The organism is Paenisporosarcina sp. P4_E4_2, from assembly GCF_056401595.1.
On record NZ_JBFUJC010000001.1, the window covers coordinates 57,672 to 108,015 of the forward strand.

104 protein-coding genes are annotated in these 50,344 nt (G+C 32.0%); 93 read left to right on the top strand and 11 right to left on the bottom strand.

What is annotated here, in order from left to right:
* Window positions 1–473 precede the first annotated feature (473 nt).
* The 10 genes from AC1DSB_RS00290 to AC1DSB_RS00335 form a co-directional block, all read right to left on the bottom strand.
* On the bottom strand, window positions 474–800 hold the full coding sequence (locus AC1DSB_RS00290) for a hypothetical protein (RefSeq protein ID WP_477533333.1): 327 nt from the start codon (window positions 798–800) through the stop codon (window positions 474–476).
* A gap of 299 nt (window positions 801–1,099) precedes the next feature.
* On the bottom strand, window positions 1,100–1,405 hold the full coding sequence (locus tag AC1DSB_RS00295) for a hypothetical protein (RefSeq protein WP_477585369.1): 306 nt from the start codon (window positions 1,403–1,405) through the stop codon (window positions 1,100–1,102).
* Window positions 1,406–1,713: 308 nt separating this feature from the next.
* Window positions 1,714–2,268, bottom strand: a complete 555-nt coding sequence (locus AC1DSB_RS00300) for an antirestriction protein ArdA (protein ID WP_477533374.1) — start codon at window positions 2,266–2,268, stop codon at window positions 1,714–1,716.
* 141 nt (window positions 2,269–2,409) lie between these two features.
* Window positions 2,410–2,571 carry a hypothetical protein gene (locus AC1DSB_RS00305; RefSeq protein WP_477533470.1) on the bottom strand — a complete coding sequence of 54 codons (162 nt, stop codon included), beginning with the start codon at window positions 2,569–2,571 and terminating at the stop codon, window positions 2,410–2,412.
* Window positions 2,572–2,583: 12 nt separating this feature from the next.
* Window positions 2,584–2,769 carry a DUF7336 domain-containing protein gene (locus AC1DSB_RS00310; RefSeq protein WP_477533469.1) on the bottom strand — a complete coding sequence of 62 codons (186 nt, stop codon included), beginning with the start codon at window positions 2,767–2,769 and terminating at the stop codon, window positions 2,584–2,586.
* Between the two features lie 70 nt (window positions 2,770–2,839).
* Entirely contained in the window at window positions 2,840–3,016 is a 177-nt protein-coding gene (locus AC1DSB_RS00315; RefSeq protein ID WP_477585371.1) for a hypothetical protein, read from the bottom strand.
* Between the two features lie 110 nt (window positions 3,017–3,126).
* Entirely contained in the window at window positions 3,127–3,285 is a 159-nt protein-coding gene (locus AC1DSB_RS00320) for a hypothetical protein (protein ID WP_477533407.1), read from the bottom strand.
* A gap of 37 nt (window positions 3,286–3,322) precedes the next feature.
* Window positions 3,323–3,565 (bottom strand): hypothetical protein, encoded by a 243-nt coding sequence (locus tag AC1DSB_RS00325; protein ID WP_477533406.1) that lies wholly within the window; start codon window positions 3,563–3,565, stop codon window positions 3,323–3,325.
* Between the two features lie 77 nt (window positions 3,566–3,642).
* Window positions 3,643–3,849, bottom strand: coding sequence for a hypothetical protein (locus AC1DSB_RS00330; protein WP_477533405.1), 207 nt, complete (start codon window positions 3,847–3,849; stop codon window positions 3,643–3,645).
* Window positions 3,850–4,092: 243 nt separating this feature from the next.
* Complete coding sequence (locus tag AC1DSB_RS00335) at window positions 4,093–4,263, bottom strand: hypothetical protein (RefSeq protein WP_477585372.1); 171 nt, start codon at window positions 4,261–4,263, stop codon at window positions 4,093–4,095.
* Window positions 4,264–4,966: 703 nt separating this feature from the next.
* Between AC1DSB_RS00335 and AC1DSB_RS00340 the strand changes: the two genes are divergently transcribed.
* The 89 genes from AC1DSB_RS00340 (at window position 4,967) to AC1DSB_RS00780 (ending at window position 48,509) form a co-directional block, all read left to right on the top strand.
* Window positions 4,967–5,284: a hypothetical protein gene (locus tag AC1DSB_RS00340; RefSeq protein WP_477533395.1), complete on the top strand. Its 318-nt coding sequence runs from the start codon at window positions 4,967–4,969 to the stop codon at window positions 5,282–5,284.
* Between the two features lie 568 nt (window positions 5,285–5,852).
* The gene (locus tag AC1DSB_RS00345) at window positions 5,853–6,950 is read left to right on the top strand and encodes a hypothetical protein (protein ID WP_477585374.1); all 1,098 of its coding nucleotides are present in this window, start codon (window positions 5,853–5,855) and stop codon (window positions 6,948–6,950) included.
* Between the two features lie 356 nt (window positions 6,951–7,306).
* Window positions 7,307–7,618: a hypothetical protein gene (locus AC1DSB_RS00350; protein ID WP_477532956.1), complete on the top strand. Its 312-nt coding sequence runs from the start codon at window positions 7,307–7,309 to the stop codon at window positions 7,616–7,618.
* 1 nt (window position 7,619) lies between these two features.
* Window positions 7,620–7,760 carry a hypothetical protein gene (locus AC1DSB_RS00355; protein ID WP_477532957.1) on the top strand — a complete coding sequence of 47 codons (141 nt, stop codon included), beginning with the start codon at window positions 7,620–7,622 and terminating at the stop codon, window positions 7,758–7,760.
* A gap of 109 nt (window positions 7,761–7,869) precedes the next feature.
* A complete protein-coding gene (locus tag AC1DSB_RS00360; RefSeq protein WP_477532958.1) occupies window positions 7,870–8,460 on the top strand; it encodes a M23 family metallopeptidase in 591 nt (196 codons plus the stop codon).
* 99 nt (window positions 8,461–8,559) lie between these two features.
* Complete coding sequence (locus tag AC1DSB_RS00365) at window positions 8,560–8,769, top strand: hypothetical protein (protein WP_477532959.1); 210 nt, start codon at window positions 8,560–8,562, stop codon at window positions 8,767–8,769.
* A 59-nt stretch (window positions 8,770–8,828) separates the two neighbouring features.
* On the top strand, window positions 8,829–9,017 hold the full coding sequence (locus AC1DSB_RS00370) for a hypothetical protein (RefSeq protein WP_477532960.1): 189 nt from the start codon (window positions 8,829–8,831) through the stop codon (window positions 9,015–9,017).
* Window positions 9,018–9,389: 372 nt separating this feature from the next.
* Window positions 9,390–10,064 (top strand): hypothetical protein, encoded by a 675-nt coding sequence (locus tag AC1DSB_RS00375; RefSeq protein ID WP_477532961.1) that lies wholly within the window; start codon window positions 9,390–9,392, stop codon window positions 10,062–10,064.
* 13 nt (window positions 10,065–10,077) lie between these two features.
* Complete coding sequence (locus tag AC1DSB_RS00380) at window positions 10,078–10,350, top strand: TIR domain-containing protein (protein ID WP_477532962.1); 273 nt, start codon at window positions 10,078–10,080, stop codon at window positions 10,348–10,350.
* A gap of 332 nt (window positions 10,351–10,682) precedes the next feature.
* Window positions 10,683–10,883, top strand: a complete 201-nt coding sequence (locus AC1DSB_RS00385) for a hypothetical protein (protein ID WP_477585376.1) — start codon at window positions 10,683–10,685, stop codon at window positions 10,881–10,883.
* Window positions 10,884–10,989: 106 nt separating this feature from the next.
* On the top strand, window positions 10,990–11,241 hold the full coding sequence (locus AC1DSB_RS00390) for a hypothetical protein (protein ID WP_477532969.1): 252 nt from the start codon (window positions 10,990–10,992) through the stop codon (window positions 11,239–11,241).
* A gap of 59 nt (window positions 11,242–11,300) precedes the next feature.
* Complete coding sequence (locus tag AC1DSB_RS00395) at window positions 11,301–11,576, top strand: hypothetical protein (RefSeq protein ID WP_477532970.1); 276 nt, start codon at window positions 11,301–11,303, stop codon at window positions 11,574–11,576.
* Between the two features lie 30 nt (window positions 11,577–11,606).
* Window positions 11,607–11,966: a hypothetical protein gene (locus AC1DSB_RS00400; RefSeq protein ID WP_477532971.1), complete on the top strand. Its 360-nt coding sequence runs from the start codon at window positions 11,607–11,609 to the stop codon at window positions 11,964–11,966.
* Between the two features lie 218 nt (window positions 11,967–12,184).
* Window positions 12,185–12,688: a hypothetical protein gene (locus tag AC1DSB_RS00405; protein ID WP_477532972.1), complete on the top strand. Its 504-nt coding sequence runs from the start codon at window positions 12,185–12,187 to the stop codon at window positions 12,686–12,688.
* Between the two features lie 33 nt (window positions 12,689–12,721).
* The gene (locus tag AC1DSB_RS00410; RefSeq protein ID WP_477532973.1) at window positions 12,722–12,982 is read left to right on the top strand and encodes a hypothetical protein; all 261 of its coding nucleotides are present in this window, start codon (window positions 12,722–12,724) and stop codon (window positions 12,980–12,982) included.
* Window positions 12,983–13,442: 460 nt separating this feature from the next.
* A complete protein-coding gene (locus AC1DSB_RS00415) occupies window positions 13,443–13,721 on the top strand; it encodes a hypothetical protein (RefSeq protein WP_477532974.1) in 279 nt (92 codons plus the stop codon).
* A 74-nt stretch (window positions 13,722–13,795) separates the two neighbouring features.
* Window positions 13,796–13,963 carry a hypothetical protein gene (locus AC1DSB_RS00420; protein ID WP_477532975.1) on the top strand — a complete coding sequence of 56 codons (168 nt, stop codon included), beginning with the start codon at window positions 13,796–13,798 and terminating at the stop codon, window positions 13,961–13,963.
* Between the two features lie 40 nt (window positions 13,964–14,003).
* Entirely contained in the window at window positions 14,004–14,231 is a 228-nt protein-coding gene (locus AC1DSB_RS00425; RefSeq protein WP_477532976.1) for a hypothetical protein, read from the top strand.
* Window positions 14,232–14,307: 76 nt separating this feature from the next.
* Entirely contained in the window at window positions 14,308–14,517 is a 210-nt protein-coding gene (locus AC1DSB_RS00430; protein ID WP_477532977.1) for a hypothetical protein, read from the top strand.
* 16 nt (window positions 14,518–14,533) lie between these two features.
* A complete protein-coding gene (locus AC1DSB_RS00435; protein ID WP_477585378.1) occupies window positions 14,534–14,908 on the top strand; it encodes a hypothetical protein in 375 nt (124 codons plus the stop codon).
* Window positions 14,909–14,942: 34 nt separating this feature from the next.
* Entirely contained in the window at window positions 14,943–15,158 is a 216-nt protein-coding gene (locus AC1DSB_RS00440) for a hypothetical protein (RefSeq protein WP_477585380.1), read from the top strand.
* A gap of 192 nt (window positions 15,159–15,350) precedes the next feature.
* Complete coding sequence (locus tag AC1DSB_RS00445; protein WP_477533101.1) at window positions 15,351–15,560, top strand: multiubiquitin domain-containing protein; 210 nt, start codon at window positions 15,351–15,353, stop codon at window positions 15,558–15,560.
* Between the two features lie 80 nt (window positions 15,561–15,640).
* Window positions 15,641–15,883, top strand: a complete 243-nt coding sequence (locus tag AC1DSB_RS00450; protein WP_477585382.1) for a hypothetical protein — start codon at window positions 15,641–15,643, stop codon at window positions 15,881–15,883.
* A 63-nt stretch (window positions 15,884–15,946) separates the two neighbouring features.
* Window positions 15,947–16,204 (top strand): hypothetical protein, encoded by a 258-nt coding sequence (locus AC1DSB_RS00455; protein WP_477533099.1) that lies wholly within the window; start codon window positions 15,947–15,949, stop codon window positions 16,202–16,204.
* Between the two features lie 116 nt (window positions 16,205–16,320).
* Window positions 16,321–16,554, top strand: a complete 234-nt coding sequence (locus tag AC1DSB_RS00460; protein WP_477585384.1) for a hypothetical protein — start codon at window positions 16,321–16,323, stop codon at window positions 16,552–16,554.
* 379 nt (window positions 16,555–16,933) lie between these two features.
* Window positions 16,934–17,938 carry a tyrosine-type recombinase/integrase gene (locus AC1DSB_RS00465; RefSeq protein ID WP_477585386.1) on the top strand — a complete coding sequence of 335 codons (1,005 nt, stop codon included), beginning with the start codon at window positions 16,934–16,936 and terminating at the stop codon, window positions 17,936–17,938.
* Between the two features lie 146 nt (window positions 17,939–18,084).
* Window positions 18,085–19,413, top strand: a complete 1,329-nt coding sequence (locus tag AC1DSB_RS00470; RefSeq protein WP_477585388.1) for a DNA sulfur modification protein DndB — start codon at window positions 18,085–18,087, stop codon at window positions 19,411–19,413.
* A 58-nt stretch (window positions 19,414–19,471) separates the two neighbouring features.
* Window positions 19,472–20,476: a phage lytic cycle repressor MrpR family protein gene (locus tag AC1DSB_RS00475; RefSeq protein ID WP_477533131.1), complete on the top strand. Its 1,005-nt coding sequence runs from the start codon at window positions 19,472–19,474 to the stop codon at window positions 20,474–20,476.
* 282 nt (window positions 20,477–20,758) lie between these two features.
* On the top strand, window positions 20,759–20,902 hold the full coding sequence (locus tag AC1DSB_RS00480) for a plasmid partition protein ParG (protein ID WP_477533132.1): 144 nt from the start codon (window positions 20,759–20,761) through the stop codon (window positions 20,900–20,902).
* A 328-nt stretch (window positions 20,903–21,230) separates the two neighbouring features.
* Entirely contained in the window at window positions 21,231–21,416 is a 186-nt protein-coding gene (locus tag AC1DSB_RS00485) for a hypothetical protein (protein WP_477533133.1), read from the top strand.
* A gap of 338 nt (window positions 21,417–21,754) precedes the next feature.
* Window positions 21,755–21,892, top strand: coding sequence for a hypothetical protein (locus AC1DSB_RS00490; RefSeq protein ID WP_477533134.1), 138 nt, complete (start codon window positions 21,755–21,757; stop codon window positions 21,890–21,892).
* A 124-nt stretch (window positions 21,893–22,016) separates the two neighbouring features.
* On the top strand, window positions 22,017–22,277 hold the full coding sequence (locus AC1DSB_RS00495) for a hypothetical protein (protein ID WP_477585390.1): 261 nt from the start codon (window positions 22,017–22,019) through the stop codon (window positions 22,275–22,277).
* A gap of 33 nt (window positions 22,278–22,310) precedes the next feature.
* Window positions 22,311–22,526: a hypothetical protein gene (locus AC1DSB_RS00500; protein ID WP_477585392.1), complete on the top strand. Its 216-nt coding sequence runs from the start codon at window positions 22,311–22,313 to the stop codon at window positions 22,524–22,526.
* A 34-nt stretch (window positions 22,527–22,560) separates the two neighbouring features.
* Window positions 22,561–22,740, top strand: a complete 180-nt coding sequence (locus AC1DSB_RS00505; protein ID WP_477585394.1) for a hypothetical protein — start codon at window positions 22,561–22,563, stop codon at window positions 22,738–22,740.
* 65 nt (window positions 22,741–22,805) lie between these two features.
* Entirely contained in the window at window positions 22,806–23,450 is a 645-nt protein-coding gene (locus tag AC1DSB_RS00510) for an HNH endonuclease (RefSeq protein ID WP_477585396.1), read from the top strand.
* A gap of 110 nt (window positions 23,451–23,560) precedes the next feature.
* On the top strand, window positions 23,561–23,842 hold the full coding sequence (locus AC1DSB_RS00515) for a hypothetical protein (protein ID WP_477585398.1): 282 nt from the start codon (window positions 23,561–23,563) through the stop codon (window positions 23,840–23,842).
* A gap of 2 nt (window positions 23,843–23,844) precedes the next feature.
* Complete coding sequence (locus AC1DSB_RS00520; protein ID WP_477533418.1) at window positions 23,845–24,120, top strand: hypothetical protein; 276 nt, start codon at window positions 23,845–23,847, stop codon at window positions 24,118–24,120.
* A gap of 61 nt (window positions 24,121–24,181) precedes the next feature.
* A complete protein-coding gene (locus AC1DSB_RS00525) occupies window positions 24,182–24,349 on the top strand; it encodes a hypothetical protein (protein ID WP_477533419.1) in 168 nt (55 codons plus the stop codon).
* A 31-nt stretch (window positions 24,350–24,380) separates the two neighbouring features.
* Complete coding sequence (locus tag AC1DSB_RS00530; protein ID WP_477585400.1) at window positions 24,381–24,800, top strand: GTP pyrophosphokinase; 420 nt, start codon at window positions 24,381–24,383, stop codon at window positions 24,798–24,800.
* Between the two features lie 34 nt (window positions 24,801–24,834).
* Window positions 24,835–25,038, top strand: coding sequence for a hypothetical protein (locus tag AC1DSB_RS00535; RefSeq protein WP_477533447.1), 204 nt, complete (start codon window positions 24,835–24,837; stop codon window positions 25,036–25,038).
* 121 nt (window positions 25,039–25,159) lie between these two features.
* Window positions 25,160–25,354 carry a hypothetical protein gene (locus AC1DSB_RS00540; RefSeq protein WP_477585402.1) on the top strand — a complete coding sequence of 65 codons (195 nt, stop codon included), beginning with the start codon at window positions 25,160–25,162 and terminating at the stop codon, window positions 25,352–25,354.
* Between the two features lie 50 nt (window positions 25,355–25,404).
* Complete coding sequence (locus AC1DSB_RS00545; RefSeq protein WP_477533286.1) at window positions 25,405–25,557, top strand: hypothetical protein; 153 nt, start codon at window positions 25,405–25,407, stop codon at window positions 25,555–25,557.
* A gap of 23 nt (window positions 25,558–25,580) precedes the next feature.
* A complete protein-coding gene (locus AC1DSB_RS00550; RefSeq protein ID WP_477533287.1) occupies window positions 25,581–25,850 on the top strand; it encodes a hypothetical protein in 270 nt (89 codons plus the stop codon).
* 456 nt (window positions 25,851–26,306) lie between these two features.
* A complete protein-coding gene (locus tag AC1DSB_RS00555; RefSeq protein WP_477533288.1) occupies window positions 26,307–26,618 on the top strand; it encodes a hypothetical protein in 312 nt (103 codons plus the stop codon).
* 135 nt (window positions 26,619–26,753) lie between these two features.
* Window positions 26,754–26,912 (top strand): hypothetical protein, encoded by a 159-nt coding sequence (locus AC1DSB_RS00560; protein WP_477585404.1) that lies wholly within the window; start codon window positions 26,754–26,756, stop codon window positions 26,910–26,912.
* Window positions 26,913–27,074: 162 nt separating this feature from the next.
* Complete coding sequence (locus AC1DSB_RS00565; RefSeq protein WP_477585405.1) at window positions 27,075–27,269, top strand: hypothetical protein; 195 nt, start codon at window positions 27,075–27,077, stop codon at window positions 27,267–27,269.
* Window positions 27,270–27,291: 22 nt separating this feature from the next.
* The gene (locus AC1DSB_RS00570; protein ID WP_477533370.1) at window positions 27,292–27,735 is read left to right on the top strand and encodes a hypothetical protein; all 444 of its coding nucleotides are present in this window, start codon (window positions 27,292–27,294) and stop codon (window positions 27,733–27,735) included.
* 692 nt (window positions 27,736–28,427) lie between these two features.
* Window positions 28,428–28,781 carry a YopX family protein gene (locus AC1DSB_RS00575; RefSeq protein ID WP_477585406.1) on the top strand — a complete coding sequence of 118 codons (354 nt, stop codon included), beginning with the start codon at window positions 28,428–28,430 and terminating at the stop codon, window positions 28,779–28,781.
* Window positions 28,782–28,802: 21 nt separating this feature from the next.
* Window positions 28,803–29,060, top strand: coding sequence for an AbrB/MazE/SpoVT family DNA-binding domain-containing protein (locus AC1DSB_RS00580; RefSeq protein ID WP_477533298.1), 258 nt, complete (start codon window positions 28,803–28,805; stop codon window positions 29,058–29,060).
* A gap of 103 nt (window positions 29,061–29,163) precedes the next feature.
* Window positions 29,164–29,349, top strand: a complete 186-nt coding sequence (locus AC1DSB_RS00585) for a hypothetical protein (protein WP_477533297.1) — start codon at window positions 29,164–29,166, stop codon at window positions 29,347–29,349.
* A 513-nt stretch (window positions 29,350–29,862) separates the two neighbouring features.
* Window positions 29,863–30,084 carry a hypothetical protein gene (locus tag AC1DSB_RS00590; protein ID WP_477533295.1) on the top strand — a complete coding sequence of 74 codons (222 nt, stop codon included), beginning with the start codon at window positions 29,863–29,865 and terminating at the stop codon, window positions 30,082–30,084.
* A 239-nt stretch (window positions 30,085–30,323) separates the two neighbouring features.
* Window positions 30,324–31,100 carry an HNH endonuclease gene (locus AC1DSB_RS00595; protein WP_477533391.1) on the top strand — a complete coding sequence of 259 codons (777 nt, stop codon included), beginning with the start codon at window positions 30,324–30,326 and terminating at the stop codon, window positions 31,098–31,100.
* Between the two features lie 41 nt (window positions 31,101–31,141).
* A complete protein-coding gene (locus AC1DSB_RS00600) occupies window positions 31,142–31,312 on the top strand; it encodes a hypothetical protein (RefSeq protein ID WP_477585408.1) in 171 nt (56 codons plus the stop codon).
* Between the two features lie 31 nt (window positions 31,313–31,343).
* Complete coding sequence (locus AC1DSB_RS00605) at window positions 31,344–31,760, top strand: hypothetical protein (protein ID WP_477533483.1); 417 nt, start codon at window positions 31,344–31,346, stop codon at window positions 31,758–31,760.
* 17 nt (window positions 31,761–31,777) lie between these two features.
* Window positions 31,778–31,921, top strand: coding sequence for a hypothetical protein (locus AC1DSB_RS00610; protein WP_477585410.1), 144 nt, complete (start codon window positions 31,778–31,780; stop codon window positions 31,919–31,921).
* A gap of 34 nt (window positions 31,922–31,955) precedes the next feature.
* On the top strand, window positions 31,956–32,276 hold the full coding sequence (locus AC1DSB_RS00615; RefSeq protein WP_477533191.1) for a hypothetical protein: 321 nt from the start codon (window positions 31,956–31,958) through the stop codon (window positions 32,274–32,276).
* A 91-nt stretch (window positions 32,277–32,367) separates the two neighbouring features.
* A complete protein-coding gene (locus AC1DSB_RS00620) occupies window positions 32,368–32,499 on the top strand; it encodes a hypothetical protein (RefSeq protein WP_477533192.1) in 132 nt (43 codons plus the stop codon).
* A complete protein-coding gene (locus AC1DSB_RS00625) occupies window positions 32,496–32,663 on the top strand; it encodes a hypothetical protein (RefSeq protein ID WP_477533193.1) in 168 nt (55 codons plus the stop codon). Before AC1DSB_RS00620 ends, AC1DSB_RS00625 begins: the two co-directional genes overlap by 4 nt.
* 103 nt (window positions 32,664–32,766) lie before the next feature.
* Window positions 32,767–32,943 carry a hypothetical protein gene (locus tag AC1DSB_RS00630; protein WP_477533194.1) on the top strand — a complete coding sequence of 59 codons (177 nt, stop codon included), beginning with the start codon at window positions 32,767–32,769 and terminating at the stop codon, window positions 32,941–32,943.
* A 117-nt stretch (window positions 32,944–33,060) separates the two neighbouring features.
* Window positions 33,061–33,213 carry a hypothetical protein gene (locus AC1DSB_RS00635; protein WP_477533195.1) on the top strand — a complete coding sequence of 51 codons (153 nt, stop codon included), beginning with the start codon at window positions 33,061–33,063 and terminating at the stop codon, window positions 33,211–33,213.
* A gap of 139 nt (window positions 33,214–33,352) precedes the next feature.
* On the top strand, window positions 33,353–33,511 hold the full coding sequence (locus AC1DSB_RS00640; RefSeq protein WP_477533196.1) for a hypothetical protein: 159 nt from the start codon (window positions 33,353–33,355) through the stop codon (window positions 33,509–33,511).
* A 26-nt stretch (window positions 33,512–33,537) separates the two neighbouring features.
* Entirely contained in the window at window positions 33,538–33,660 is a 123-nt protein-coding gene (locus AC1DSB_RS00645) for a hypothetical protein (protein WP_477585412.1), read from the top strand.
* 32 nt (window positions 33,661–33,692) lie between these two features.
* Entirely contained in the window at window positions 33,693–34,268 is a 576-nt protein-coding gene (locus AC1DSB_RS00650; RefSeq protein ID WP_477585414.1) for a hypothetical protein, read from the top strand.
* Window positions 34,269–34,312: 44 nt separating this feature from the next.
* A complete protein-coding gene (locus tag AC1DSB_RS00655) occupies window positions 34,313–35,026 on the top strand; it encodes a reverse transcriptase-like protein (protein ID WP_477585416.1) in 714 nt (237 codons plus the stop codon).
* A 27-nt stretch (window positions 35,027–35,053) separates the two neighbouring features.
* Window positions 35,054–35,290, top strand: coding sequence for a hypothetical protein (locus AC1DSB_RS00660; protein ID WP_477533143.1), 237 nt, complete (start codon window positions 35,054–35,056; stop codon window positions 35,288–35,290).
* A 179-nt stretch (window positions 35,291–35,469) separates the two neighbouring features.
* Window positions 35,470–35,673 carry a hypothetical protein gene (locus AC1DSB_RS00665; protein WP_477533144.1) on the top strand — a complete coding sequence of 68 codons (204 nt, stop codon included), beginning with the start codon at window positions 35,470–35,472 and terminating at the stop codon, window positions 35,671–35,673.
* 62 nt (window positions 35,674–35,735) lie between these two features.
* Entirely contained in the window at window positions 35,736–35,981 is a 246-nt protein-coding gene (locus AC1DSB_RS00670) for a hypothetical protein (protein ID WP_477533145.1), read from the top strand.
* Window positions 35,982–36,075: 94 nt separating this feature from the next.
* Complete coding sequence (locus tag AC1DSB_RS00675; RefSeq protein ID WP_477533146.1) at window positions 36,076–36,468, top strand: hypothetical protein; 393 nt, start codon at window positions 36,076–36,078, stop codon at window positions 36,466–36,468.
* 82 nt (window positions 36,469–36,550) lie between these two features.
* Complete coding sequence (locus AC1DSB_RS00680; RefSeq protein ID WP_477533147.1) at window positions 36,551–36,754, top strand: hypothetical protein; 204 nt, start codon at window positions 36,551–36,553, stop codon at window positions 36,752–36,754.
* A 34-nt stretch (window positions 36,755–36,788) separates the two neighbouring features.
* Window positions 36,789–37,109, top strand: coding sequence for a hypothetical protein (locus tag AC1DSB_RS00685; RefSeq protein ID WP_477585418.1), 321 nt, complete (start codon window positions 36,789–36,791; stop codon window positions 37,107–37,109).
* A 103-nt stretch (window positions 37,110–37,212) separates the two neighbouring features.
* Entirely contained in the window at window positions 37,213–37,632 is a 420-nt protein-coding gene (locus tag AC1DSB_RS00690; RefSeq protein ID WP_477533438.1) for a hypothetical protein, read from the top strand.
* Between the two features lie 22 nt (window positions 37,633–37,654).
* Window positions 37,655–38,071, top strand: a complete 417-nt coding sequence (locus AC1DSB_RS00695; RefSeq protein WP_477585420.1) for a YopX family protein — start codon at window positions 37,655–37,657, stop codon at window positions 38,069–38,071.
* Between the two features lie 31 nt (window positions 38,072–38,102).
* Window positions 38,103–38,351, top strand: a complete 249-nt coding sequence (locus AC1DSB_RS00700) for a hypothetical protein (RefSeq protein ID WP_477585422.1) — start codon at window positions 38,103–38,105, stop codon at window positions 38,349–38,351.
* A 44-nt stretch (window positions 38,352–38,395) separates the two neighbouring features.
* The gene (locus tag AC1DSB_RS00705; RefSeq protein ID WP_477585424.1) at window positions 38,396–38,665 is read left to right on the top strand and encodes a hypothetical protein; all 270 of its coding nucleotides are present in this window, start codon (window positions 38,396–38,398) and stop codon (window positions 38,663–38,665) included.
* Between the two features lie 24 nt (window positions 38,666–38,689).
* Entirely contained in the window at window positions 38,690–38,983 is a 294-nt protein-coding gene (locus AC1DSB_RS00710) for a hypothetical protein (protein WP_477533182.1), read from the top strand.
* Window positions 38,984–39,242: 259 nt separating this feature from the next.
* Window positions 39,243–39,437: a hypothetical protein gene (locus tag AC1DSB_RS00715; protein WP_477533181.1), complete on the top strand. Its 195-nt coding sequence runs from the start codon at window positions 39,243–39,245 to the stop codon at window positions 39,435–39,437.
* Window positions 39,434–39,691: a hypothetical protein gene (locus AC1DSB_RS00720; RefSeq protein WP_477533180.1), complete on the top strand. Its 258-nt coding sequence runs from the start codon at window positions 39,434–39,436 to the stop codon at window positions 39,689–39,691. The genes AC1DSB_RS00715 and AC1DSB_RS00720 overlap by 4 nt, the downstream gene beginning before the upstream one ends.
* 14 nt (window positions 39,692–39,705) lie before the next feature.
* Window positions 39,706–39,957 (top strand): hypothetical protein, encoded by a 252-nt coding sequence (locus AC1DSB_RS00725; protein WP_477533179.1) that lies wholly within the window; start codon window positions 39,706–39,708, stop codon window positions 39,955–39,957.
* A gap of 31 nt (window positions 39,958–39,988) precedes the next feature.
* On the top strand, window positions 39,989–40,348 hold the full coding sequence (locus tag AC1DSB_RS00730; protein ID WP_477533178.1) for a hypothetical protein: 360 nt from the start codon (window positions 39,989–39,991) through the stop codon (window positions 40,346–40,348).
* Window positions 40,349–40,350: 2 nt separating this feature from the next.
* Window positions 40,351–40,611: a hypothetical protein gene (locus tag AC1DSB_RS00735; protein WP_477533177.1), complete on the top strand. Its 261-nt coding sequence runs from the start codon at window positions 40,351–40,353 to the stop codon at window positions 40,609–40,611.
* Window positions 40,612–40,619: 8 nt separating this feature from the next.
* The gene (locus AC1DSB_RS00740) at window positions 40,620–41,198 is read left to right on the top strand and encodes a RusA family crossover junction endodeoxyribonuclease (protein WP_477585426.1); all 579 of its coding nucleotides are present in this window, start codon (window positions 40,620–40,622) and stop codon (window positions 41,196–41,198) included.
* Window positions 41,199–41,343: 145 nt separating this feature from the next.
* Window positions 41,344–42,294: a hypothetical protein gene (locus AC1DSB_RS00745; RefSeq protein WP_477533292.1), complete on the top strand. Its 951-nt coding sequence runs from the start codon at window positions 41,344–41,346 to the stop codon at window positions 42,292–42,294.
* Window positions 42,295–42,389: 95 nt separating this feature from the next.
* A complete protein-coding gene (locus AC1DSB_RS00750; RefSeq protein ID WP_477585428.1) occupies window positions 42,390–43,397 on the top strand; it encodes an ATP-binding protein in 1,008 nt (335 codons plus the stop codon).
* 112 nt (window positions 43,398–43,509) lie between these two features.
* Window positions 43,510–43,854: a hypothetical protein gene (locus AC1DSB_RS00755; protein WP_477533091.1), complete on the top strand. Its 345-nt coding sequence runs from the start codon at window positions 43,510–43,512 to the stop codon at window positions 43,852–43,854.
* A 19-nt stretch (window positions 43,855–43,873) separates the two neighbouring features.
* Window positions 43,874–44,365, top strand: a complete 492-nt coding sequence (locus AC1DSB_RS00760; RefSeq protein WP_477533092.1) for a hypothetical protein — start codon at window positions 43,874–43,876, stop codon at window positions 44,363–44,365.
* An 11-nt stretch (window positions 44,366–44,376) separates the two neighbouring features.
* Window positions 44,377–45,459: an LAGLIDADG family homing endonuclease gene (locus tag AC1DSB_RS00765; protein WP_477585430.1), complete on the top strand. Its 1,083-nt coding sequence runs from the start codon at window positions 44,377–44,379 to the stop codon at window positions 45,457–45,459.
* Between the two features lie 25 nt (window positions 45,460–45,484).
* Window positions 45,485–47,086: a DnaB-like helicase C-terminal domain-containing protein gene (locus AC1DSB_RS00770; RefSeq protein ID WP_477585432.1), complete on the top strand. Its 1,602-nt coding sequence runs from the start codon at window positions 45,485–45,487 to the stop codon at window positions 47,084–47,086.
* Window positions 47,087–47,260: 174 nt separating this feature from the next.
* The gene (locus AC1DSB_RS00775) at window positions 47,261–48,223 is read left to right on the top strand and encodes a hypothetical protein (protein WP_477532748.1); all 963 of its coding nucleotides are present in this window, start codon (window positions 47,261–47,263) and stop codon (window positions 48,221–48,223) included.
* Between the two features lie 46 nt (window positions 48,224–48,269).
* Complete coding sequence (locus tag AC1DSB_RS00780; protein ID WP_477532749.1) at window positions 48,270–48,509, top strand: hypothetical protein; 240 nt, start codon at window positions 48,270–48,272, stop codon at window positions 48,507–48,509.
* 7 nt (window positions 48,510–48,516) lie between these two features.
* On the opposite strand, the gene AC1DSB_RS00785 is transcribed toward AC1DSB_RS00780, so the two are convergent.
* Complete coding sequence (locus AC1DSB_RS00785) at window positions 48,517–48,717, bottom strand: hypothetical protein (RefSeq protein WP_477532750.1); 201 nt, start codon at window positions 48,715–48,717, stop codon at window positions 48,517–48,519.
* Window positions 48,718–48,769: 52 nt separating this feature from the next.
* On the opposite strand from AC1DSB_RS00785, the gene AC1DSB_RS00790 reads away from it, so the two are divergent.
* From AC1DSB_RS00790 to AC1DSB_RS00805, 4 genes are read left to right on the top strand one after another with little or no spacing between them, the layout of a single operon-like run.
* A complete protein-coding gene (locus tag AC1DSB_RS00790) occupies window positions 48,770–49,351 on the top strand; it encodes a hypothetical protein (protein WP_477532751.1) in 582 nt (193 codons plus the stop codon).
* Window positions 49,352–49,384: 33 nt separating this feature from the next.
* Entirely contained in the window at window positions 49,385–49,639 is a 255-nt protein-coding gene (locus tag AC1DSB_RS00795) for a hypothetical protein (RefSeq protein WP_477532752.1), read from the top strand.
* A gap of 32 nt (window positions 49,640–49,671) precedes the next feature.
* Window positions 49,672–49,956 carry a hypothetical protein gene (locus AC1DSB_RS00800; protein WP_477532753.1) on the top strand — a complete coding sequence of 95 codons (285 nt, stop codon included), beginning with the start codon at window positions 49,672–49,674 and terminating at the stop codon, window positions 49,954–49,956.
* The gene (locus AC1DSB_RS00805; RefSeq protein WP_477532754.1) at window positions 49,953–50,183 is read left to right on the top strand and encodes a hypothetical protein; all 231 of its coding nucleotides are present in this window, start codon (window positions 49,953–49,955) and stop codon (window positions 50,181–50,183) included. Before AC1DSB_RS00800 ends, AC1DSB_RS00805 begins: the two co-directional genes overlap by 4 nt.
* Window positions 50,184–50,344: the final 161 nt, after the last annotated feature.

Consider the following 50,344-nt stretch of genomic DNA (forward strand, 5'->3'; position numbering starts at 1 on the left):
CATCATCATCTATTCACTATCTATCCATCTGGTTACATCTGATCCATTACTTATACACAATTCACACAACTCATACAACTCATACAACTTACGTATAATAGCACACTTATCATATTCATTATATATAATGCTTGCATATTGCAATTGTTATTTCATATCATCTAATCATATATAATCATTTCAACGTAACTACAATTACTCTACAATGTTATCACTCATCTGGTTATATCTAATCATCTCATATCTAATCAATTATAATAATATCATCATATCATATAGTATCAATAACTACATGTGCAGCCGTTCACCTTATACATGATAATTCTATCTGATCCATTACTATCCATTCATATCTAATCATACACATCATACGACTCATACAATTTACATGTCATACAATGTCATACACACATCATATCAGCACACAAACAAAAAGCATATCAGACAATCATATCTGATACGCTCATTCATTACTAATATTTAGTTGTTAGTCCAACCAATTCCCAACCATCATCATCAAATGTCCCAATCAATTTATTACCATGATGCAACTCATTCACATAGTCTGATCCAATCCATTCAACCATGTCATCATGACTAACATATATTACATTCTCAGTATCAGCATTTCCATCTAATAAGAATGTACCATCTTCATTCGTATACATGTAATACAATTCAATCTGGTTATGTTCTAATCCTTTGCTATGGTCATTATCATTCTTATCATTCACATTGTCATATCCGAATACAAACAAACAGCACACCACTAACATTAATCCTATAATATACTTTTTCATTATTAACCATTCCTTTTCATTTATAGTTTAGTCATTCATATACATTAATTAAATACTTCATCCATCAACCAATACAATATATATAGAATAGCTTTCATTCTCATTAATCAATCCATCATCCCAATAGATATCATAATCAATCTTTACACAATCCGTTTTCTTTTCTATCTTATCCTTTTCAACGTGTCCATAAGTCTTCATAATTTCTTCAATTGTATCTGATAACGCATACTTTCCACGTCTGGTATGATCAAGGTATTCTATACTGTTCACATCTTGTTTAGTTTTGCTGACTATAATCATACGGTTACAAGATCACGCAAGATTATTTTATTTTTCAACTGTTCTTTTCTCAATAAATAATTATTATAGTCTTGTCTGATTTCATTATTTAAGATTAAATCGTAGTTATCAATAATATTCCTTTTCACTGTATCAAAGTAAAAACGAAAGTCTTTTGATTGCTTATTGTTCCATTGGCTAACATATTCTGGCATGATATAACCTTCATTATGGAATATTAATTCATCTGTTTTATTTTCAGCTTTTTCATTAATACGCTTAATAATTCCGAAAGTGTTTAACTCTTCATTTGTCCATTTCATAATTTATCAATCCTTTTCATATAATTTATTTTTATGTAATTCTATATAATACCAATCAACCGACGTAAGCCAACTTAATACAATATCCAATAAAGCAAAATGTTATTCCTACAATCCATTTCATTTCATTCCATTCTTTCATCATTCTATCCTTCATTGTCATTCCAATTCACTCCTCAAATTGTTGTAATTGTATCAAAATTTCACACAATTGTTCTGCTGCAAAATGGCTATCTAAAATTTTAACTCAATGGAAAGGGGAAAGATGGCTCACAATTTCCCCAATGCTATCAATTAAAATTTATTAATTAGAATCCTAATTCACGCTTTAATTCGTCAATATCCTCACTCAATACATTCTCAATATATTTAGCCGTCAATCTTTCTATATTTCCGTATCCATCAAGCATATGGTACTCATTTGTATTACTTGCGTTTGATAAGAAATATTTCACTCTTGTATGTCCGTCTCCATTTTCGATCATATGCTTTACCATTTCATCAATATCATCATCATGAACAATATCATGTTGAATATCTAATTCACTGAATACATTCATAGCTACAGATGCAATTTTGTCTGTATCGTATTCATTACTTTGTAGTAGCTGAAACAATTCAACCACATCACTATTCTTTTCAATAATTTCAACTAATTCATTTAACTTTTCAATATCAGCACTTTCACTAATTGTCATCGGAAAATCAAATTCATAATCATGGATAGCGAATTCCTCATATTGAGCATTTAAGCCGATCACTTCAGCAACTTCATTCATATCTACAGGGAATGTGAACCATTCACCCTGAAGAATTCCTTCATTGTATTTACCTAGGTTTGCAATGTAAAGTTGGTTTGTCATTTTGTTTTCCTCCAATTAGTTTATAGTTTATTCATTTGAAGAGTTTTAAAATATTCATTTTATTCTGGTATGTATGACGTTCCCAGAAGTGAAGAAGGGGAACGTCGCGACTTGTTTAATACTCTAATTTCAATACTGTTTTTATTTGTAGTTTCCTTGTAATACAATCTTTTGATATATAACTAATTCCATAAAATTATTTTCTTCTTTCTTTTCATTATAAAACTTAAGACCATCTTCAATAGTATCAAATTCAACTTTAATTAATTCGTTATTGTTTTTATATTCTACAAATATTTTCATTTTTACACTCCTTTAGATTGAGATAGATTGATCTTCATTTGGTTCAATTTCTAATATATGCAATTCGTCTAATTCATAATCAAACTCTTGAGCAACTTCATTAACTCGCTTTTCAGCTAAATCTACACTAGTATAAATTCCTAAAATTTCACCGTTTTCATTTTCACTTGAGTACACAACTAGGAATAAATTTTTCATTTTGTTTATTCTCCTTTTCGCTTTTCAGCGTTCTTATTTTTTATTTTTTTATTAATGTAAAAGATGTATTTTATAAGATAATTTTAATTTCAAACGAATCAAAGCTTTTTAGTTCATTGATTACACTTGACATAGACTTATTAGTATTTTCGTTAATCCATTTCACAATATGTTTCCATTGTTTATCGTTTGCGTTACTTTCTATTTTTAACATTCCTTCATTCACTTGAATAAATCTAATTTCCATTTTCTTTTCCTCCATTAAAATAGTATTTTTATTATGTAATGCAACCGATACACTTTTGGAGTGTATCACGCTCAAAGCTTAATGCCTTTTTATAGTCGCTTTGACGACTTTTAAAATTTATAACCTATTGCACTGTCCATAGCGTTTAACGTGTCAAAACGTTCTGCCAACTCTTTGTCGATCGCTTCAATTAATGAAGTATCATTAGTTAAAAATTTTAGCTCTTTCAATTCTTTACCAAACATTTCTTTAATATTTACTTTTCTCATTTTCATTTCTCCTTTTTGTTTAAAATTTATTTACTTATTAATACTCTTCATTTTCAATCGCTTGTTTTGCTTCATGTTCCGTTTCATAACTATAAACGCTTGCCATAACTCCTTTATGTTCTTTAATGAAGAATTGCAATTCCTCTTCATCCAGAATTATATAGCGTGTTCTCACTTGATCTTTAGGAAACCATTCTTTTTCAATTTCCTTTGCTTCATTTTCGTTAATGTACATATGGTCAAAGATTTCGTAAACTTTAATTGCTTTTAAGTTTTCCATCTGATCCACTCCGTTTCTTTTAGTCTCATCAGCTAACACACAATGTTAGGACGGCTTTGCAGCCGTTTCGACTTTGTTTAATTTTCACCATAAGTTGTTACAGTTTCCACTCTATAAAAATCCCAATGACCTAAAACACTGTTTAAATAATTTCTAGCTTCTGACTTGGATTGTGCATTAACTGCATGTACTCCAGTATCAGTGTGAATATGGTATTTTTTAAAGTTGCCTTCAATAAGCTCATTTAATTTAATTGTGTTATTTGCCTGTTCGATAGTTGTCATTTTAATTCCTCCAAGGTTTGATTTAGTTTAATATAACCTAACTGAATAATTTTTCAACTTGGTACGCTCTTATCATTTTCATGATCGTTATGGCGAATACTTAACCGTTAAAGAATTATTCAGTTAGGTTATTTCCTTTTTTGCTTATACTTTATTATATGCTATCCGTTTATAAAATACAACAACTTTGTATTATAATTTATTAAATAATTTTAATTTAATTTTATAATACTTTTAATTCCATTAAACCATTACAACTTTTCTATCGTACTTTTCAAGCTGATCCAATTCATACGATACATTCTTATTATGTTCTTTTACTTTTGCTTTTTCATCCTTGCTTAAATTTCTCATGTCCATAAATGAATTCATCAACATTCTTTTCTGGTGCTTTACATTGGTTATAGTTAACATTTCATATTCCTTCTTTCTCTGTTTGATTGTCTATAGTTCATTATATGCGATATGTTCAACCTTGTGATTATAATTTACTAATTCATTTGTAGCCTTTATTATGATTCGTTGTACCATTAACCAGATCAGCACGAAAAGAGTCATACAATAAACGCTATATAATAGGAAGAAACTCAAATTATACACTCAGATAAGCACACGCAAAGCCTATTGTATCAATGGTTTAAACCATAATTACATGGTGCATATACTGATCCATTAAAAAGCTTCTTTTATTGTCATATAGAACAGAAAAGAAATAAAAAGTCTTTCCCTTCTTGATAATTTATATTTTACTTCTAAATAAAGAGAAAAACTAGAAGTCGATATAACAGCGATCCAAAATTAGAGCTGAAAGTTTTGGAGCCACGCACGCACCGAGCCACGCACACGCAACTCTAATAGGGCATTTCTCAAACGAGCCATAACAGTAATGACTTTTTCAAGCGGGATGTTTTAGAAAGAAATCGAGCTGAAGGGGTCACAGTGTATTGCCTCCAGCTCAATTAGAACAGCAGCATTATAAGTATATCCACTCAATTAATTATTTAATCACATCCAATCATAAAACTAATCATTGACTCATATTATACTTATAGTTTATTATTATATTAATCAATACATACCTACATACCTACATACACACACAAAGGGGACTACCATAGTGTCAGCAGCAGTATTACAATTCAACTCATACGTTACAAATTCACACATCAAGCAATCACATTTACACATCAGCAAAGCACCATCAGATTACATAAACACACCATTCACAAAGGAGTCATATGATATCCTCATCGACTTATTATCAAAGGAACATCCATTCAAGGCTGTCAGGTTAGCTACACAAATCAACAAAACAAACGGTTTTGATTTAATCCCATACAGTATCATTAAGAAGTGGAAGAGTATGATAGGTAAAGGGAGCACGATGAATCAATTGGAAAGAGGATATATGCAGTTACTTAAGGATAATAATTAATTATAAATTTATTTTAAAAAGTTCCGATTTTTGGTTGATAAAACTTGAAAATATGTATATATAAAGTAGTAGGGGGTTCTTTTTGTCTCCTAGAAAGCTGGTGTATATACATGTCGATTTAATAATATAAGAGTAAATTAATACTAAGCGAAGGAAGGTAAAAGAATAATGATAATTGAATCAACTGAAAGTAAATACTTTTTCTGTTACAGCAAGAAGCTATCCACGTTTCTAATTTTGAGAAATCATAAGTATATTACTAAAGCTATCCACCGAGACACAATGAAGTTGTTCCATTTATTCGAGATGAACGATGAATTAAAGAAAGACTTACAGGAGTTTAATGAAAATAGAGGGGTAAAACACACCTCAAATAAATCTAAATGAGGGGTAAACTACACCTCAAATTTCCTAATAGTAAGAAAAACGAGGGGTAATTTGCACCTCTTTTGTTATAGTTTACATTATATAAATTAAAAATATAAATTATAAACATAAAGCTTGAATTAAAAAAGCAAATATTAATCAGAACAATAAATTCATTTACTTAAAAAAGGAGAATATTATTTTGACAACTAAAGAAACAGTAATACCATTTATTCTATTTCCTAATTATCTAATTGAGGAAGATATGGAAACGCAGCTAACAGCAGATGAACTTTACCTTTATGCTTTATTGTATATGGAGAAAAGTATTACAAATGAAGTTAAAACAACAGTATCATTATTATCTGATATGGCTATGATTAAGTTTTACAGTAAGAAGGATAAGAATATTAAGGCAATATCTGATAGCTTGTTCTCATTGAAGACTAAAGGGATAATTCAAATTGTAAATTTTGATGGTGAAGAGCTAATTCTCTTTAAGTCCAATGAAAGTATCAGGATTTCATTTGTTAATTATGACTACAAGGGGTATACAACAGTTAAGCATTCAACTGTAAATAAATTTGACAATACTTTAGATTTTCTCATTTTTATTAATGTAGCTAAGTGGCATCACAAAGGATCATTCGATTGTAGCTATGCAAGATGGGCGAGAATATTAAATTGCACACCTAAAACAGCCATAAGCAGAATTAATAAAGCTGTAGAGAATCAAATTATATATAGAAACATCGGAAATTACATCAATGATGAAGAAGTTAGACAAAAAGTACAAGACATCAATTCCTATCGTGTAATTCCATTTGAGCAAGATGAAAAAACCATTCAAACATTGAAGTATGAGGAATCAGTAGCGAATATCAAATTCAGAAAACACATTCCTAAAGATGAGTCATTCGATGTTAGAAACATGTTCAATAAGAAAGACTATAGTGAAGCAATAGCTGAAGCAATTACAATTTTCTCAACTTATGAAGATGAACAGGGGTACAATATCTATCCTAATGAAGATGACTATTTCATTTACATTCAAACTAAAGCATCATTAGAATTCAGAAAGCCAACTAAACAAGAAGAAAAATTCATGCAGATAGCAACAAACAGAATTAAGCAACTGGAAAACAACAGTGGATTTGCTGATCCTTGGAGTATTGCAGAAATACGTTTTATTGAATTAGTTAACCATGCAGAATACGATAAGTTGGTTGAGACAGTAAAAATGAACAAAACACAGATTGTCTTGGATAACCAAAATGAAGATGTTAGCTTAATGTTTTAAGAAGAACAACTAGTCTTATAAATAAACTATAATTTAATAAAAATTATTCTTTACATCCTGTAAGCTTCCTGTATAATCATAGGTAGGCAACAGGATTTCTTATTATAAATAAATTATAATATTTAGTTATTTTATGTTTGACGAATGGATATAATAGATGGTAAGATGTTAATAAGAAAAGCAGAAACAAACGGCATCAGGTGTTTTAGCTGCATTAGATAAAAAGATGTTCACTCTCTTTGTAGGATATCTAATGTAGAGTAAAATATCTGATCAGAACGTACATAGATTAAGTCAGAATAAAAATACTAAATAAGTAAATTATAATACTTAAATCAGAAATGGAGTTGTTCGCATTGGCAGAATACAAAGAGTTATCATTAGTCAAACAGTCATTATTACGCCAGGTTGATTATCTTAAGGATCAAACTCATCTCAATGCAATGGTACGCTTAGAGCATTATTCAGACGATGACAATTATGATTTAGTCGTTTTACTATTCGCCAATGATGGAGCTTTAATTTCTGATGAGGTTACACATACATTCGATACTTGTCAGAAGGAAGAAGCAATCACAATGGGCAAGTCATTGTTACGCACCGTGAAAACGTGGCTACGAAATATGGATATTACAGTCACTAATAATCTGATTGAGGAGGAATTTTGATATGAAATTATTCGCCAAACTTGATTATTACTTTTTATCAGATGATCCAGAAGAAATTACAATGTCAGACAGATTCACATTTTACGGTACATACGGATTAGTATTCATCATGTGTCTGTATGTTGCAGCTAACATTTACTAATCACATGAATAAATTATAAGTATTAATCATAAAGTGTAACCATTCATTTCAATCCTCATATAATGTCATAAAGAATTTCATTATAGCAATCAAATGAGGAGATGAATAAATGAATTGGAAACACAGAATTAAAGTCATTTATAAAATGTATGGGAAACAGTTAATCAGAATTGTACTGTTAGGGGTAGCCCTCTTATCAGTCACAATCACATATTTATCTGATCCAGCGAGTGCATATTCAATGTGGGATATATCAGCAGCATTCGGAAATGTCTCTCACATACATCCACACGGTCATACAGGAGTAGATTTTGTGATTCCTGAAGGCACACCATTGAAGTCTGTAGTCGATGGAACAGTAGAAAGGGTACGTGATACAGGAGAAGTTGGATATGGCAAATCAGTACAAATTAGAACAGCAGATGGTCGATTAGTCATTTATGGTCATTTAAGCGATTGGAATGTGTCAGCAGGTGATAAAGTTAGAGTGGGAGATATCATAGCTGAAAGTGGTAATACTGGACGATCGACAGGCGCACATTTACATTTTGAAGTGCGACAAGGTGGGAAGAGTATTAATCCAATGCCGACTGTTATGGATGGAAGGGTTAATAAGCTGATTGAAGGTAGCGTGAATGTGGTTAGGGATAATAGTGGGAATAATATTGTTAGGGATAATTTGATTAAAACTAAAAGATAATAAATTATAATTAAAATGTTTGACAACGTAGTTAACGGTGGTATAATAAAGTTAAGAAAGCATACAATAAATTATAAGAAGAAAAGGGAGCGATACAAAATGAAAAGAATCATTAAAGACTCAAGAGAAGTGTTTGTTCATCGAAATGAAAAAGGAGATTATATTTATGGAACTTGGACAAAAAGCTCTGATCCGCTGGCAAGCATTAAGGATATTAAAAATCACGATGAAATTTGGGATAGCCCTCTATTTGTGAAAGAAGGAAAATTCATCTACAGTAATGGCGAGTATGTGAAAATTACCCAATAAAGATCTTACTTTATTTGTTAATATGATACGATCAGAATAAAAATTAAGGAGTGAATCACATGATTAAATCAGAATTTAATAAAGATGGAATAATTTACTGTAGAGGTGAAGAAGCGTATAAATACAGAGCTGGTGACAAGGTGATGATTGTGAAAGAATTAAATGAAAAGTTGGTTGAGGTAGTGGTTTTGGAAGGTGAAGGCGAAGGAATTACGATGCAAACTGATAAGTCATTGTTAAAACTTTAGGCAAAGATCACACATACTAAAGAAGGAGCTGAAATGGATATGACAAATACTGATCTAGTAGCAGACTTCATATCTAATGGTAATAAATACTGTGATGATTGCATGTCAGAAACTCTCAATATTAAACCAGACAGCAGGTAAATATTATTGTTAGAAAACTTGATAAGGAAAGTGGCTTTAAAAGAGAAACGCATCAATGTGAAAGTTGTTCTAAAGATAAAATTGTTACATTTAAAATCGGTTAAAATAGAACATGGAAAATTCAGATGCATCTTGTAATATTTTGTAATACAATAAGAGTGTCAAAAAAGCATAGGGGGAATGATAAATTCCATTCAAAGAGAGATTTTCCGATTACAAAAGAGGTGAGTTATGTATAGTAGCCCAAGAAGAAGAGAAACCAGTATAGACAATGGATTAATCTATCCATTTATTTACAAAGTTATAAAAGTGCTTTACTACCTAAATGTTGTGGAGCTAATAAAAAAGATAACTGAATTCATAACAGTCAAATACTATAAGAACAGATCTGAAGTAACACAAAAAGTAAAAATAAGAAGAAATCGCAATATTGCAATTGACTTGTTTATATTATTAAAATTTCTATTCATAGTCATTATTATTTACATAGACACTTCATCAATTGTAGTGCAAATAGCAGTTTGGTATTTGCTGATTTCAAATGTATTTACTTATTTCTACTATCATCTTTGGTGCGATGACGTAATACTAGAAAGATTTCAAACTATCCATAGGGCAAGAAGGAGATTTGTTAGCTTTATTATATCATTTATATTTATGATGCTTTGTTATAGCTATTTTTACTTAATAATGACACCTGAGCATTTCTCTTTGATTAACAAAGAAAGTAGTAGAATAGCAGCTTCAATTATAAGCGCAATTGGAAATGCTTTCAATATGGATATGGGCTACTTAAAAAAAGAATCGGATATTTCCAAGATTGTTGCATTATCACAAACAATAAATGTGTTTTTATTTTTAACATTACTACTTACCAGCTCACTACCAAAAGCAAAACAAGAATAGGAGTTGAAAAAATATGGCTTATAGAAATAAAGTATATGTATGTGTTGAGTATGATAGCGACAAAAATTATTATAACACATTAAAAATGTGGGATAAAAACGATAAATTTGATTTCAATTTCTTTAATGCACATGAACTTAATATAATAATGCACTTTAGTGGAGAAGATGCTATAAAAAGAAAACTTAGAGAAAGATTAAATAATACAAAATTAATGGTTGTTTTAATAGGCGAAAGGACTAAAAATCATCATAGTTCGTTGGCTGGGAAATCGAACAGGCTCTAAAATTAGATATACCAATTATTGCTGTAAATATAAACAAGAAAAACAGAATTGATGATAATTTATGTCCGACACCTTTGAAAGGAAAAAAGGTAGTGCATATACCTTTTAATGAAAAAGCGATTACTCATGCAATGAACTATTGGGCAAACTACTACCATTCACAGGCTAAAAAAGAAGATAAGTTTGACTATTTCTATCATCAATTTGATTAAGATTAGATTGATTCGATATAGCAGAAAGGAGGAGATGATGAAACATATTGACAGTAAGCAGCAAGAAGTGAAATAAAATAAAATAAAATGTTGAATTTATTTGATAAAGGAGAATGTTAAATGAAGATTTCAATTACATTAGAATGTGATTGTGGCAACGTTAAATCATATAATGTTGGAAATAAATATCATAGTGAAGTACATGACACATATGTTGATCTAACGGGTACAATTTATGACGATGAATTTCGTGCAAAACCTACAGCAAATGGAATGTGGGTACAATGTCGAAAATGCCAAAAAGGATATGAAGTCATTTAAAATGAGACCTTTGTAAAGAAGGAAAATAAAAATTAATAAATTATAGTTTATTGATAGTATTGGTGAATTAATTGAGATATTGAAGAAGTAGTAAGGGGTGATTAGAATGAATTGCCATTATTGCGAAGAAGCAATCCATGAGACGCAGGAAAGTAGCGAGATGTATAACAATAAAAACAAGGAAGTAATTTCTCTTCACTATCCAAATTGCAAGGTAGAATTTACTACATTTTATAAAACGAAAAAAGAGTTTGAACAATTTAAGGTAAATGGATATAAGCAAATCGAACAGATGGAAAAGGGGGAAATCCCCAAAAAGACTGGAAGAGAGTTGTTGAATGATTTACAGGAAAATTAACCACACAGTTCAACAAAATTGTCGGATAAAATGCGACTTTTAATCAATGGAGGTGTGAAATGAACCAATTTAATTCACTTGATTTTAAAGGAAATAAACAAATCATCGAAATTGCAAAAGATTTTGATTATGTGTTAAATAATCTTTGGTCTACTCACAGTCAAAACAAGGGTATAAGTAGATGGAGATTAATAGGAAAAAGTATCCCATCTGTATTTTATCAAAGAATTGCAACCGAAATTGCACATGTCGAACTTGGTCATGGAAGAGAACAGGCATTAATGGCAGTTAAAAGTGAAATGGTTAAGTATTTACAACACATGATAAAAAGCTGATTTTACTCAATAACAAAAGGAGGTACTATAGTGGACAATGTTACAGCAGCAAACAATTTACTTGATAAAGTATGTAGTATTGACAATGCTTTGAAAGGGGTAATGAATGAAGCCACAAGAAGTCATGTCACAAATGATTTAAGTCAGAGATTTGACAGTATTACTAAAGATTTTCCTCATTTAGTAGAGGATATTCAAAATAGAATAGTAAAGTATCATTCAGTCAAAGGTGTGCATGGGAAGATCACTGATTTTATACAATTAGTTGACTGGTACAGTATGTCTTTGGCAGATAAACCAATTGAGTATTGGGATACAAGAGGAAAATACTATAGTCTTAGAATGGACGAAGTTATTAATATGTTTCTTATGGCAAGATTCAATTGTTAGAAGGGAAGGGGTAAGCTGCTGTGAAATGTGATCTATGCGAAGACTGTTGGGATAAGTATTGTGAAGAAAACTGTAAGTAAAATAGTTTTTTATATAAAAACATGCTGTACTTCAGATGTTTAAGTGAATTATAATATTTATATATTTAATACACTTGTTTTGACTTTTGTGATTTTTAATGGTAAGGTTTACACAAAGAAAAGAAATGAGTGGGTTATATGGAAACTTGTTCAGTTGATGGATGTGAAAATATTATCAAAACAAAAGGATTATGCAATAAGCACTATATTAAGCTATTAAGAAGAGGAACAACAGAAGCATACTCTAAGCCTATATGCACTATTGACGGTTGCGATATTCCTACCACAGCAAAAGGGTTATGTGTTAAACATTATGGAAGAAAAAGAAAGACAGGAACGACAGACGTTCATTTTAAAAATAAAGGAAAACAGTGTTCTGTTGAGGACTGCGAAGAAACTGCTCGCACTAAAGGTCTTTGCAATCTACATTACACCAGATCAAAAATACATGGTACTCCTATTGCTCAACTCGAAAGAGAAAGCGTTAAAGGAAAAGTTTGTATAGTTGATGAGTGTCAAAAATCCGTGAGAGCAAAAGGATTATGTAAAAATCACTATGCTAATTTTAATTATTATAAAAAAACTGAGGGTATTAGTACAGTAGAAGAGTACCTTATTAAAATAGATGTGCTTTCAAAATGATTAAGACAAATTGTAATGGAGGGAGATGACAATATGTTTAAAAAAGTTAAAGTTTACGAAGGTAGCAGCAATATTGTATTGGAAGATGAAGAGTATGGATATGATGAGGTTACTCTCAAATGGGACGGATGCATTGACTATTCAATGGGATTAAATGGAGTTAAGCCTAGTGAAGATAAGACAGGTGAAAATTCTCAATACATTCACATTTGCGATATTGATGAGATGATTGAGAAACTTCAGGCTTTAAAGGAATATGGGAGAAAGCATTTTAATAATGAATTTTGGGATTGATGTAAAGAAAAGTATCAATAAAATGATACTTTAAATAGATAATGCTACAGCAAGTAAAATGACGATTTTAATATCAGAGAGCAGACACAAATTGTACTGTAAAGGAGGAATAAAAAATGTACCGTTGTGAGAATTGTCATAAAGAAAGTCCTTTTGTTTTTATGGATAAAGTGAGTAACAAATTGGTTTGTTTTGAGTGCATGACTTTTGCTATTGAAAATGGCGTTAGGCTTTCATCTGATTTTAAGAAAGCAAATTAGCTTCACAATTCGACCAAAGAAGTGAATTAAATGTATATATATAGTGTCAGTAATAAAGTACAACTAAAGAGTTGGCGAACAGCTCATACATAAAAAAATGAATAAATAAATTATAAGTTTATAGTTGTATTATGAATTTCATTATGATACACTGAATATAATAAATAAAACAAAAAACCATTCCATAGGAGGAAAAGAAAATGAAAAATACTGTTGTGATAAATTTTAAAAATGTAGTTGAGGAACTTGAAAGTAAAAAATTGAAGTTATGCTATTTTAAAAATGGTCATTTTGTTGAAGATGCTCAAGGAAATTTTTATGCAATTGATATTTTATATCATGGTTCATATCTTGATCGCTTAATTAAAAATGGAAATGTAATTGAGTTTAATCGTATAGATAATCAACTTATTAAAGAATGGGAACAAATCTGGGAAGTTTCAGAAGTAAAATCTTTTATTAACAGGCATTCATTGTAAGTGATAATTAGCAAAACTAATGTTCAAATAAAATAAATGTTTTAAGCGATAATAAATTATAAGGGGGACTAGTAATGCGTAAACCAATTCCACAAATACAAAGTGAGTTAGTTGAAATTATAGCTAATGTAGCCATGATAAGCGTGAATGGTGGCGACAATTTAGATAAGCAATGTAAATCAAATGCAATTCAATTGTTAAAGATGGCTATTGCTGACTTAGATGAACATAAAAACAAGTAACCAACTAAAACAAGGTTTTTAAATGGGGAGGAGTAATTATATGACATCGATACAACAAGGATTTGAAGCGTTAACCACAATTCACGATTATGAACTAAGTCAAATGAAGAAGAAAGCCAAAGAAAAAGCAACTGAAGTTTCATTGTTAATGAATGAAGGAAAGAGTATTACAGCAGCATTCAATATTTCACATGTGTATCACAATGAGGACTTAATGTTTACAGCTTATTTTATGGAAGAACTAAAAATACAATTACAGATAAGCTAAGAGAATATAAATAAACTGTATCATTAATAAATTATAAACATATAATGAATTATAAAACAAAGTGGAGGATGATGGAATGAGTTACGACAAATTAGAAGAAAGTTCATTCGACAATCTTGAACTATGTAGCGAAGCAATTACAGCATTAGAAGAGGAAATGAATGATCTGCTTGAATATGAAACATCAAACGAATATGTAACCATGCTTATTATTTATCGACTTGAGGAATTAGATGAGGAAATTGAGAAAATGAAATCAGCAATGGAGCAACTTGTAGCAGCATAGGGAGAGGGGGAAACAGATGAACAATAAACGTAAAGAACTAACTGAAGAGCAAAAAGCAGAAATTCAATTAAAGATGAGAACTTGCCCATGTTGTAAAAAAGAATTAAAGTCAGTCTTCCTTATGAGATATTTAAGAGGAATAGCAGACACAAAAACAAGTCGAGCATGTATTGATTGTGCAGAATCACACTTTGAAGAAGTGAAGAGTCAATTCTTTGTTGAGGAATATGAGGGAAATAAATTCTATAAATACAATGATAAATACTTTCCTTATTGGGAAGCTAATTATTGTTTCGATACTCTTGAAGGACTTAGAGCGAGAACAGATGATTTAGCACTTGCAGTAGTTGATATGAGAGCATTTCATATGATTAATAACATGATGAGATAAAATCAGGAATTTATTTGGAGAAGGGGAGCAGACAATGAAAAAGTATGTACCTGCAACAAAATTAGATAAATCATATCTTCTGAATCAAATAGCTGTATTTGAAGGAAAAGTGTACATGAGAGAAATTGAATGTGGAAGCTATTACTCACAATATGGGGACTTAGAAATAAATAACAACTCATATTTTACTGAAGAACTTCTTGATTTTGAAGGATTAAATGTGAAAATTACAATTGAAGTCATCAAATAAAAAGCGAATTTAGAAAGGATGATGTATTGGAGTGTATGAATTGCGGAAGAGAGACTTCTGAGTGGGTTAGATATTGCCCACCTTGTATTGAAGAAGAAACATTGGAAATCAATGAGATGAGGATTAAACAGGGGAAAGATCCATACATGGATTTGGAAAATAGTCAGTAGAACCAAAAGGAGTGATAAGAAAATGGTAGTTGTAAATGGTAGTCATTTTGTTTTTGAGAAAGAAGAGATATCTTACGAAGATGTTTTGAAGTTGCTAGGATTGCCTAACAGAGATTATTCCGTTGTATTTACAAAAGGTAGAAACGGAGAAAAAGGAATGCTGATGCGTGGTCAAAGCACAAAAGTAATTAATGGAATGAGGATAAACTGCGACATGACTAATAACGCATAGTCCAACCAAACTAAGAAATAAAACTAACATTTTACGGTACTAGATAGCTTATTGTATAATGGCACTAAGGAGTGATTCAAGTGAAGAAGATATATCTTAACCCATCTGAAGCAATGAAAGAGCTAAGAAATGGTGCAACAATCAGATTTGATCAAAATGACGGATATTCAACAATCAAAAAATCTTCAAAAGACTCTTATCGGTTTAGTGTATATATAGACAATCAAAAAGAACCTGAAGTACATGAAGGTAAAATTGCGAGTGTAATAAAGACATTTAACAGTCCAGCATTTAAAGAAGGATTGTATGTGGAAGAGGAATGACTTCTTTCACTAATACTTAAATAAATATATTATAAAATAACATTCAAAGGAGATGAAGAAATAATGGCACTAGATTTAAACGGATGGGATATGCACGATATTGGTGTAGCGATGAAAGGTAAATCATTCTTTGAAATACTTAGCCTATATAAAGATAAAGAAAAGCAATTATCAACAAAAGGAGTAGAATATCTTCAGGCATTCAAGGACAAGAATGATACCGCTAAGGATCGAATTGAAAAGGAATTTGACCATTTAGAAAAAGAAAAGTGTGTCATTGCTTTGCATATTGCCGAAGTGGTCACTAAAGAAGGCAAATAAATGAACTGTTTTAAATGGAAATTAATTAACTATTAGTTTCCATTTTTATTGACATTGTTTGTGTTATAATTTATTATTATAAGTAACAACAAATTATAGAAAGAAGGAATGTCCAGATGAACGTTTATGACATGAGTAACAAACAACTTGTAGAGCTTTATGAATTAGCACTAAAAGGTAAGAAGTATCACCTGTCATTGGATCAGGATATGCAGCTATTAGAAGTATATAACGAGTGTTTTGGGCGACAAGATGAATCCATGAACAATCATATGTACAATCATTTAGTGGAACACATGAGAGAAGAAATGACAAATCGCTTCATTGATAATGTATCATATAATAATTAAACTTAATTAAACAATTATAAGAAAGTGGGTATCACATTTGGAAAATCAGCATACACTACAATATAAGACTCCAGAAGAGATTGAAGCATCACGAATGAAGCCATGTAAAATAGTTATAAATAAATTATAAATTAATTAAGAAAAGGGGTTTAAAATAACAGAGAGTGTGGTAAACTAAATGTACAGAAGAACGAATTATAAGACAATACAGTCTTGGAACATTCGTTCTCTTGGATAAGGACATGAGGCAGCATGAGCTGACACAAATTACAAATCATGTCTTTATCTAAGGGAGCGAATACAAGATGATTAGCGTTAATAAGAAAGAAATCATAAATCAACATAACAGACAGATAAGAAAGGAATGGGGTATATTAAAATGACTAACTTAGCAACAGTAACACAATTTCAAACCAAGGCAGGTAAAGCAATTGAAGATTTTCTATTTGAAAGAAGCAAGCGATCAGAAGATACATCTAAGAGCTATAGAGGAGACATTAAGCGTTTCTTATCAGATGTATATGATAAATCAATTAGCACTATAACAGCAGAAGAATTAGAGGTTTTGGATTATGATTCATTTAACTCTTTCTTAAATGGACTAAGTAAGAAATCCAACAGTACAGTTAATCGACATTCAATTAGTATTAAGTCTTTGTATAAGAATCTAAATGCAAAGAAGGTAATTCAATCAGACTTAACATTCTTTGAACTAATTGAAAACCTACAGAATAATCCTAACTCTTATGATTCAATCCCAATGGAAATCGCTGAACAATATTTAGAAGCAACACAACATGAAAAGAACAAGCAACTTGAGAAGAAACTCATCATTAAAACAGCAATTGACACTGGGCTACGTGAATCAGAATTACGTGAATTAGAGTGGTCACAATTTAAACCTGATGGTGAAAGAGTGTATCTTTCTGGTGTAGGTAAGGGAAATGTGAAGTATTTAGAGCCAATTAGCAAAGCATTCTACGAAGAGCTATTACAACTTAAAGTGGAAGGACAGAAGAAAGTATTTACCTTAACTAAAAAGAACATTACAGATATGATGGCACGATTTAAATACAAGTTTAAACATGAGGATAGAAATTACACTTTCCACTCATTCAAAAAAACAGCAGTAACTAACACTTATCGAATCACAGGATCAATAACAGATGCTCAGAAGAAAGGTAAACATAAGCATTTAACAACTACTCAACTTTATCTACAAGAAGAAGAAACAAAAATGACTGGATATTATTCATTAGAAGGCAACTTAAATCATAATCTATATAAAGAAGTATCACATGAGGTTTTACTGGAAACACTTAAGAATATGACTAAAGAAATGTTGTTTGTTCTAAATCTAAAATTACAAGAAAGTAACAAATAGCTAGAAAGTATCGACACTTTTCGACAAGATATGCTACACTTTCTGTAAAGACACCAAAAACTCTTATAGATTTTTAAAACAATAAAAGTTAATATAATGTTAATATATGTAATGTAGATAACAAATTATAAAGGAGAGTATAACAAATGGCTAAAAATAGAGCTGAACTTATTGAAAAAATTGTATCGAATATTCCACTTATTTCAAATAATAAGAAAGCAGTTAAAGAAATTAAAGAAGAATTATCAAAGTATCGAATTGCTGAAGGTAGAGTAGAGTATTATTTTTCACAGCCTGAGATATTAGCTGAAGCAGATGTAAGAGAATTAGCTTTATTTACAGAACAATTCTATGTTAAAACAGGATTAAAGGAATTTAATACAGATAATTACTTTACTGAACATGAGATGAAAGAAGCTAAACAATTTGATTACATTTTAACTCATGGAGAAGAAGAAATTATATTCCCACTTGATATTGAAAACGTAATTCACATTGGAAACAACTTGTATGTTGCTTCATTAGATATTGAAACTATTGCGAAATTAATGAAATCTAAAAAGCTAAATTATAACTATGAAATTCAACGTCAAGCACAAAGAGTTAAACGTAAAGATAAAGTAATATTTAAACCAACTATCTATAAGAAGAATGTTAAAGAAATTAAAGAATTGTTATTAAAAGATCAATTAATTCACACTACATTAGCTTTCAACGCTGCAACACAGACATCTGAAACAGGAGAAGAATTAAAATACAATGGTAAAAAGAATGTACTAACAATTAATGATGGAACACGATTAGATATTCTAGATGGTTATCACAGATGCTTAGCGAGTCAACAAGCATATGCAGAAAATCCAGACTTAAACTTTAGATTTGTAGTAATGATTTCAAATTATACAACTGCTCAAGCTCAACAATATCAAGCACAATTGGCGAAAGCGACACCTATTCCTGCTGCACGAATTCAAGAACTGGAAAAGAACAGACTTGCAGATACAGTAGTACAACATTTGAAATCAGAATCAGAGTTGCGTGATCGTGTTACAACTTCATCTTCAAGAATGAATATAACAGCAGGAGAATTAGTAAGCTACAGAGTATTAGCAGATTCCATAGACAGAGAATTTCCAATGGATACTTTATTAGAAGCAAGACAGATTGGTAAATATCTAACAACTTTCTTTGAATACTTGATCGGATTGTATCCGCAAGAGTTCTTAGAATCAAGAAATCAAAATGAATCAATTATGGCATACAATAGAATGTTTTCGGGATATATTGGATTAGCAGCAGAAATGAAAAAACAAAATATAGAGTTTGACAAAATAAAAACAATATTAGATGATGTAAACTTCAAAATAGATAATCCATTATGGAAAGACTTAACCATAATTAGAGAAGATGGAAAAATTAACAATCAGATTGATGAAATAAAAATAAGTAAATACTTTAGAGGTTTAATTAAATAAATAGAGAATATAATATAAGAAAATACAAAAATAGAAAAAATAGGGAGAGAAAACATAAATGTTAAACGCAGAGAAGTTTTACAATGGGGAAATTAAAATTGAATATTTAAATACAATACAGCATCCAGAAACTAGAAAATTGACTGCATATCCATTTATGGCAGCAAAAGAGACAGAAGAGAAAATTTATAAAAAAGACTTATATGATATGTCTATTGATGAGATAGCAGATGTTATGAAAGCATTATCAGTTTCATCCGCAAATACAGCTTATAATCATGCAGTAAAGTTTGAACAATATATTGATTGGGCTATTGAAAATGGCTATGTAGGAAGCAACATTAATCCACTTTCAGGATTAGAAAGTAAATTAGAATGGTCTAAACAATTTGTAGCCACCTATAAACAATCAGCATTCACCAGACAGCAAATTTTAGGTATGTGTGAAGGATTAGAAAACTATGTAGATCGAGCAGTATTGTTAGCTTTATTTGAGGGAATTAGTGGAGAAGGGTTTTCTGAAATCCTTAACTTACGAACTAAAGACTTAAAAGAAGAAGATGGAAAATATTTCGCTACACTATATCAAAAAGATGGATCAAGTCGCACAATAGAGATTTCCGAATACTTATATGACACATTACACAAAGCAGATGCAGCACCAGAATATTACAACAAGAATGGTCATGCTGAAAATGACAGACAAAGTACAAGTAAGTTCTTGGATTCAGAATTCATTATGAAGAAAACAACAAGAGGAAAACAAGAAGGAGCACTAACACTGTTCTTCGTAAATCGTAAATTCCAAATTTATAAAGAAGTATTTAACTTAAAATATTTAAAATCTAAAGATATCCAAGTATCAGGAATGATGCACATGGCTAACGAATTGTATAACAGAGATGGAGAATTCAAGCAGGAACATTTACACGAAATTGGAGATCAGTTTGATACATCTATGACAAGAGTAGACAAATACGAAAATAGAAATACTAACGTAATCAAATTGTTGCTTAAAACAGATCAATTTAAAAATTTATACTCATACGATTTAATTAAGTAAATTCAACTAGAGTACCAAAACACATATAACAGTCACTCATTTTTCAAGCTGGAATAGCTGAAAATGTGTTGGCTAAGAGTAATAAATAAATTATGAGGATATGTAGCTTGTTTTTGACTTCTTGATAGGGGCGCAATTGATGAGTTCGAGAATGCAAAAAGAATGTATATATCAAGCAATCAAGCATTAATACTTGACAAGATAAACATAATATGGAAGATAATTCTTGACGAAAAAATCATAACATGATAAGATTTTTTCGTAGGACAGGAGGAAATTGTTTTGAAAATTAAGAATGTGTCATTTGAACTCGACGAAGCAACACACCTGAAATTGAAGATCAAGTGTGCTACCCTAGATGTCAATATTAAGGACTACATGGCGGAGCTAGTCAAAGAAGATTTAAAAGAAGCGCAAGAGGTTTAGACAGACTGTCCAGCACCTTCTCAAAAGTACGGACAGTCTGCTGTTCTGTAGTCTGAAAAAGACTACCCTTCTATTATAACAACTTTGACAAAACTTGACATCTAAAAATGATACGTCCTCTTGTCCTATTTATTCGACAAATTAATACCAATGAAGGATAAATTATTAATGTAAATAAGACATTTGTATTATTGATTTACTGATTATGGTAATATTTTATCAGAATAAGCACAATTTTCAGATAAAAGGATGAGTTGACAGAAGAGTTGCTGAGGAGTACAATTGGATAAAATAAGCGAACAACTGTTCGTAAACGGGGGTCATTTACATGTCATCAGTGCAGTATATCATCACATGTACATCAAACTTATCAGCAAAAACATTGATTACAGAATACGATCCTTTACTCCTAGCGGAAATCAATCTATCCTTGAAGAACATGCTTGGCGGAATATGCATGTTAACAGTGGAGGATTTTCAGATTGTCGCTGCTGAAGATTGCGAAACAGAGTAATAGGATGAGAGTTTAAATGCTCCTAGACATTTAGACAAGCATAGTGAGCTAATCAAATTTTAAAAATCAGCCATCTAAACCACTATGAAATTTAAGTTAAGACACGAGTTTCATATAACAGTCGGTTTTTTTACAAGCTGAGGTCGCAGTATATGAAGGGTGTCTGGACAGGGTGCAAGAAACTGTCCTACACATTTCGAAAAAATGAATAATAGAATAATAAAGTTTGAGTGATTTGAATATTAATATTCAAAAACGCAATAACAGAAAATTAAAACTTGAGCTACACTTTTGAACATGATATAATAAGTTATGAATTCAGGAGGTGTATAACAGCGATGACAAATTCAAGCTGGAATGAATATAAGAAGTCCATTACGGTATTAACCAAGGATCAGATTGAAGTAATGGAAGACGAAGCAAAGAAGATTGCTGATGCACTTAGTAAAAAAGAGGTAGAAGAAGCTGACAAATAGTGATTTATCGTTTGCTTCTAGCATATAAATAAATTATAATGAAAATAACAATAAAATAAAGAATTTATATGTTAATCAAGAAAAATAAATCCCCAAAAATAGAGGGTCAAGGGAGGGTAGAATGATGACACTTTACGAAAAAGTTGATAGCTGGATCAGAGAAATATTCCTTTGGACATTTGAACATGAGACAGTTTCACTTTGGGGAGTGGCTTTACCAATTTATATCTGGATAGTAGTTGGTCTTATTGCAGTATTGATGATGGCAGCGGAGAATGAAAACAATGAATGGAAAAGAGCTATTACAGTTATAGGTACATATGTGCTTGTTCCTATAATATATTTCTTTAGTGTTGGATATATTGGTTTCCAATTATACAATTAATTAAAATGCTCGATTTATTAGGAGGGGACTAATTTGAGATTTAATTTGGATAGTGTGGCTGACTTAACTGAGCTTGAAACATTACAAGGGGATGACGATTTGGCTTACGTTATTAACGAATGGGAAGCAAAACTTGTTGCTGATTATCTAGTACATCATAAGATTGACTTCTACATGGAGTATTTCGATGAACCAAGGATACCTCGAAGATACGATTTCAAAACCGTAGAAGGATATGTATTTAGCTAATAAAATAATGTTTTTAAAGGAGGGGATGAATTAGATGAAGGGATATCAAGTTAAATTACAAGAAGTTGAATATCGAAATACCTATTACACTGTTGCTGTTGTCKCTAAATCAGAAGAAGAGGCTGTCAAGTATGCTATGGCGGATATTCACAATAAAACTGAACTAATTAGTATTAAAACAATAGAAGAAGGAACTATTTTAATAAAAGAGTGATTTGATTGGAGACAGCATCAGTCGTACAATATAAGGCAAATACTTAATATAAGTGGGGCTGTATGATGAGAATTTGTGAAAAATGTAGCTTATCAAAAGAAGATAAATATTTCCCAAAGCAGTTATCGAATGTTTGTAATGTATGCAAAGCAAAAAGATTTGTTGATCGAATGAAAAGGCATATGGATTTAGAAGGGCTGCCGATAAATGTATTTGAAAATAAGGAAGAAATAAATGTTCTTCCAAAGTATTTGACTCATGGGTTTAAACTAGAAAAAGATAAGGCAAGAGAAGTGATGGAGAAAGTTGATTTTAAAATAATTGATGAAAACACTATATATTTAATGGACTTTCTAAATCCCGAAAAAGAAGACTTAGTAACACGAATCAATGTATATGAACGTGATAATTACATTTGCCAATACTGTGGTGGGGAAGGGGAATCAATTGACCATGTATTTCCAGAATCCAAAGGTGGTGCATTTGTAGAGGATAACTTAGTCGTGTCCTGCAAATCTTGCAATGTTATTAAAGGCAATATGGTCATGACAACAGAAGAGGCAAGAAAACAAATAAAACGCCTTAAACGTATTCAGAAGAAAAGAAAGAACCAGATGACGACTAAGAGTAAGCCGAAAAAACAAAGGAGTAAAAATGACTTGCACAATATGCTAAGTAACACTTTAAGAAAAAAAGAGAAATGGGAATAAAAAATCTCGGAATATGGACAGTCGATAAACACCGTAAAACAGGGACTTTTCGGATTCAGTGTTTTGAGCAAATTGTAAGATTAAATGAAATTTAAAAGGAGAGGAAATAAATGGATGCGAGTTTATATTATTTAAATCAGTTGATTGACTTGGCTAAATTAGAACGGAACGGACAAAGTAGATGCAGTTTTACCGACTTCGACATATCCCATCTTATTCGTTTTAAAAATGAGTTCGAAACATTAAAAAAAGAAAATATAGAATTACGAGAAGAAAACATTGGTGTTGCATTGTACGAAACGAAATTATTGCATGAAAAATTAGAACCCGAACCAAACAGTAATGTCGATAGACACTTTAAACACATTATCAAAATATTGGAGGGAGAATGAAAATGGCTAAATATCGTAAAAAACCAGTAGTAATTAAAGCTATAACTTTTGAGGAATTTGTAGAACACGGAAAGAATAACGGTGCAAACATTGTTAGAGGTATGCCGTGGTCATTTAATTACAATGGTCACGCAGTAACGCATGAGAGCGATGAACGTTTTCTAATACAAACATTAGAAGGTGTTCATAATTTCACTCCACAAGATATGCTTATCACAGGAGTTAATGGTGAGATTTATCCATGTAATAAAGACTTTTTGAAAAGACTTACGAGATAATTTAAGTCGCAGTTCAACCAAACTACAAGATAAAAAATCTATTTTAAAGGGGACTAGAAAGATGTCAATCTATCGTGAACAAGACCTTAAAGATATGACCGCTCATGAAATAATTAATCACTTGTTTTATCTCGGCGAAATTTCAGAAAGACAGGCGAGTTATGAAATGGATGAGTTTTACCAAGAAGTTTCTAGCACAAGATCAGAGCTAATGAACAGAATAAGATAAGATAAAAATTTATTTTAAAGGGAGAGAAGATATGTCAACACTAAACCAAGCAATTCAAATAGCTGCTAAAGCCCATAAGGGTCAAATGGATAAGGCTCGACAGCCATATATTCTTCACCCTTTACGTGTAATGATGTCATTGGATACAGAGGCAGAGAGAATAGTAGGAGTCTTACACGATGTAATTGAGGATACAACAATAACAGTTGATGATCTAAGAGCTGAAGGATTTCCCGAATATATAATTGAGGCATTAGTAAGCGTTACTAAGAGACACACTGAAAACTATTGGGATTTCATTAGAAGATCAATGCAAAATAAAATTGGTCGAAAGGTCAAATTGGCTGATGTAAAAGACAACATGGACTGGGGTAGAATTGCTAATCCCAATGAAAGTGATATGAAAAGAATGCAAAAGTACCAGCAAGCGTATTACATGCTGACCAAGTAAAAGAAATATTTTATATGAATAGGGAGGGAACAATTTGAAAACATATTGCTGCGAAGAACTTAAAGCACTAATTGATAATCTAGATGGTATTTATTTTCCTGTAGGAGAAGGAGAAGTTTCAGGAGGTGTAGAGCTAGTTAAATCTTCTGATGTATGGTCTGTTTCTTTTAGTGATGGATGGAATTCTTATCCTGATTTAGAGATTAAGTTCTGCCCTTATTGTGGAATTAAGCAATGATGCTCGCAACTCAATAAAAAATGTTCTTATAAAGCATTATTAATAAACTATTAGCGTATAATCCTATAACAGTTCGCAATGTTTCGATCTGGTTCTTAAGATGAAGAGAGGGGATATGAATGTGATTAATAAAATTATTGATATGCTTGAAAGGGAAAATAAAAAAAGTAAAGAGTTACTGTTGAAATGCTTAGAGACCGAAGATGAAAATTATTATAATCAGCACCTCAAGCACGTCTATGCTATAGAGGTTCTCTTAGAGCTAATGGGGACTGATATAGACAGTATTCTAAAGGAAGAAAAAGATGATACATGAAAAAAGGATTATTTTAAATGAAACAATATCGACAAAGGAGGCACAGCATAATGGAAATTATAGGAATTGTTCTTGTAACACTATTATTTATTGTATTTATCTTAACAGCTCAAGTTATTTCATCTTATAGAAAAGCAAAGGCAATTGGTGAAATGCAATACAGGTTACAGCTTTTAAAACTTAATGAAACGATAAAAAGTTAATTATATAGGGAGTTGAAGGATAAATGAAAACAGGTAGCTTAGAGATGGATAATTCGTCATTTTTAAGTATTATGTCTCAAATAGGAAATCTAAAAAAATACAGGTCGATGTTTGAAATCACATATGAAACTTCAACACATTTTCAATGGTCTTGTGATTTTATTTTCAGAGACTATGATAGCGCAAAGAAATTCTTAGTAAATCAAGGATTTAATAAAGTCAGTAATGGATTTGTAAGTAATTTAGACACTTGCCCAAAAGCTTACATTACTCCAAAGAAAATATACGTGTAAAATGCTACTTTGAATGGGAGGGGTAAGAACATGAAAATTGATGCAAAGGATACGTTTGTAGGCTTTGTCATCGGCTGTGTAATTGCTGCTGGTTTAATTATTTCATATTTAATATTTGGATAGTATCTTATATTTAATAAGGAACTACAGGGACATTGCTTAATCAACCAGACCAATTAGCCAATTCGATTAGAGCAGCAACGACAACTAAATTAGATATCACAACAATGGACAACACTTTAAACGCATCTTCCAATGAAATCACCGCCTTTAAGTCTAGTATGTCCATTTTTTAATGAATTATAATCGAAAGGAGAATCAAGCTATAACAGATCACTAAAGATCAAGCGGAAACAATAAATTAATTAGTAAATTATAAAATAACAGTTGATAAATCTTGGAAAATAGCATATAGTAAATAGTGTATACCAACCTAAATAGAGATGGGGAAATGAATTGAAAAAGAAATTGCAAGTAGAAGATAGAATTAACAACGATTTAACGGAAATCGTACAAGCCAAATGGGAGAAAGTGATGAATGAAACTGGAGGAAGTAAACTTGCTATGCCACTTGAGTTTTTCAGTGTGCTACGTGTGTATTTCCAATTAGCATATCAAGAAGGACAGGCAGACATGATTGAATCGCTGAAAGATGTTTACCACAATGATCCAGACCACTTTGAACACATCTTTGATGATGATTTTGTGAGTGAAGATGATTATGATGAACCTGATGTGGACAAAGACGAACAAGGGTTAATGAACTGAAACGAGTAATATTAATAAATTATAAGAACTTGTATTCAAGGGAATAAGTTTCGCATACTAGTAGATAAAGTCATCATTTAGGACATTTATTTCCTAGAATACATAATGGAATAAAAAAACTAGGAGGAAACAACAATGAAAAGGTTTCTTGTGTTCTCATTCGATCAGTATTATCCAGGTGGAGGAATGAATGATTTTGAGGGTGAATTTGACTCTGAAGAAGAAATTGATGAACATTACAAACAACGGAAGGCTGCACAATTCTATTATAAAATGACTACTATCAAATTTTAGATACTCATGAAGGAAAACATTACAGCTACTCTCTTCCAGACGTAGAAGCAGAAAATGACTAAGCAAGTAAAATGTGCATTTTAGTGGAAATTGAGGGTCGATAAACCCCGTAAAACCTAGGGTCGATGAAAACAGAAATTTAACTTTGAAGGAGGAAATGGCATGAATAACTTAGAAAAGATGAATCAGCTTGTTGGTGCTTCAGCAACTAAAGAAAATATAAAAAATTGGGCATATGAAAATCGAATATTGGTATTTGCATTAGGATATGAAGAAGAGTTTGAATCAATGGAAAACTCGATTGAATCCTTTTCTCAGTCACCAGAAGGGCAATCTGATGTAACGGAATTACGTTGAGTAGATAAGGAGGAAAATAAAAATGAATAATAAACACACAGCAATAATTAAAGGTAGAAAAGAAAGAACTATGTATCGCTTTGGAGTCAGAAAATACCATATAGGTTTTCCACCAGAGGTCTTAAAGATCAGTGAGTTTACAGGACACTATTTATTGTGGGAATGTGAACTAGATGCCCCCGTATTAGAAGTTGGAGAAATTTTGTACATTGATGACTTAAATATTGAGGTAACAGTCCAAAGAAGAGTTAGAACAACTACAGGAGAATATATTTATGAAACTGATTTTGTTGAATTGTTTTCAGATGAATTAACGAGCATCAGCTTAAAAGAAGCAGAAAAGAAACAAAGAAACTACTTAGAGGCAATGAAGAAAAGAGAAGATAAATTAGCAGCAGACAGAGCATACAAAGAAGAGCTAAAAAAGAAAAACAGAACTTGGTTCGAGAAATGGCTTGGTGAGTAAATGATTAAATTCATCGAATATATAATAATTTTCTTCTTGTCAATTCTTTTGGTTTTTGGAGCATTGGAAGTATTTATCCAGATTTACCAGAGCTTTCGAGAGAGAGGTTTTAATACAGAGGATTCATCAGCTTTTACTATAACAGGAGTAATTATTGTAATTATATTGACAGTTTACATCATAGTTGAAAAACCTTTTAAAAAGTAAATTATAATCAAATAAAACTCATGTTTTATCGAGAAATGTTGGGAAATAACAGTTAATAAGCATGAAAAACCTATGGTTGAATTTTGGGAAATAATTATAAAAAGAGGTGAGTTAAATTATTAAATACAAAGTTGGAGACAAAATAGTTATAACAGACATTTCTAAAATCCTTGCAAATTTTGCACTATGGCTAAAAGAAGAAACTGAGTATTTAGTGATCGGAGTCGATAGCAACAATGGCTGCCCATGTATCGACATTGGTAATCGCTATCACTTTCTTGATGTATATGAAATACCCTACATTGAGCTTGTTAAAAGAGAGCCAATTAATCAGGAAACAATTGATTACATTAATAATAAGTTTCCTTATATTTCTCCAAATCAAGAAGTAGAAAATTTACTGATTAAATTAACAAATACGAATTTCATTAGAGCGAATTAAAATGATCCATAAATAGTAGTAGACAACAAAAGGAGTGAAGAACATGCGTGAAATTAAATTCCGTTATTGGGACGGAGAATACATGATTGATGGTGATTCGCTTGCATTTGAAGAATACGCACCAATCAGTCAATTGCTAACTAGAAAAGGCACGATGCAGTACACAGGCTTGAAAGATAAAAATGGTGTTGAGATTTATGAAGGTGATATTCTACAACTCTCAGAAGAATACAACGGTAAAGGTGGAGTACCTCAAATTGTGATATTTGAAGATGCTATGTTTAAATTGCAAAGCACATATTATTTCGGGTTTAAAGAGTATATCAAAGAATTTAGTATTGACCGCATGATAGTGATTGGAAATATCTGCGAAAATGCAGAGTTACTTAATGCATAGTTTGGATTAAGGAGTGATAATATGACAGGTACAGGAATTGTTAGAAGATTAGATGACTTAGGGAGAATCGTAATACCGAAAGAAATTAGATATGCGTTAAACATAAAAGTAGGGGATGCTATGGAAATTCATCTTGATACATCCAAGAACCAAGTTACTTTATTGCCTTACGGTTTCAAGCCAGACTATGAAAATATGTGGAATGAGTTAAAGAAAAACAAAAGTATTCCTAAAGATGTTTTCGAAACGATTGAGAACGTATTTAATCAGAACCAATGAGAAAACTGCGTGTGGTATCACTCTCGCTTTTTATATTGTTTTTTGGAGTATGTGGTTGGATTATGATTTTCAAGTGGCTGATGGAATAGAGGAGGAGTGTATAATGAAAGAATTTATGACTTACGTTGCCATTATCAAAGAAATTCTAGATAGGGAATATGGGAAAGAAGTTGTTTTTTATGATAATGGAGAATGGTATTCCAGAGATCATAGCAGAAAAATTACCCTTGAAGAACTGAGAGAATACATCTTAGAAGTAACATACAGAGATGATGATTATTATGATTAAATATATCAAATTATTAATAAAATACAATACAAATGTAATAAATTTAATGTATTTACCGAATAATAGATTGGTTTCATGGGGAGTTGACATGCAGAAAGCGAATATTTTACGGGTTTTTTGCGGATTTGAAACAAAGGAGTGAATGATAATCAATTATGAATTAAATTTCAACAAACTAAATGAAGTAGCTAAGAAAAAAGGTTACGTAGTTTCATATCGAAGTCATATTCATTGCTCAAGAGTAAGTCATCGCCTAAGAGCTATTGAGATAAAAAGAGAAAGTGATATAGATACAATTTATACATTTAGTCATGAGTTAGGGCATTGTTATATTCAGATAAATCATAAGAAGTTAAATGAAATTGCAGCTTGGATCATAGGTTTTTGTCTATGTGTAAAAGAAGGAATATCAATTAAGAAGAGGTTTTTCACACTTGCTTACGAGAGCTTGAAAACGTATAGCAGAAGAAAAGTAAACGGGTAAAAAAGTTCATTTATTGAGGAGGAAATAACGTGAAATTATATATTGTGGATTTTCAGTATCGTGATGTTGAAGAAGAAAAAGATGTAAGTGATAGATGGACATTAGCATGTGAAGACAGATTGGAAGTAGAAAAAACAATGCAGATAAATTTCGATGAGCTTGAAAGATTTGGGTATATACCTATTAGCTATACTTCTACAGAGGTCGATAAAACGGACAACGGATACAAAGTAACACCATACAAAATCTGAATATTAATTGGTTATAAATAAATTATAAGAGGTGAGACAATTGAGACGTATAAGTCCATTCTTAAAAGGCAAATCATCAGGAACATTACCGAAGCGAACTCAAAGCATCTACATCAAGGATTTGTTTGAAAGATCAACTAAAGCAATACAGAAGTTAAAAAGGATTTTTGACAACTAAAATCTTGTTATTATTTGTTAATAAATGAATTATAAAATATCTTGATGGAGGGGTAGTGAAGGTGAAGATATGTAATGTTAAAGATTGCAATAATAAACACGAAGCTAAGGGGTACTGTAAAAAACATTATAGAGCCTTCAGAAAATATGGTAATCCATTACATGTGTCTAAAAGGGCTTCCAGAACGACAACATCAAGTGAAATTAGAGTTATTAATAATGTGAAATTTAAAAAGTGTCTTATTTGTGAAGAATGGATTGAATTAAACGAAGAGAATTTCTATATATCTAAATCAGGAAAGGATGGCTTTCATCCATACTGCAAGATTTGTGCAATAAGGAAATCCAAGAAATATCAAGACGACAATAAAGCAAAAGTAAGTGAATACAGCAAACAGATTTATAAAGAGAAAGAGCAATATTATAAAGACAAAGCAAAAAGATGGAACAATCAAAATACTGAACACTCCAAAGATCTTAAACAAAAATGGAGAAGAGGTAACAAAAACAAGTTAAAAGACTATAGAATAAAGAGACTATTTCATAAGAGTCATGACATCTCAGAGGACGAGATAAGATTAATCTATTCTTACTCAAACAGTTGTTGTATGTATTGTGGAATTACTGAAGAGGAAGCAATTGAGAAGTACCAAAATAAACTACACAAGGATCATGCTGATAATTTTGGCTCTGATGGCATTGAGAACTGTATATTGGCTTGCAAAGGGTGTAATTCCAGTAAGCATGACAAGGATTGGGAAGAGTGGTTTATTAACTCGAATATGTATGATGAAGAAAGGAAAAAAGCAATCGCTTATTGGTTAGATTTATGGAAATAAGCAAACGAAATTCTCATCTTATAGGGTACAGGGGGTAAGGAATGAAGAAGCAAAAAGGAAACATGATTGATCTGCTAGATAGAATTTACGAAAAGTCCGAAAGCTACGCAATGGAAGCTGAAGATTGTTGTAACAGAGAAGATGAATTTTATTATCGTGGTCAAATGGATATTATTGATGAGTTAAAACGCTATCTAATTAATAAATTATAATCAAAACTAAATTAAAATGGAGGGTGAAACGATGGTACGACTAAGAAAAGGTCGTGTTGTCCTAATCACACTTGTAATCATACTCATTTTATTTGTACTAATATCGACATTCAACGGACACATGCAAATTAAAAACGAGAAAATTGGAACATATGCAAAGATTATTCAGGAGCAACGATTGAAAATTGAGCAGCTACAAGACCACAATCGCAACTTAGAGAAGATTAACTTTAATCAGCATAGTGAAATTAGGGAGCTACAAGGATCAGAAAAGGTGAGTATGACTACTGTAGTTCCTGAAGTGGTAGATGATATTGAGGAAAATGAAACTGAAACTACTGAGAATGAAGGATTTACATTCGACACTGTACTTGTTGGAGCAACAGCAGTAGGAGTATTCATGGGGAATGTGTTTAAATATGTGCGTGTATTGCCTGTGATACCTTAATATTGGGGGATTGAACCATGAATGAAGAACAATGTAGTCATAAGAATTCAAGCGAAGAAAGCTATGTAACACACTTTTACCTTCAAACTTTTATAACAACTGTTATTTCATGTGATGACTGTGGTGAGATATTAGACGAAAAACAAAATGAATTAAAATAAATCATCTCTTTTAGTAGGAAATGGAGGATAAATGATGAGCGTAAATCGTGAAGATTACATTGTAATTGGTGTAGATATTGGAATGGATTATTATGATGATGAAAGATGCGATGAGTTCGATGAATATGATAGCCAAAATGATGTTGGATCAATGACGTACATCATTGACGGGATGAGTGGAAATTATTTCTTAGTTGGTGAAGTGGTTAGGTATGGTGACGAATATGAAGGTTTTAGTGGTGTAGTGGAGTTAGAAATTGATGAAGCTGCGAAACAACGAGTCAAAGACTTTGTTAAATTGAAGTTTGATTTAGATGTTGAACCTAAGTTAATGGTTGTTACGCATTTTCATTAAAAGCGTAGCTGACTGATTGAGGTAATTCAACTGTTTGTTTGATTTACGCCAGCTACGTGAAAGATTATAACACACTTTGAGGTGAATTTGCATGACTATAGTATTATGGATAATAGGGGCTTACCTGTTTGGGTTAGGCTGTTATCATACAGGTAAGCATAACGGTTACGGTCAAGCGATATTGGATAGGATTAAACGTGATGAGGAGATGAAAAAGCGATGAGTAACTTTAGTGTGGCTATGATTGATACAAAAAACAATGTAGCTAATCAAATTGCAATAAATTTATCTCAAACTGAGGCTCATAATATGGTTGTGGACTTAAGAAGTAAGCGAGACGGGAATAAGTATTGGATTGGTAAGGTTGAATGGTTAGGTCAGAATTAAATAAAATAAAAGTCTAATTTTATGGAAATAAAACACTTGCAATCTTCTAATTAGTGAATTATAATCATAATATAAGTTAATAAAAGGAATTGGAGGCAATGGAATGCAAGAAATGCTTAATAAACTAATTGAAGAAAACAGAGTTCATCAAGAAAGATGGGATGAATTAATAACATTTCTTACAGAAGGAAGAGATCGTGCTCGAACGAACAATGCAATTGAAGTTGAATATGCCTATGTAAATACTATAAACAAACTGGTTGAGCTGTTTAGTAAATAAATTATCATATAAAATATTTGACTTATTGGGAAACAAGGTACGATAAACACCGTAAAATACGGGGTTGAGTTTTTGGGATTTGGCAATAGACATAAATAGCGAAGGAGTGAAATCTGTTTGACTGAAAAAGAGAAGGAATTATGGAAAGACATAAACGAGTTGATAAAGGCAATGCAGAAAATAAGATTCATATGCGATAGAGCCAAATCACATTATATCGAAGAAAGTGACATAGACGAGATACTTGAAGTCACCAAAAAATACGCTTAATCGAACATTTTACACATAAAGGGAGATATCTGATTGAAAGAATATAAGTCATTTAAGTTACCAAAAGGGCTATCAGACGGATTGATTTTCAACATGGCAAGTAGTCGTCAACTAGATATGACAGGATGGAGATGAGAAATTGGAAAAGATAAATATTATCTCAGAAGAAGAACGTATAACTATATTAGGGATGATCGCTACGATAAGTAACTATTTACATGGTCATGCGTCTTATGATGGTGCAGAAGATGAAACAAAAGAAATCATAGATAAACTTGATTATATATTTCGTACGTAATACTTTGATATAAAGGAGGAGTAATTATGGAAAAAGATAAAATTATTGAATTGCTTGAAGAATTACAAGACGACATTCACATGGGAGAAAGTTTAAGTGGCGTTTTGTTAAAATTAGATAATATTATTACTAAAATAGAAACTGAATAAAACTTTTAATTTGAAGAAAAGGAGGAAGTACATTGAAAAACACACATATAATTTCAGCGTTTGCTGGTTCAGGTAAGAGTTATCTAGCAGAGAATAATAAAGAAATGAAGTTTTTAGACTTAGATTCTAGCAACTATCCTAAAGATGATTTTCCAAGCAACTACTTACAGGATATCATTAAGCACGTTAAGACAGGTGACTATGATTACATCTTAATTTCAACTCACAAAGAAATTCGTGAAGCACTCAAAGACAATGATATCAAGTATGCTTTAGTATACCCCCATGCTGAACAAGGTATGAGATTTGGTGACATTTATACCGAACGAGGAAGCAACAAAGAATTTATTGATTTCATGAGTAAGAATTTTCGTGACTTTGTATGGGACTTATTTGATGATTCATATGGCTTCCAAAATGTTATTTATAATGAAGAAACTCTAGCAGATCATATTAAGAATATCAATAGAGACTTCAAACTGTATGATTCACTTCAAATAACCAAAAGGTTCATTGAGAACAATAAAGACATTATGGATGACTATGAATTGGAGGCTCTTCAAACTGTTCTAAAGTCAACAAGGTTTTCAGGTTTGTTTGAAAGTTAATAAATTATAATATAAAACACTCGTTTTAAATGGAGGTGGATAAAATGAATGCGTATACTGATGCTTCAGTCGCAAATGATTATAGCGTACATTCTTATGTATTATTTGATAATGACAAAGTAATATTGCAGAACTGTGAGATAAAAAATGAAAATGATACACAAATTGCAGAACTGCATTCCGTTATTATGCTCTTAACTGAATGCGAAAAGAAAAGCATAAAAAATATAATGGTGCACACTGATAACATCAATGTTGCCACTACATCAGACCAACATAAAAAGTATGGGAAACTGATAAAAACAATGAATGAGTTATTGAAGAAAACAGAATCAAAAATTAAATGGGTTAGCAGAAAGCTTAATAAGGCTGCACATAAGGTTTGCGAATCAGTGAAAAAGATAATAAATGAAACTAATAATGGCAACGTTCTGAGTATTAATCCTTCTGATTTCGTGCTGATTAAGAAAGAACGAATTTATGTTACAAATCATAAGATCGGTTCAATTTCTAAAAACTCCTTAACAGATGTGGAATTGAATCATATCCGTCAATATTATAGCCAAATGATTAAAGCAGAGAAAAGGATTCCCATTGAAAGAATTCTTGAATGGGGATCAAAAAAGAAAACATGTAATTCTAAAAAGGGACGAATTATGTTCGTTGAGAGATTTATCGCAAGAAATCATTCTCTAAATGACATTCTTTTTGAAAGAGCATGTCATGCATTTAATAAAGTATCTATTAGCATCGTATAAAATCAAACTTTTACATGGAGGGTAGAAATGTTCAGTGAATGGAAGCGAAAAAGAGAGCGTAAGAAACTGCAAAGCTGTTGCCTACATGAATATCATAAAGTCTGTGAACATCAAGTGCTTGAGAATGTGGTGAAACTTGCTTGCCACTACGATTTATATTGCCCATTGTGTGAACGTGAGGTAAGAGTGACAGAGAAAACTGCTGAGAGAATATTAGCAAGGCAGGAAGTAAGAAAACAATATGCAAATCAGAATAGTGTTTAATGGGAGTTGAATTATGGACGAATTAGTTGCTAATTGGATGCTACGAGTTGCTGGATTAATTTATCTGTTGTTGTTCGGATCAATTACCATATGGGGAGTAAGAAAAGTAGATGATACAATGACARCATATTTATGGAAGTTGATTAGGGTGTTTAAGAAAATGAAAGGGAGAGTATAAGATGAACAAAAAATCTGCAATAGTGGAAGCAATACTTCTAGGTGGCTCTCCAGCACTAGCAGGTGTTTTAATCAATTTGATGGCAATACCTTTAGTTGGCGAGTTAGCATTAATTAATAAAGTTGCGATGGCTGTCTGTGTTTTGATTGGGATTGTTGGTGGAGTCACAGTTTATAAATTAAACAAGAAATACATTAAAGAATAAATAAAATTGAAGTTTTAACGGACAGTAGACAACAAACTGCGAAATTAGAAAGGGGAATAAAAATGATTGTAAATATCAATAAACCTAGCTGTTATGAAACTGGAAAGTTTGTAAAAAAAGGCGATTTATTAATTGCGAAGGATTCTGAATTTAATTTAACAGAGGGCAGAATCTATGTGGCAGTTAAGAATCAAGGAGAAGGTACATTTGGTGATTGTATATTTGTCGTGAATGATAAAGGCATTGAGCTGGATTATTCAAGAGAATATTTCTGTCATTATGAGGGCGAACTTGTCTCAACAGACTGAAGCACAGTTCAACCAATATCAGCGGTAAGAGGTGAGCATTGTCTCACTTTAAATAAACTATAAACTAAACCATATGACACGGAGGAATTTATTCATGAAAAAGAAAGTAGCAATATTAGTAGTAGCTATCGTAGCAGCATTTTTAATCGGTGGAATCTTCATCGGATCACAAATTGGAGCTTCAAGTGGATGGTCAAATGAATTAACAAGTGAAGTAAATAAACAATTAGGTGCTGTTGGATTCGAGAAGAAAGAAGAAATCCTCCAAAGTGATATTACAGCAGAAATGAAAGAAGTATTAGACCCGAAGATTGCTGAAGAAGAAGCAGCATTGAAGAAGATGTTAGAAGAATATTATGAGCTTAAATTACAGGGGCTAGAAAATTCTCCTGAATTCGCAGAACTGGAGAAAAAAATTGAACAAATTCGACTTTCGATCTTTAATCGCTACAAAGTTGAAATAGACTCAATGTTTAATGGAACATGACCATTCAAGAATCCCTTATTTTACAGGGGTTTTAGAGGGTAGATATTCCGATAAAATGTAGTTTTTAATGGGAGGGTAGCCAATGACCATTGTAGGTAAACGCTGTGAGGTTGAAGATGATTTTGTTGTAAAAATCAGAAGGAAAAGATTGTCAAAACAAGGCACTATCGTTGGTTTCTATTTGAATGAGTATTGGCATCCATACTTATATCGAGCTTTTCATATAGAATTTGATGATGGATCAAAGGATACTCACATTGCTAAAGATGTCAAGATTTGCTCATGAAACAGAAAATTTATTGGAAAAGAGGAAAGCGAAAATGAATTGGGTAACATTTTTTACTATAATTTCACCTGTGGTTGTAGCAATAATAGGTAGTGTTGTAGCATATTTCCAAGCAGTAAAAACAAGTAATATTAAAATTAAGGAATTAGAAACACAATCAAAACATGAATTGGAAACAATTAAAGAGCTTCATGTAAACGAATTAGAAAAAATTAATGCTGAAGTTAATGCACAAGTTCTATTATATGAAAAGAATAAACAGGCAGATTTAACATTGGGAATGCTTGAAATGATAATGAAAGACCCGAAAGGTAAAGGTAAATTATTAAGTGAATTTAACAAAGTCTTTAAATGACGGCATTTATTTAGAAACAAAAGAATAAATTATAATTGTTGACATATATTTAATTAATAAACTATAATATAAAATATATAGTAGAGGAGGAAAACGATGCCATATGGAAACGTTCTACTGTGATGGAAGCCAACATAAGGAAATGAATCGAATGGGGGTTGGGGTAGTCAAAGGTAGCGTAGATATTTACTATAACATTCCCACATTTGACTGGAAGAGATGTACACATGAAATAATTGCAATCACAAAAGCGATCAGCTTTGCAATCAAAAATAACACAAGTAATATTGTTGTTGTCAATGATGACAAGCAGCTAGTGAATATGATACAAAAAGCTAAAGTGAACATTAAGTTAAAAAGCAAAGGATTTAAAAAGAAAGCTGAATTCACTCGACTAATGAAGCTGGTAAAAGAACATGACGTATTAGTAAGAACACCACAAAGCGAGTTTGATAAGAGGCAAATACTGAAATGTCATCATTTAAGTAGAACTTATTTGAGGGAATTTGAACTTGTAAAATAGAGGTTTTATAAGGAGGGAAGCAATGAGTCGAGAAATCAAGTTTCGTGCATGGAGTAAAGAACGAAATGAAATGATCTATCCAGATCATAACAATTGGTACGAAAAAGCATTCTTAGGTAAAAACGGTTTCTGGCAAACAACACAATTAAGCACAATCCTGAATAATACAAAAATAGTGCCAATGCAATACACAGGACTGAAGGATAAAAATGGTGTTGAGATTTATGAAGGCGATGTAGTGGAATTTGATGACGGCTATGGAATTAGCGAAGATGGATACATGGATATAAGAAATAAAGGGATTGTTGACTATGACGATGAAACGATGTCTTACTATTTTACAGATAGAGAGAACGTTGAAATGCACGAAGTAGATTTTGATAACTTGGTTGTATTAGGAAACATTCACGAAAATCCAGAGCTGCTTAACAACAACTAAAAGTCTGTTTTTATAGGAAGGAGATGTTCAAGTGGACAGAACAACAAAAGCTTTATTGAAACATGCAAACAATAATAAGCCTTCTAAACTTCAACAATTGCAATCAAATTTCGATGAATATAAAAGAAATAACGAAGTTAAAGTGTCTGCAATTACTGAGCTAAGGAAAGAAAATGATTTGCTACACATAGCTTTAGCACTAGCCTTGACTGAGCTTGAAGATCAAAACTTAATGAACGACACATACTGGAGGATTCAAACTCTTTTGGACTCTAAATAAGAAGATGTAAAACAGGACTTTTAATTGAAAGGAGGATATAAAAAATGCTTGCATTAATTTCTGAGGTGGCACTAAAAATAGGAGAACATAGACAACACTCGCTTTGTAAGCCAAAAAACAAGCATGAGGCATTTGTAATCCTAGAGGGTTTTTATAATGAAGCAGATAAGTTTATTGAAGGCAACTATGAATTAGCTCTAAATGTAAAATATGGGAATTTAGCTCCAGCAACAGGACAGGATTCTGTCATTGACAATACAGATTACAAGGGTGAATTGTTGAAAAAACTAGATGAATATCTAATAAAAACATGATTTTAAATGAAAAGGAGAGAGACTATGACAAAAGTAAAAGTAGGTCAAATGGCGATTTATGTTCAGAGAAATGAAGGGGAAAATGCTACTTGGGAATATTTAGTGGCTAAGAATGTTTTTGATAATATGGCTGACTTTAGAGGAGAGTATGGAACAATATATATGCATGCTTTTGAAGACCATGAGCTAAATGGCAGTGATATTCTTAAAGATCAAGTACCTGACGCTACATTCAATCTTCTCTTTAATAATAATAATCCTGTGATTGCCAAGAAAAAACTATTTGGAGATTACACATTTGAGCCGAAGACAAAGTAAATGTTCAATTTTATCGTTTAAAAATATTTAATTAGTAAATTATAAATAAAACACTTGCATTGATGAAAATGGTAAACTATACTATGTAAGAAGATAAATGGGAGAAGGTGATAGTTTGATTGGAGTTATCATAACCGCTATATTCGCAGCCTTATTATTCGGAATAATATTCTTACTTTATAAAGAGCCAGATAGTTCGTTAATAAGTTCTACTGAATGGATCAAGAATTATCACGATGAGCAAGACAAGGAGTAATAAATGAAGCCATACAAAGTTACAGCAATATTAAGTAAGCCTGAACAAATGGAATACAAATTAGATAATGTCGCAATCATTTATTGGGGAGTTAAAGTTGAGATGATGGGGGAGGGTCATACCATTGAATCCATCGTCACATTTGATAAAATAGGCAAGGCTAAAAAACTAAAAGTAGGGGACGTGTTTGAACGATGACAAGATTGGCTCTGAATGATGAAGCAACTGTTATGAATCTGCTTAGTGAAATGGAAAGCGACTTGTATTTCGGGAGGATTAACTCTAAAGATGTAGGAAAACTAATCAAAACAGCTCGTGGCTTATTGATTGAATTACATCTTACTCGATCCAGTTTAGACGAAGATGAGTCGGACGATTTAAATACACGTATTTTAGCAGCTCATTCAAAAAATTATGCTATGCAAATGTTTGAATCAAACAAGCCAATTTAGGAGTGATGCAATTAGTGGAGAATTACGAAGACATTCTAATTAAACGAATTAATAAATTTGTAAGTTTCATGGAGAATAAGCATGGTAAGTTGAGCGTAGGATTAACAAACAGTGTGGACAAGGTGAGAGAAAACTTACGAGTGTTTGAAGTTGTATATCCAACCATTGATAAGACAACTGACTTGATTTATTGGGCAGAACGACACAGTGAAATTAAAGAGGTCGAGATTGCATTTAAAGACTTAGCTGATAACTTTTGGGATTGATTGAACAAATAAGGGGATAGGGGGTGTTAATATGACAGAAACAATTGAAGAAAAAGTATCCAAGCCTGATTTTAAGTTGAGATTGAGTGAGAAATATGCGATTGATACGGATAAATTAAATATCATCCTTAAAGAGCGATATGAGACTAGGGTGGGTAAAGGGAAGTTTGCTGATTACAGTGGGGAATTCGCTTACAAAAGTATTGCTTACTTCCAAACATTTGACCGATTAGCTGATTGGTTAGTACAGAATGCCATGTTTACAACTGATAGTGTTGAGCATATGTATGAGTTTGCTGATCAAGTTGTTGAGTTGAAGAAGGAAATGGCTGGATTCTTGAAGGATAAGGTTGTTATTCAGAACGAAGATAAAAAGAAGGGTGATGAATAGACATGAATGTTTCGTTTGATGGTATTGCTGTTACGGAAAAAATTATCCAATATGGAGATTTGTTTCAGGAAACAGAAGATGGTACTTATTATTTGCTTGTAGAAAGACCCAAAATTGCCCTCATTTCATTGAGTGGAAAAGACTTTTATGAAGAGTTTGGACAGCTTGATGAAGCAATCAGTAATATAAAGTTGTTCATTAAAGATGGAGAACTAATACATCTTACTCAAGACCAGTGGCAGTTCCAGTTAAAACGAAAGTAGGTGAGATATTGAAATTAGAGTTAATCTTGCCTGTCCCAACATCAATAAACGCATTGTATATCAATGAATTTCGATACAATCCTAAAACTAGACAGCGTGAGATGACGGGAGCCAGGATATTATCTAAAGCTGGAGCTAAACGAAAAGAAGAAATAGCGTTTCATGCAAAGCAGCAAATGGAAAAACAAGAATGGGATTATGAATGGACTAAAGAGAACTTTGTTTATCAGGATGCTGTGATTCACTTTGCAAGACGAGGATCAGATGATAACAACATATACAAACTCCTTAATGACACCTTAGAAAAAATCGCATATGACAATGATTCAAGAGTATTAGTTAGGACTCAAAGGATTGTCTATGATTCAAGTAATCCTAGAGTAGAAGTAACGCTTACACCCGTTGATTTTGTTGGTGTATTTGAGAACAAGGATGAAGCAGACAAGTTTGAACAAAATTGTATTAATTGCACAAGACATCGAAATGGAAGATGTTCAATACTAGTCGATTCGCTGAATGGTACGGTACGAGAAGAAATTGGATCAATCAATGAACCAGTTTGCGTTAAATTTAAAAACAAAGATTAATAAATAAATTAAATTAATTTGCAAATCTAGTTGATAAATCTTGAAAAAACGTATATATAAGTAGTGTAGGCTATTTTTACAAAATAGCTGATTAGTAAATTATAATCAAAATAAAAAACAGAATGTAAAAGGGGAGTTTTATTCAATGACAGAACAAGTAAAAGTATTAAAAGAAGGCTTCAACAAAGCAACAGTAGTAGGAACATTAGTAGAAAAGAACTTAAAAGAAACATCATACACGAAACAAGATGGTACAGTAGTTGAGCAAATTAAGGGAACAATCAGTATCCGCACTGGAGAAAATGAAGTTCACCAAGTTCAACTACAAACTAATAAGTTTACTAAAGCAGGAACAGAAAATACTTTCTATAAAGGATATAAAACAATTGAAAATGAATATGTAAGTGTAGCTGACTTAGTTGATAATCCAACATTAGTTCCAACTCAAGTTAAAGTGGATGGCAAGGCAACTACTAATGAATACTACGGTCAAGATAGTCAGTTTAAGCAATATCAACAAATTGAAGGCGCGTTTGTTAATCGCTTAACTGATAAAGACGATCCGACTCCTCGTGCAACCTTTGAAGTTGAGGTTTTCGTGAGCAAAACTAAGCCTGAAACAGACCGAGAGGGAGAAGAAACTGGTCGTGCAATTGTAGAGTCATACATCCCTACCTACTCAGGAATTGTCCCATATAAATTTGCAGTAATCGAACAAGGTGCAGACTTCTTCTTAAATGATGTCAAAAAAGGACAAACGATTAAAGTATTTGGTCAAATTGTTAATAAACGAGTAGAGACTGTTAAATTGATTGAGTCTGGCTTTGGTGATCCTATTGAAGAAAAATCAGTTTCATATACTACTGAATCATTAATTTCAAACGCATCAGTTCCTTACGAAGAAGACAATGTAAAAGCATTCAATCCAGAATTAATCAATGAGCGATTAGTGAAGCGTGAAGTTTATCTTGAACAACAGAAGAATCGTGGGCAACAATCTGCATCTCAACAACCACCAATGGCTTCATTTGGAGGAGGAGCTACTACACCTCCTAAGAAGAATGACGTACCAGTAGACGTTAGCAATCTGTTTTAAAAATAAGTTTAATTAATAAATTATAAATGTTATATATGGAAACCGAGGAGATAAAACTCCTCCAAACTTAAAAGAGAATGGAGAATGATTATTTAATGACAGTTATTGATATTTTCAACCCACAGATTTCTAAAATTGCACGAGGACTTGAAGGTAAGGCGATATTAGTCTACTCTGACAATGGTTTAGGGAAAACTTATCAAGCTACTCGTATGCCACGCCCATATTATATTGGCTTCGAAATGGGTATCCGTGGGATTTCAGGTGTTCCTTTTGCTCCAATCAATAGTTGGGGAGATTTTAAGAAAATTAACAAACAGCTAACTGATCCAAAAACAGTAGACAAAGCACGAGAACTTTATCAGACAATTATTTTCGATGAAGTTTATGCTTCAGCTCGTATGGCACAAGATTACATTTGTCGTAAATATGGGGCAGAACATATGGGAGAAGTTGCGCCTAAGACTGAAAATCGTCCAAACTTATATGTAGCATATGAAGCTGAATACTTCCGTGAAATTGATAAGCTATTGAAAAGTGGATATACGCTAATGTTCATTGGACATGAGACTGTAGACAATGACACTAAACAAATTATTCCTAAAGGCGACAAGCGTAGTATGCAAGTAATTCGTGACAATGCTGACTTCTGTATCTGGTTATCAAATAACGGAGTTGACGATGAGGGAGTGCCAGTTAATTCATCTGCTCATTTCTTCCAAACTCCACAATTCTTTGCTCGTAGTCGCTACACTAAAATGGTTAACACAATCGCTAACTATACAGCAGAAAACTTAGAAGCTGCAATTACTAAAGCGATTGAAGACGAAGAGAAAGAAAAAGGTGTTCAATCGGTATCATTCAGCGAACAAAAAGAAATGCTGATCCCCCAAACTCAAGACTTAACTTCATTAGTAGCAGAAGTTCAGGCATTAGGCGGAAAACTTGCTGAAGCTGGGTTCTTACAAGACGTAGTTGATTTAGTCGAGAAACACCTTGGTAAAGGAATTAAAGTTACTGATGCTAAAAAAGGTCAAGAAGACATTGTTTCAGTATTGCTTGATGACGTGAAAGATTTAGTTTCTGAAAAAGGTCTTAATTAATCAATTATAATCAAAATAAATACGAACAACAACTTAATTGCGTAGCAACTCCCATACTGCTACGCAATCTTTTTACAAATTATATCCTATTCCAATACAAAGGAGAGAACATATGAATGTAAAATCCACGATTGTTGATGCAGCTAACCAAATTGTGACGAAACATTTGATTAAACGATTTATCGGTGAGATCAATTTCTTCTTTCAAATTGTAGAAAAGGGAACTCAACTCATTGTAATTAAAGACAAGATGATTATGAGCGTAATTGACGCTACAGAAAACACGAATGCAGAGAGATTAATTGAAGTATTCTGTAAAAAATTCACAGATAAAACGAATATTTTAGTGGAAGTTATGGTGGAAGAAAAGTTTCAAACTGAGACATTAACACTTATAACACAGAATGGCGAGAAATATTACATTCAAGACTTCAGCAAGTATTACTTAAAACTATAGAAGGGAGTCGATTTAGCACATGGCTAGACTTCCAAAGTGTCCAATATGCGATAAAGAAGTAGAGAAAATTGAAGGCGAGTTTGTTAAGCATTCAAGTAAAACGTATCACAACAATTGTTATCAGCAATTTGAATTAAGAAAACAACACAGATCAGAACTCCTTGAGTATATATGTGATTTATATAATATGAAAGTTCCTACAGGATTTATCCTAAAACAAATTAAGGATTTAGAAACGGATTCAGGTTATACATTAAAAGGAATTGAACTCTCACTTAGATATTTCCATGAGATTGAGGGCAATTCAGTTGAATCAGCAAACAAGAAATATACAACTCAAGGAATAGGAATTGTTCCATATGTGTATGAGAATGCGAAAAAATTTTACACCAACCTTCAGCAATTGAGGAGTAGCAATGCTCAAATTGACTATTCCATTGATGAAGAAACAATTATTTCATCTCCACCAAAAACGAGGAAAAAGAAACTAATTGATATTAATCAAATATAAACAAAAACGAGGTGATTTTTATCATAAATGAATTACCACTTTATAAGGATAAGGAATTTTTATATCAGAAGTTAATTGTAGAAGGATATTCTACAAAAGAATTAGCAGAAGAAATAGGGTGCGTTGTTTCAACTATTAATGTCAACCTTCAAAAATTTGGAATAAAAGTCCGTTATAAAAAGTGGATGAAAGTGCTAGATAAATATGGACAAGAAATTTCTGATTTATATATAAATGAACAAATGAGCGCAGAAGATATAGGTGTGAAGATGGGAATTAGTGGCTATATCATTAGAGTAGTTTTGAAAGAACTAAATGTAAAGTTTAGAACAAAAAGTGAAGTAGCAGTGCTAAAAAACGAACAAAATGATTATCGTCAATATAAGTTGAATGAAGACTACTTTAAAATATGGTCATCTGAAATGGCTTATATATTAGGGTTTATAGCTGCTGATGGTTGTATTTCTACAGACGAAGAAAGATGTAGCTATTTACTTAAAATAACACTTAAAGACACAGATAGTAATCACCTTCTAAAAATTAAAAATGCACTAGATTATGAAGGTGTTATCTACTTCCATGAAAATAACGCATCTCCCATAGTAAACAAGGTGACAGATGGATGTACATTAGCTATAAAATCTAAAACTCTAATCAATGATATTAAAAAGATTGGAATAAAGGAGAGGAAATCTTTTAATAAAGAAGTACCTGTTAGCCTACCTAAAAAATTTGAGATTGACTACATTAGGGGATATTTTGATGGAAACGGATCAGTAGGTGTACAGTATCCTACTACATCAGGAGGACTTAAAACAAAAACAACTCAAATAAGAGTAAGGTTTTGTAGTGCGAGTAGAGCTAATCTTTATCAGATACAAGAGATCCTATCAAAATACGGAATTAAGAAAAAGAGAGTTCCTGAAGTGACCTCTAAAACTGCTGTAGATATATGCTATAGCACAAAAGAGAGTTTAATTCTTTACCGATTGTTCTATCAAAACAAGGATGCTATGTATTTGGATAGAAAGAAAATTAGATTTGAAGAAGCAATAACAGAAAGAGAAAAAACATTAATGATTAATAAGTTATAACTTTTTCAAGAAAAGGAAGTGTCGAGTGAAAACAATACTACAAGACAAGATTGCAATTTTACATGTATTCGCTGGATTAATAAAGAACCCTGAGCTAATTGGAAATACAAAAGAGTTCAAACTCTCAACAGAGGACTTTCCAGAGCGATTCCATCAAATTATCTACGGAGCGATTTACAACCTATTTTCAAATGGAGGGGAAAAAATCTCAGTAATTGAAATAGATAAATTGTTACGTGAGTTCCCTACTCAATATCACATATTCAATGAAGCAAATGGGCTTGAATACTTATATAAAGTTGAAGAAATCGGACAGCCTGAAAATTTCTTGCTTCATTACAACACTGTCAAAAAGTTTTCATTCCTAAGATCATGCAATGCCTGTGGTATAGACATTACAGATATTTATGATTCATCAATTGTAGACATTAAAGAACTTGAAAAACAACAAGAATCTTTTAATGACATGACACTTGCAGAAATGGTTGCACATATTGAAGGAAAGCTAATTAGTTTAAAAGATGAATTTCTATTTGATTCAAATGGAAAAGGCAGCCATATGTCTGAAAACTTGCGTGAAATAGTCGCTGAAAAAATGAAGAGTCCAAGTTACGGTGCAAATTTAAACTCAGGTCTATACACTGCTGCAACTCGTGGAGCCAGATTGAAGAAGGTTTATATGGTGTCTGCGCCATCTGGGACTGGAAAATCAAGGTTTTCATTGGCATCAATGTTGTCAATCTGTGTTCCTGAAATTTGGGATGAGAATAAGAAAGAGTGGATCAAAACTGGAGCAACAGGTCGCTGTTTATTCATCACAACTGAACTCGAAGAAGATGAAGTAAAAATCCCTGCTCTATGCTACATTGCCAATGTCCCTGAAGATAGACTACAAAACGCTACATTGACAGCAGAAGAGCAGCAACGTATTTACAAAGCAATCGACATACTTGAAGAAACTCCATTTTGGTTTGAAGAATTACATGATTTCGATTTAGAAGATGTAGAGCACACTATTGTAAAGAACATCAGCAAAAACAACATCTCGTATGTGTCCTACGATTATATTCATACATCAATGAAAATCTTCTCATCTATGGCTAAGGCAGGCGCAAAAGGACTTCAAGAGCATCAAATTTTATTGCAAATGTCTATTCGTCTTAAAGAGATTGCGAACAAACACAACGTTTTCCTTGCCACTTCAACTCAATTGAACAGCAATTATAAAGAGGGAGAAATGGATGATGGCAGTCTTTCAGGAGCTAAAGCGATTGCACAAAAGGTTGATATGGGAGCTTTATTGTTGGACATTAATAGTAAAGATGAAGAAATAATTTCATCAGTTATGCACAGTGGAATACCAGTACCATTTGGATTAAAGCCGAATCTTAGCTTAAATATTTATAAAAACCGAGGGAACAAATGGAAACGTGTAAGATTGTGGATTCATTTTGACCATTCTACACTTCGAACAACCGATGTCTTTTCTACGGACTACAAGGGAATTCTTATTCCTAATCTAAAACCACTTAAAGTTCAGTTTGAAGAGGAAGATGAAGAGGAAGACTTAGATATTTTGCCAGACGGAGCTTCAATTGATGCTCTTCCTGTATCATTCGATTTCTAAAAGAGGTGAATCACAATCATTAGGCATAATAAGGATCACCTCAAATCGAGTTTAACGATTAGTGATATTAAGCAATTATTAACAAGTCTTGGTGCAGACGACTTTATAGATGAAACCGATTCAAAAGGACAATTAATTACAAATACAATTTGTCATAATCAGCATAGTGGAAGCATGAAGCTCTACTACTATGAAGAGGGAAAGTCATTTCATTGTTATACGACTTGTGGTTGTTCGTATGATGTGTTCGGTTTATGTCAAAAAGTGTTTTCAAATAGAAATCAAGAACTTTCATTCACAGCATCAGTTGATTATGTAGCGAGAGCAACAGGAAAACAATTCGGTTTTGGGTTCGGACTAGAGCTTGAAAAAGAAGATAAGCTGAGCGAGGAACTTCAATGGATGCAGAGAATGTCCAAGAAGAAACGTGTTGAATTGCCTGAACTGAAGACGTACTCAGAGAAAATTCTCGATGTGTTTTCAAATGTTCATCATCCAGAATTTCTTAAGGACAATATTTCGAACGCAGCTATGACTAAATTTAAAATAATGTATTACAACAAAGACAACCGAATTGTTATTCCTCATTATCATCCATTAACAGGAGACTTGATTGGAATTAGAGGACGTGCATTAAACCAGTGGGAGATTGATTCTGGCTATAAGTATTTACCTCTTAGCATACAAGGCAAAATGTACAATTTCCCTTCGTATGGACAGCTTTACGGCATGTATCAAAATCAGAATGTAATAAAAAAACTGAAAAAAGTTGTTCTGTTTGAAAGCGAAAAGAGCGTTCTTCAATGTGAAAGCTACTACCCAGACAACAATTTTTCAGTAGCAATGATGGGTAGAAATATTTCTTCTATGCAAGTCGAGATGTTACTTAATCTTGGAATTGAAGAGATAATAATTGCCACTGATCGAATGTACAAAGAACATGGCAGCGACGAAGAAAAAAGAGACATTGAATATCTTGTTAAACTAGGGAGAAGATTTTCCCCGTATGTCAGAACATATGTATTGTTTGATGAATTAAATGAAACAAAATATAAATCATCTCCTAGTGACTTCGGTTTGAGCACATTAAATTCGCTATTGAAGAACAAAAGGGAGATATTAAATGTTGTTAATTAATAAATTATAACCAAATAAAATATGAGTTTTAGAGGAGGAAATAATAATGAATATACCTAAATACCCAGAAGACTTCTTTAGCTTTGCAGAAGGATATGATGTTCCTAATAACATTATTAATGAATGGATTAAAACAAAGATTAAGCAACTAGAAGAGAATCCTAATTTGCCGTATTCATTAATTAGCAGTGGCAACACAAGTGTAAGAGTTGATAGATTATATGATGAAGATGGAAAGTACGAAATTAATGTAATTAAGAACTATAGTCAGGCTTACATTTATTAGAGAGATTTTATCCTTCACCTCTAACACGTTTGGTTAATGCCAAAAGGAAAATGGGATCAAGTTTAGTCTTACTTGCATATTCAACAAATGCTAACCAATCAGAGGAAATTGGCTGAGGTGTGTATGGAGACTTTTGTATTTTAATTAGCTCATCCAGTTTAGCTTCAATATCATCAAGTCTAACTGTAACTGGCTTTGGTGGATTCATGGTGTCACCTACTTTATATAATAATTACATTTTAACACAAAGGAGAAATTAAATGACTTGTATCGTTGGATTAGTACATGAAGGTGTGACTTACATTGGAGGAGATTCATTAGGATCAAACGGTTACTCCAAAACAGTGAGAAAAGATAAGAAAGTATTTAAGTTGAAAGACACTGATAATGCAATTCTAGGATTCACAAGTTCTTTCCGAATGGGACAGCTTTTAATGTATGCTACTGGATTAATTGATAGTCGAGATGAGCCAAATATTGACCACAAATATCTTGTAACTAAATTTGTTCCCAATGTTATTTCCACATTTGAGCATGGAGGATTTGGTAAAAATCATAGTGGAGATAAAAGTGGTGGCACATTCTTATTGGGCTACAAAGGCAAGTTATATAACATTGAAGATGACTATCAAGTTGGAGAGTCTTCAGATAATTACGATGCATGTGGCTCAGGAGTGTATTTCGCATTAGGATCATTACATGCAACTGAAGGTGCAGATTTGTCTCCAGTTGAGAGAATTCGATTGGCGTTACAAGCAGCGAGTAAATTTAATGTTAGTGTTGCACCTCCATATTACATTATGAACACAGAGAATGATAAAGTTGTAGAATTTAAAGATTAAATAATAAAGAATAAATAATTGGGAGGTAAATAAATGAAAATATTAGATAAAACATACATCTTCGAAAAAGCTAGAAACAAACATACAGGTGAAGTATTAGAACGAGAATCTAGACGAAAAGGACATAAACTCAAGTTTGACTATTTGGAGATAGATGTTCCACTCGTATACTCGTATCTTGAAGGTGGATTTGTCAGAACGAGTAAGATTGAATCATTTGAAGTTAAAAGTAAAGAGGTAGTTGTTACAACTATAAATAGTATTTATACGTTTAGCGAAGCAGAATAAAATAACAAATTGATTGAGAAGGGGGAAGGTAATTGATAGAATTTCTTGAAGCATTAGCTGAATTCAAAATAACGGTATATGGTGGTTTTGCTATAGTTACATTGCTAATGTGGGGGTTCTGGTTTGTTGTAGGTTTAATAACGATATACCAATCAAGGCTCTTTAGACCTACTAGAAAATTTATAGGGTCAGTCCTAATTTTAATTAAACCAAGTAAGCAGTATCACCAATATGTCAGTCTGCATCGAGCTGGCTATATTTATAAATGGAGTTTGAATTTATGCTTATTAAAAAATGGAAAAGGGGTAAAAAAATGAAAATCAGATCAATCAAATTAATCAATGAATTATTAGAGGCTAACGCCAAAGGTTATGGTTCTACAGCAATGAGCCAAAAACCACTTTATATTATTGGATATGAAGAAACAACAAAAACTGGATTGACTGCATACGGAGAAGCACAAGCCACAGATGAACTATTTAAAGAGATTAATAAACTATTTACAAATTTAGAGAAGAATATCATGGAAATCTACGTTGAATAAAATACCGATTTTATATGGAGATGAAGAAAATGCAGAATATCAAGGTAAATATCTGGTTTTACGATGAACTGCTTGAAAGTGATATAGAAACGTTGGTATATAAGGGTTTAGACACTGATCAGAACATGTTTGAGGCAATTTCTAAGAATATGGTGATAACA

Bases quoted from the DNA above. Each gene is read 5' to 3' on its own strand.
- AC1DSB_RS00410 (WP_477532973.1), top strand. From the start codon at position 12,722: ATGTTTAAAAAAGTTAAAGTTTACGAAGGTAGCAGCAATATTGTATTG.
- AC1DSB_RS00760 (WP_477533092.1), top strand. From the start codon at position 43,874: ATGGCTAGACTTCCAAAGTGTCCAATATGCGATAAAGAAGTAGAGAAA.
- AC1DSB_RS00490 (WP_477533134.1), top strand. From the start codon at position 21,755: ATGACAAATTCAAGCTGGAATGAATATAAGAAGTCCATTACGGTATTA.
- AC1DSB_RS00440 (WP_477585380.1), top strand. From the start codon at position 14,943: ATGAAAAAGTATGTACCTGCAACAAAATTAGATAAATCATATCTTCTG.
- AC1DSB_RS00545 (WP_477533286.1), top strand. From the start codon at position 25,405: ATGGAAATTATAGGAATTGTTCTTGTAACACTATTATTTATTGTATTT.
- AC1DSB_RS00795 (WP_477532752.1), top strand. From the start codon at position 49,385: ATGAAAATATTAGATAAAACATACATCTTCGAAAAAGCTAGAAACAAA.
- AC1DSB_RS00370 (WP_477532960.1), top strand. From the start codon at position 8,829: ATGATTAAATCAGAATTTAATAAAGATGGAATAATTTACTGTAGAGGT.
- AC1DSB_RS00690 (WP_477533438.1), top strand. From the start codon at position 37,213: ATGGAAACGTTCTACTGTGATGGAAGCCAACATAAGGAAATGAATCGA.
- AC1DSB_RS00445 (WP_477533101.1), top strand. From the start codon at position 15,351: ATGGTAGTTGTAAATGGTAGTCATTTTGTTTTTGAGAAAGAAGAGATA.
- AC1DSB_RS00530 (WP_477585400.1), top strand. From the start codon at position 24,381: ATGTCAACACTAAACCAAGCAATTCAAATAGCTGCTAAAGCCCATAAG.
- AC1DSB_RS00385 (WP_477585376.1), top strand. From the start codon at position 10,683: ATGAAGATTTCAATTACATTAGAATGTGATTGTGGCAACGTTAAATCA.
- AC1DSB_RS00300 (WP_477533374.1), bottom strand. From the start codon at position 2,268: ATGACAAACCAACTTTACATTGCAAACCTAGGTAAATACAATGAAGGA.
- AC1DSB_RS00750 (WP_477585428.1), top strand. From the start codon at position 42,390: ATGACAGTTATTGATATTTTCAACCCACAGATTTCTAAAATTGCACGA.
- AC1DSB_RS00560 (WP_477585404.1), top strand. From the start codon at position 26,754: ATGAAAAGGTTTCTTGTGTTCTCATTCGATCAGTATTATCCAGGTGGA.
- AC1DSB_RS00360 (WP_477532958.1), top strand. From the start codon at position 7,870: ATGAATTGGAAACACAGAATTAAAGTCATTTATAAAATGTATGGGAAA.
- AC1DSB_RS00695 (WP_477585420.1), top strand. From the start codon at position 37,655: ATGAGTCGAGAAATCAAGTTTCGTGCATGGAGTAAAGAACGAAATGAA.
- AC1DSB_RS00665 (WP_477533144.1), top strand. From the start codon at position 35,470: ATGAACAAAAAATCTGCAATAGTGGAAGCAATACTTCTAGGTGGCTCT.
- AC1DSB_RS00645 (WP_477585412.1), top strand. From the start codon at position 33,538: ATGGAAAAAGATAAAATTATTGAATTGCTTGAAGAATTACAAGACGAC.
- AC1DSB_RS00525 (WP_477533419.1), top strand. From the start codon at position 24,182: ATGTCAATCTATCGTGAACAAGACCTTAAAGATATGACCGCTCATGAA.
- AC1DSB_RS00355 (WP_477532957.1), top strand. From the start codon at position 7,620: ATGAAATTATTCGCCAAACTTGATTATTACTTTTTATCAGATGATCCA.
- AC1DSB_RS00520 (WP_477533418.1), top strand. From the start codon at position 23,845: ATGGCTAAATATCGTAAAAAACCAGTAGTAATTAAAGCTATAACTTTT.
- AC1DSB_RS00755 (WP_477533091.1), top strand. From the start codon at position 43,510: ATGAATGTAAAATCCACGATTGTTGATGCAGCTAACCAAATTGTGACG.
- AC1DSB_RS00420 (WP_477532975.1), top strand. From the start codon at position 13,796: ATGCGTAAACCAATTCCACAAATACAAAGTGAGTTAGTTGAAATTATA.
- AC1DSB_RS00310 (WP_477533469.1), bottom strand. From the start codon at position 2,769: ATGAAAAATTTATTCCTAGTTGTGTACTCAAGTGAAAATGAAAACGGT.
- AC1DSB_RS00575 (WP_477585406.1), top strand. From the start codon at position 28,428: ATGCGTGAAATTAAATTCCGTTATTGGGACGGAGAATACATGATTGAT.
- AC1DSB_RS00630 (WP_477533194.1), top strand. From the start codon at position 32,767: ATGCAAGAAATGCTTAATAAACTAATTGAAGAAAACAGAGTTCATCAA.
- AC1DSB_RS00390 (WP_477532969.1), top strand. From the start codon at position 10,990: ATGAATTGCCATTATTGCGAAGAAGCAATCCATGAGACGCAGGAAAGT.
- AC1DSB_RS00430 (WP_477532977.1), top strand. From the start codon at position 14,308: ATGAGTTACGACAAATTAGAAGAAAGTTCATTCGACAATCTTGAACTA.
- AC1DSB_RS00330 (WP_477533405.1), bottom strand. From the start codon at position 3,849: ATGACAACTATCGAACAGGCAAATAACACAATTAAATTAAATGAGCTT.
- AC1DSB_RS00580 (WP_477533298.1), top strand. From the start codon at position 28,803: ATGACAGGTACAGGAATTGTTAGAAGATTAGATGACTTAGGGAGAATC.
- AC1DSB_RS00745 (WP_477533292.1), top strand. From the start codon at position 41,344: ATGACAGAACAAGTAAAAGTATTAAAAGAAGGCTTCAACAAAGCAACA.
- AC1DSB_RS00585 (WP_477533297.1), top strand. From the start codon at position 29,164: ATGAAAGAATTTATGACTTACGTTGCCATTATCAAAGAAATTCTAGAT.
- AC1DSB_RS00460 (WP_477585384.1), top strand. From the start codon at position 16,321: ATGAACGTTTATGACATGAGTAACAAACAACTTGTAGAGCTTTATGAA.
- AC1DSB_RS00715 (WP_477533181.1), top strand. From the start codon at position 39,243: ATGAAGCCATACAAAGTTACAGCAATATTAAGTAAGCCTGAACAAATG.
- AC1DSB_RS00495 (WP_477585390.1), top strand. From the start codon at position 22,017: ATGACACTTTACGAAAAAGTTGATAGCTGGATCAGAGAAATATTCCTT.
- AC1DSB_RS00730 (WP_477533178.1), top strand. From the start codon at position 39,989: ATGACAGAAACAATTGAAGAAAAAGTATCCAAGCCTGATTTTAAGTTG.
- AC1DSB_RS00660 (WP_477533143.1), top strand. From the start codon at position 35,054: ATGTTCAGTGAATGGAAGCGAAAAAGAGAGCGTAAGAAACTGCAAAGC.
- AC1DSB_RS00780 (WP_477532749.1), top strand. From the start codon at position 48,270: ATGAATATACCTAAATACCCAGAAGACTTCTTTAGCTTTGCAGAAGGA.
- AC1DSB_RS00295 (WP_477585369.1), bottom strand. From the start codon at position 1,405: ATGAAATGGACAAATGAAGAGTTAAACACTTTCGGAATTATTAAGCGT.
- AC1DSB_RS00485 (WP_477533133.1), top strand. From the start codon at position 21,231: ATGTCATCAGTGCAGTATATCATCACATGTACATCAAACTTATCAGCA.
- AC1DSB_RS00510 (WP_477585396.1), top strand. From the start codon at position 22,806: ATGAGAATTTGTGAAAAATGTAGCTTATCAAAAGAAGATAAATATTTC.
- AC1DSB_RS00785 (WP_477532750.1), bottom strand. From the start codon at position 48,717: ATGAATCCACCAAAGCCAGTTACAGTTAGACTTGATGATATTGAAGCT.
- AC1DSB_RS00710 (WP_477533182.1), top strand. From the start codon at position 38,690: ATGACAAAAGTAAAAGTAGGTCAAATGGCGATTTATGTTCAGAGAAAT.
- AC1DSB_RS00570 (WP_477533370.1), top strand. From the start codon at position 27,292: ATGAATAATAAACACACAGCAATAATTAAAGGTAGAAAAGAAAGAACT.
- AC1DSB_RS00475 (WP_477533131.1), top strand. From the start codon at position 19,472: ATGTTAAACGCAGAGAAGTTTTACAATGGGGAAATTAAAATTGAATAT.
- AC1DSB_RS00680 (WP_477533147.1), top strand. From the start codon at position 36,551: ATGACCATTGTAGGTAAACGCTGTGAGGTTGAAGATGATTTTGTTGTA.
- AC1DSB_RS00395 (WP_477532970.1), top strand. From the start codon at position 11,301: ATGAACCAATTTAATTCACTTGATTTTAAAGGAAATAAACAAATCATC.
- AC1DSB_RS00605 (WP_477533483.1), top strand. From the start codon at position 31,344: ATGGTACGACTAAGAAAAGGTCGTGTTGTCCTAATCACACTTGTAATC.
- AC1DSB_RS00435 (WP_477585378.1), top strand. From the start codon at position 14,534: ATGAACAATAAACGTAAAGAACTAACTGAAGAGCAAAAAGCAGAAATT.
- AC1DSB_RS00335 (WP_477585372.1), bottom strand. From the start codon at position 4,263: ATGTTAACTATAACCAATGTAAAGCACCAGAAAAGAATGTTGATGAAT.
- AC1DSB_RS00735 (WP_477533177.1), top strand. From the start codon at position 40,351: ATGAATGTTTCGTTTGATGGTATTGCTGTTACGGAAAAAATTATCCAA.
- AC1DSB_RS00320 (WP_477533407.1), bottom strand. From the start codon at position 3,285: ATGAGAAAAGTAAATATTAAAGAAATGTTTGGTAAAGAATTGAAAGAG.
- AC1DSB_RS00425 (WP_477532976.1), top strand. From the start codon at position 14,004: ATGACATCGATACAACAAGGATTTGAAGCGTTAACCACAATTCACGAT.
- AC1DSB_RS00565 (WP_477585405.1), top strand. From the start codon at position 27,075: ATGAATAACTTAGAAAAGATGAATCAGCTTGTTGGTGCTTCAGCAACT.
- AC1DSB_RS00515 (WP_477585398.1), top strand. From the start codon at position 23,561: ATGGATGCGAGTTTATATTATTTAAATCAGTTGATTGACTTGGCTAAA.
- AC1DSB_RS00550 (WP_477533287.1), top strand. From the start codon at position 25,581: ATGAAAACAGGTAGCTTAGAGATGGATAATTCGTCATTTTTAAGTATT.
- AC1DSB_RS00470 (WP_477585388.1), top strand. From the start codon at position 18,085: ATGGCTAAAAATAGAGCTGAACTTATTGAAAAAATTGTATCGAATATT.
- AC1DSB_RS00805 (WP_477532754.1), top strand. From the start codon at position 49,953: ATGAAAATCAGATCAATCAAATTAATCAATGAATTATTAGAGGCTAAC.
- AC1DSB_RS00790 (WP_477532751.1), top strand. From the start codon at position 48,770: ATGACTTGTATCGTTGGATTAGTACATGAAGGTGTGACTTACATTGGA.
- AC1DSB_RS00720 (WP_477533180.1), top strand. From the start codon at position 39,434: ATGACAAGATTGGCTCTGAATGATGAAGCAACTGTTATGAATCTGCTT.
- AC1DSB_RS00290 (WP_477533333.1), bottom strand. From the start codon at position 800: ATGAAAAAGTATATTATAGGATTAATGTTAGTGGTGTGCTGTTTGTTT.
- AC1DSB_RS00675 (WP_477533146.1), top strand. From the start codon at position 36,076: ATGAAAAAGAAAGTAGCAATATTAGTAGTAGCTATCGTAGCAGCATTT.
- AC1DSB_RS00625 (WP_477533193.1), top strand. From the start codon at position 32,496: ATGAGTAACTTTAGTGTGGCTATGATTGATACAAAAAACAATGTAGCT.
- AC1DSB_RS00405 (WP_477532972.1), top strand. From the start codon at position 12,185: ATGGAAACTTGTTCAGTTGATGGATGTGAAAATATTATCAAAACAAAA.
- AC1DSB_RS00380 (WP_477532962.1), top strand. From the start codon at position 10,078: ATGGCTTATAGAAATAAAGTATATGTATGTGTTGAGTATGATAGCGAC.
- AC1DSB_RS00415 (WP_477532974.1), top strand. From the start codon at position 13,443: ATGAAAAATACTGTTGTGATAAATTTTAAAAATGTAGTTGAGGAACTT.
- AC1DSB_RS00305 (WP_477533470.1), bottom strand. From the start codon at position 2,571: ATGAAAATATTTGTAGAATATAAAAACAATAACGAATTAATTAAAGTT.
- AC1DSB_RS00685 (WP_477585418.1), top strand. From the start codon at position 36,789: ATGAATTGGGTAACATTTTTTACTATAATTTCACCTGTGGTTGTAGCA.
- AC1DSB_RS00455 (WP_477533099.1), top strand. From the start codon at position 15,947: ATGGCACTAGATTTAAACGGATGGGATATGCACGATATTGGTGTAGCG.
- AC1DSB_RS00600 (WP_477585408.1), top strand. From the start codon at position 31,142: ATGAAGAAGCAAAAAGGAAACATGATTGATCTGCTAGATAGAATTTAC.
- AC1DSB_RS00375 (WP_477532961.1), top strand. From the start codon at position 9,390: ATGTATAGTAGCCCAAGAAGAAGAGAAACCAGTATAGACAATGGATTA.
- AC1DSB_RS00655 (WP_477585416.1), top strand. From the start codon at position 34,313: ATGAATGCGTATACTGATGCTTCAGTCGCAAATGATTATAGCGTACAT.
- AC1DSB_RS00615 (WP_477533191.1), top strand. From the start codon at position 31,956: ATGAGCGTAAATCGTGAAGATTACATTGTAATTGGTGTAGATATTGGA.
- AC1DSB_RS00620 (WP_477533192.1), top strand. From the start codon at position 32,368: ATGACTATAGTATTATGGATAATAGGGGCTTACCTGTTTGGGTTAGGC.
- AC1DSB_RS00465 (WP_477585386.1), top strand. From the start codon at position 16,934: ATGACTAACTTAGCAACAGTAACACAATTTCAAACCAAGGCAGGTAAA.
- AC1DSB_RS00670 (WP_477533145.1), top strand. From the start codon at position 35,736: ATGATTGTAAATATCAATAAACCTAGCTGTTATGAAACTGGAAAGTTT.
- AC1DSB_RS00315 (WP_477585371.1), bottom strand. From the start codon at position 3,016: ATGGAAATTAGATTTATTCAAGTGAATGAAGGAATGTTAAAAATAGAA.
- AC1DSB_RS00775 (WP_477532748.1), top strand. From the start codon at position 47,261: ATGAAGCTCTACTACTATGAAGAGGGAAAGTCATTTCATTGTTATACG.
- AC1DSB_RS00705 (WP_477585424.1), top strand. From the start codon at position 38,396: ATGCTTGCATTAATTTCTGAGGTGGCACTAAAAATAGGAGAACATAGA.
- AC1DSB_RS00325 (WP_477533406.1), bottom strand. From the start codon at position 3,565: ATGGAAAACTTAAAAGCAATTAAAGTTTACGAAATCTTTGACCATATG.
- AC1DSB_RS00365 (WP_477532959.1), top strand. From the start codon at position 8,560: ATGAAAAGAATCATTAAAGACTCAAGAGAAGTGTTTGTTCATCGAAAT.
- AC1DSB_RS00610 (WP_477585410.1), top strand. From the start codon at position 31,778: ATGAATGAAGAACAATGTAGTCATAAGAATTCAAGCGAAGAAAGCTAT.